45 protein-coding genes and 1 tRNA gene (2 of these 46 only partly in view) are annotated in these 57,431 nt (G+C 70.3%); 20 read left to right on the forward strand and 26 right to left on the reverse strand.

Translation table 11 applies throughout. The annotated features are described in order from the left end of the window. On the reverse strand, positions 1-757 hold the 5' portion of the coding sequence (locus tag EHF32_RS14560) for an aldo/keto reductase (RefSeq protein ID WP_137418859.1). It extends 131 nt beyond the left edge of the window; 757 of the gene's 888 nt are visible here — the first part of the coding sequence; the start codon lies at positions 755-757; its stop codon lies beyond the left edge, outside the window. Positions 758-932: 175 nt separating this feature from the next. Between EHF32_RS14560 and ddaH the strand changes: the two genes are divergently transcribed. From ddaH to EHF32_RS14585, 5 genes are all read left to right on the forward strand, one after another. Next, positions 933-1,787 carry a dimethylargininase gene (ddaH, locus tag EHF32_RS14565; RefSeq protein ID WP_137418860.1) on the forward strand — a complete coding sequence of 285 codons (855 nt, stop codon included), beginning with the start codon at positions 933-935 and terminating at the stop codon, positions 1,785-1,787. 20 nt (positions 1,788-1,807) lie between these two features. Then, complete coding sequence (gene rocD / locus EHF32_RS14570) at positions 1,808-3,022, forward strand: ornithine--oxo-acid transaminase (protein ID WP_137418861.1); 1,215 nt, start codon at positions 1,808-1,810, stop codon at positions 3,020-3,022. 369 nt (positions 3,023-3,391) lie between these two features. After that, a complete protein-coding gene (locus EHF32_RS14575; protein WP_137418862.1) occupies positions 3,392-5,095 on the forward strand; it encodes a circularly permuted type 2 ATP-grasp protein in 1,704 nt (567 codons plus the stop codon). Then, positions 5,089-6,021, forward strand: coding sequence for an alpha-E domain-containing protein (locus tag EHF32_RS14580; protein ID WP_137419271.1), 933 nt, complete (start codon positions 5,089-5,091; stop codon positions 6,019-6,021). Before EHF32_RS14575 ends, EHF32_RS14580 begins: the two co-directional genes overlap by 7 nt. Next, positions 6,018-6,863 carry a transglutaminase family protein gene (locus tag EHF32_RS14585; RefSeq protein ID WP_137418863.1) on the forward strand — a complete coding sequence of 282 codons (846 nt, stop codon included), beginning with the start codon at positions 6,018-6,020 and terminating at the stop codon, positions 6,861-6,863. Before EHF32_RS14580 ends, EHF32_RS14585 begins: the two co-directional genes overlap by 4 nt. Positions 6,864-6,986: 123 nt before the next feature. Here the strand turns inward: EHF32_RS14585 and EHF32_RS14590 are convergent, their stop codons facing one another. The 3 genes from EHF32_RS14590 to EHF32_RS14600 are packed head-to-tail and all read right to left on the reverse strand — an operon-like array spanning position 6,987 to position 10,432. Continuing rightward, complete coding sequence (locus tag EHF32_RS14590) at positions 6,987-8,360, reverse strand: MFS transporter (RefSeq protein ID WP_137419272.1); 1,374 nt, start codon at positions 8,358-8,360, stop codon at positions 6,987-6,989. 5 nt (positions 8,361-8,365) lie between these two features. Further along, positions 8,366-8,797 carry a MarR family winged helix-turn-helix transcriptional regulator gene (locus EHF32_RS14595; protein WP_234073733.1) on the reverse strand — a complete coding sequence of 144 codons (432 nt, stop codon included), beginning with the start codon at positions 8,795-8,797 and terminating at the stop codon, positions 8,366-8,368. Positions 8,798-8,842: 45 nt separating this feature from the next. Next, a complete protein-coding gene (locus EHF32_RS14600; RefSeq protein ID WP_137418865.1) occupies positions 8,843-10,432 on the reverse strand; it encodes a DHA2 family efflux MFS transporter permease subunit in 1,590 nt (529 codons plus the stop codon). Between the two features lie 79 nt (positions 10,433-10,511). On the opposite strand from EHF32_RS14600, the gene EHF32_RS14605 reads away from it, so the two are divergent. From EHF32_RS14605 to EHF32_RS14615, 3 genes are all read left to right on the forward strand, one after another. Beyond that, positions 10,512-11,360 carry an alpha/beta fold hydrolase gene (locus EHF32_RS14605; protein ID WP_137418866.1) on the forward strand — a complete coding sequence of 283 codons (849 nt, stop codon included), beginning with the start codon at positions 10,512-10,514 and terminating at the stop codon, positions 11,358-11,360. A gap of 116 nt (positions 11,361-11,476) precedes the next feature. Beyond that, positions 11,477-12,526 carry a lipoate--protein ligase family protein gene (locus EHF32_RS14610; protein WP_137418867.1) on the forward strand — a complete coding sequence of 350 codons (1,050 nt, stop codon included), beginning with the start codon at positions 11,477-11,479 and terminating at the stop codon, positions 12,524-12,526. Then, entirely contained in the window at positions 12,523-13,389 is an 867-nt protein-coding gene (locus tag EHF32_RS14615; protein WP_238343728.1) for a DNA-methyltransferase, read from the forward strand. Before EHF32_RS14610 ends, EHF32_RS14615 begins: the two co-directional genes overlap by 4 nt. A 27-nt stretch (positions 13,390-13,416) precedes the next feature. Here the strand turns inward: EHF32_RS14615 and EHF32_RS14620 are convergent, their stop codons facing one another. Both EHF32_RS14620 and EHF32_RS14625 read right to left on the reverse strand, forming a co-directional pair. Then, positions 13,417-14,868: a carboxylesterase/lipase family protein gene (locus tag EHF32_RS14620; RefSeq protein ID WP_137418869.1), complete on the reverse strand. Its 1,452-nt coding sequence runs from the start codon at positions 14,866-14,868 to the stop codon at positions 13,417-13,419. Beyond that, positions 14,865-15,461, reverse strand: coding sequence for a TetR/AcrR family transcriptional regulator (locus EHF32_RS14625; RefSeq protein ID WP_137418870.1), 597 nt, complete (start codon positions 15,459-15,461; stop codon positions 14,865-14,867). The genes EHF32_RS14620 and EHF32_RS14625 overlap by 4 nt, the downstream gene beginning before the upstream one ends. Before the next feature lie 100 nt (positions 15,462-15,561). On the opposite strand from EHF32_RS14625, the gene EHF32_RS14630 reads away from it, so the two are divergent. Further along, the gene (locus tag EHF32_RS14630) at positions 15,562-17,772 is read left to right on the forward strand and encodes a glycoside hydrolase family 3 C-terminal domain-containing protein (RefSeq protein ID WP_137418871.1); all 2,211 of its coding nucleotides are present in this window, start codon (positions 15,562-15,564) and stop codon (positions 17,770-17,772) included. Between the two features lie 95 nt (positions 17,773-17,867). On the opposite strand, the gene EHF32_RS14635 is transcribed toward EHF32_RS14630, so the two are convergent. Genes EHF32_RS14635 through galT form a run of 3 tightly spaced genes read right to left on the reverse strand, consistent with a single transcriptional unit; the run spans position 17,868 to position 22,447 of the window. Next, positions 17,868-20,057: an alpha-galactosidase gene (locus EHF32_RS14635; RefSeq protein ID WP_137418872.1), complete on the reverse strand. Its 2,190-nt coding sequence runs from the start codon at positions 20,055-20,057 to the stop codon at positions 17,868-17,870. Between the two features lie 39 nt (positions 20,058-20,096). Beyond that, positions 20,097-21,275 carry a galactokinase gene (gene galK, locus EHF32_RS14640; protein WP_137419273.1) on the reverse strand — a complete coding sequence of 393 codons (1,179 nt, stop codon included), beginning with the start codon at positions 21,273-21,275 and terminating at the stop codon, positions 20,097-20,099. Between the two features lie 5 nt (positions 21,276-21,280). Further along, complete coding sequence (galT, locus tag EHF32_RS14645) at positions 21,281-22,447, reverse strand: galactose-1-phosphate uridylyltransferase (protein WP_137418873.1); 1,167 nt, start codon at positions 22,445-22,447, stop codon at positions 21,281-21,283. A gap of 53 nt (positions 22,448-22,500) precedes the next feature. Between galT and EHF32_RS14650 the strand changes: the two genes are divergently transcribed. Continuing rightward, positions 22,501-23,466: a LacI family DNA-binding transcriptional regulator gene (locus EHF32_RS14650; protein ID WP_238343729.1), complete on the forward strand. Its 966-nt coding sequence runs from the start codon at positions 22,501-22,503 to the stop codon at positions 23,464-23,466. Between the two features lie 62 nt (positions 23,467-23,528). Here EHF32_RS14650 and EHF32_RS14655 read toward each other — a convergent pair whose 3' ends face one another. The 4 genes from EHF32_RS14655 to EHF32_RS14670 all read right to left on the reverse strand — a co-directional run bounded on the left by EHF32_RS14655 (position 23,529) and on the right by EHF32_RS14670 (position 28,721). Next, complete coding sequence (locus EHF32_RS14655; RefSeq protein ID WP_137418874.1) at positions 23,529-24,851, reverse strand: ABC transporter substrate-binding protein; 1,323 nt, start codon at positions 24,849-24,851, stop codon at positions 23,529-23,531. Positions 24,852-24,934: 83 nt separating this feature from the next. Next, positions 24,935-25,822: a carbohydrate ABC transporter permease gene (locus tag EHF32_RS14660; protein WP_238343730.1), complete on the reverse strand. Its 888-nt coding sequence runs from the start codon at positions 25,820-25,822 to the stop codon at positions 24,935-24,937. After that, positions 25,819-26,718, reverse strand: coding sequence for a carbohydrate ABC transporter permease (locus EHF32_RS14665; RefSeq protein ID WP_137418875.1), 900 nt, complete (start codon positions 26,716-26,718; stop codon positions 25,819-25,821). The genes EHF32_RS14660 and EHF32_RS14665 overlap by 4 nt, the downstream gene beginning before the upstream one ends. Next, positions 26,715-28,721 carry a beta-galactosidase gene (locus EHF32_RS14670; RefSeq protein ID WP_137418876.1) on the reverse strand — a complete coding sequence of 669 codons (2,007 nt, stop codon included), beginning with the start codon at positions 28,719-28,721 and terminating at the stop codon, positions 26,715-26,717. The genes EHF32_RS14665 and EHF32_RS14670 overlap by 4 nt, the downstream gene beginning before the upstream one ends. 139 nt (positions 28,722-28,860) lie before the next feature. Between EHF32_RS14670 and EHF32_RS14675 the strand changes: the two genes are divergently transcribed. Beyond that, on the forward strand, positions 28,861-29,877 hold the full coding sequence (locus EHF32_RS14675) for a LacI family DNA-binding transcriptional regulator (RefSeq protein ID WP_137419276.1): 1,017 nt from the start codon (positions 28,861-28,863) through the stop codon (positions 29,875-29,877). A gap of 671 nt (positions 29,878-30,548) precedes the next feature. On the opposite strand, the gene galE is transcribed toward EHF32_RS14675, so the two are convergent. From galE to EHF32_RS14705, 6 genes are all read right to left on the reverse strand, one after another. Next, positions 30,549-31,523 (reverse strand): UDP-glucose 4-epimerase GalE, encoded by a 975-nt coding sequence (galE, locus tag EHF32_RS14680; RefSeq protein WP_137418877.1) that lies wholly within the window; start codon positions 31,521-31,523, stop codon positions 30,549-30,551. A gap of 27 nt (positions 31,524-31,550) precedes the next feature. Further along, a complete protein-coding gene (locus tag EHF32_RS14685) occupies positions 31,551-33,296 on the reverse strand; it encodes a glycoside hydrolase family 35 protein (protein ID WP_137418878.1) in 1,746 nt (581 codons plus the stop codon). 17 nt (positions 33,297-33,313) lie between these two features. After that, positions 33,314-34,831 carry an arabinosylfuranosidase ArfA gene (gene arfA, locus EHF32_RS14690; RefSeq protein WP_137418879.1) on the reverse strand — a complete coding sequence of 506 codons (1,518 nt, stop codon included), beginning with the start codon at positions 34,829-34,831 and terminating at the stop codon, positions 33,314-33,316. Positions 34,832-34,906: 75 nt separating this feature from the next. Beyond that, complete coding sequence (locus tag EHF32_RS14695) at positions 34,907-36,256, reverse strand: ABC transporter substrate-binding protein (protein ID WP_137418880.1); 1,350 nt, start codon at positions 36,254-36,256, stop codon at positions 34,907-34,909. 87 nt (positions 36,257-36,343) lie between these two features. Further along, a complete protein-coding gene (locus tag EHF32_RS14700; protein ID WP_192900654.1) occupies positions 36,344-37,222 on the reverse strand; it encodes a carbohydrate ABC transporter permease in 879 nt (292 codons plus the stop codon). Then, the gene (locus tag EHF32_RS14705) at positions 37,219-38,139 is read right to left on the reverse strand and encodes a carbohydrate ABC transporter permease (RefSeq protein WP_137418881.1); all 921 of its coding nucleotides are present in this window, start codon (positions 38,137-38,139) and stop codon (positions 37,219-37,221) included. Before EHF32_RS14705 ends, EHF32_RS14700 begins: the two co-directional genes overlap by 4 nt. A gap of 120 nt (positions 38,140-38,259) precedes the next feature. On the opposite strand from EHF32_RS14705, the gene EHF32_RS14710 reads away from it, so the two are divergent. Beyond that, positions 38,260-39,303 (forward strand): LacI family DNA-binding transcriptional regulator, encoded by a 1,044-nt coding sequence (locus EHF32_RS14710; RefSeq protein WP_238343731.1) that lies wholly within the window; start codon positions 38,260-38,262, stop codon positions 39,301-39,303. A 284-nt stretch (positions 39,304-39,587) separates the two neighbouring features. Continuing rightward, a complete protein-coding gene (locus tag EHF32_RS14715) occupies positions 39,588-43,664 on the forward strand; it encodes a glycoside hydrolase (protein WP_137418882.1) in 4,077 nt (1,358 codons plus the stop codon). A gap of 165 nt (positions 43,665-43,829) precedes the next feature. Here the strand turns inward: EHF32_RS14715 and pgm are convergent, their stop codons facing one another. Next, positions 43,830-45,473 (reverse strand): phosphoglucomutase (alpha-D-glucose-1,6-bisphosphate-dependent), encoded by a 1,644-nt coding sequence (gene pgm / locus EHF32_RS14720; protein WP_137418883.1) that lies wholly within the window; start codon positions 45,471-45,473, stop codon positions 43,830-43,832. Between the two features lie 106 nt (positions 45,474-45,579). Between pgm and pheA the strand changes: the two genes are divergently transcribed. Then, complete coding sequence (gene pheA / locus EHF32_RS14725; RefSeq protein ID WP_202876825.1) at positions 45,580-46,533, forward strand: prephenate dehydratase; 954 nt, start codon at positions 45,580-45,582, stop codon at positions 46,531-46,533. A 238-nt stretch (positions 46,534-46,771) separates the two neighbouring features. Here the strand turns inward: pheA and EHF32_RS14730 are convergent, their stop codons facing one another. Genes EHF32_RS14730 through EHF32_RS14745 form a run of 4 tightly spaced genes read right to left on the reverse strand, consistent with a single transcriptional unit; the run spans position 46,772 to position 50,912 of the window. Beyond that, positions 46,772-47,851: an LLM class flavin-dependent oxidoreductase gene (locus tag EHF32_RS14730; RefSeq protein ID WP_137418885.1), complete on the reverse strand. Its 1,080-nt coding sequence runs from the start codon at positions 47,849-47,851 to the stop codon at positions 46,772-46,774. A gap of 28 nt (positions 47,852-47,879) precedes the next feature. Beyond that, positions 47,880-48,497 carry a hypothetical protein gene (locus tag EHF32_RS14735; RefSeq protein WP_137418886.1) on the reverse strand — a complete coding sequence of 206 codons (618 nt, stop codon included), beginning with the start codon at positions 48,495-48,497 and terminating at the stop codon, positions 47,880-47,882. Between the two features lie 21 nt (positions 48,498-48,518). Beyond that, positions 48,519-49,865 (reverse strand): cryptochrome/photolyase family protein, encoded by a 1,347-nt coding sequence (locus EHF32_RS14740; RefSeq protein WP_137418887.1) that lies wholly within the window; start codon positions 49,863-49,865, stop codon positions 48,519-48,521. A gap of 48 nt (positions 49,866-49,913) precedes the next feature. Next, positions 49,914-50,912: a diacylglycerol/lipid kinase family protein gene (locus EHF32_RS14745; protein ID WP_137418888.1), complete on the reverse strand. Its 999-nt coding sequence runs from the start codon at positions 50,910-50,912 to the stop codon at positions 49,914-49,916. Positions 50,913-51,010: 98 nt separating this feature from the next. On the opposite strand from EHF32_RS14745, the gene serS reads away from it, so the two are divergent. From serS to EHF32_RS14765, 4 genes are all read left to right on the forward strand, one after another. Continuing rightward, positions 51,011-52,276: a serine--tRNA ligase gene (gene serS, locus EHF32_RS14750; RefSeq protein WP_137418889.1), complete on the forward strand. Its 1,266-nt coding sequence runs from the start codon at positions 51,011-51,013 to the stop codon at positions 52,274-52,276. Next, positions 52,273-53,172 carry an HAD-IIB family hydrolase gene (locus EHF32_RS14755; protein ID WP_238343733.1) on the forward strand — a complete coding sequence of 300 codons (900 nt, stop codon included), beginning with the start codon at positions 52,273-52,275 and terminating at the stop codon, positions 53,170-53,172. The genes serS and EHF32_RS14755 overlap by 4 nt, the downstream gene beginning before the upstream one ends. 55 nt (positions 53,173-53,227) lie before the next feature. Further along, positions 53,228-53,312 (forward strand) — tRNA-Ser (locus tag EHF32_RS14760). A gap of 191 nt (positions 53,313-53,503) precedes the next feature. Continuing rightward, on the forward strand, positions 53,504-53,839 hold the full coding sequence (locus EHF32_RS14765) for a histone-like nucleoid-structuring protein Lsr2 (RefSeq protein WP_137418890.1): 336 nt from the start codon (positions 53,504-53,506) through the stop codon (positions 53,837-53,839). A 240-nt stretch (positions 53,840-54,079) separates the two neighbouring features. On the opposite strand, the gene EHF32_RS14770 is transcribed toward EHF32_RS14765, so the two are convergent. Together EHF32_RS14770 and EHF32_RS14775 are read right to left on the reverse strand one after the other, a co-directional pair. Further along, positions 54,080-55,447 (reverse strand): FtsX-like permease family protein, encoded by a 1,368-nt coding sequence (locus EHF32_RS14770; RefSeq protein ID WP_137418891.1) that lies wholly within the window; start codon positions 55,445-55,447, stop codon positions 54,080-54,082. Continuing rightward, positions 55,444-56,160 carry an ABC transporter ATP-binding protein gene (locus EHF32_RS14775; protein WP_137418892.1) on the reverse strand — a complete coding sequence of 239 codons (717 nt, stop codon included), beginning with the start codon at positions 56,158-56,160 and terminating at the stop codon, positions 55,444-55,446. The genes EHF32_RS14770 and EHF32_RS14775 overlap by 4 nt, the downstream gene beginning before the upstream one ends. A gap of 153 nt (positions 56,161-56,313) precedes the next feature. Here EHF32_RS14775 and EHF32_RS16120 point away from each other — a divergent pair, with 153 nt between their 5' ends. Both EHF32_RS16120 and EHF32_RS16125 read left to right on the forward strand, forming a co-directional pair. Continuing rightward, complete coding sequence (locus EHF32_RS16120) at positions 56,314-57,228, forward strand: hypothetical protein (protein WP_238343734.1); 915 nt, start codon at positions 56,314-56,316, stop codon at positions 57,226-57,228. Then, positions 57,201-57,431, forward strand: partial view of an OmpA family protein gene (locus EHF32_RS16125; RefSeq protein WP_238343735.1) — the 5' portion only. 54 nt of this gene lie beyond the right edge of the window; only the first 231 of its 285 coding nucleotides appear in the window; its start codon is at positions 57,201-57,203; its stop codon lies beyond the right edge, outside the window. Before EHF32_RS16120 ends, EHF32_RS16125 begins: the two co-directional genes overlap by 28 nt.

Consider the following 57,431-nt stretch of genomic DNA (forward strand, 5'->3'; position numbering starts at 1 on the left):
CGAGGGCGAGCTCCCAGGCGAGCACCACCTGCTGCGGGCTGACGCCGTGCGCCTCGCCGACCTCGGAGAACACGCGGAAGCGCTCGCCGACCGAGCGTCCGCCGCCGCCGGTGCCGCCGAGCGGGCTCCAGGGGAGGAACGCGAGTCCCGCATCCGCGCAGTAGGTCAGCTCCTTGTAGCTGCCGGGATGGCGCGGCGAGAACTCGTTCTGCACGCTCACGAGCGCATCGCCGAGGACCTCCTGGGCGATCTGGATCTCCTCGATGCTCGCGTTCGAGATGCCGAGCGCGCGCACCTTGCCCTCGTCGTGCAGGGTCTTGAGGTTCTGCATGATCTCGCCGTAGACGATCCAGCGGTCGGGGCGGTGGTACTGATACAGGTCGATGACGTCGGTGCCCAGGCGCCGCAGCGACGACTCGACGGCGCCGCGCAGGTACTGCAGCGAGCCGTCGCGGCCGAAGTCCTTCTCCTCGGTGCGCGTGATGCCGCCCTTCGTCGTCACCACGATCGACGAGCGGTCGCCGCCCCACGAGGCGAGGGCTTCGGCGACGAGCTGCTCGTTGTGCCCCATCGAATCCCAGCTCGGGGCGTAGATGTCGGCCGTGTCGATGAACGTCACGCCCGCATCCAGCGCGGCGTGCACGGTCGCGATCGCGCTCTGCCGGTCGGGGAGCTCGTTGTCGTTGTTCATCGAGAGGGGCATGGCTCCGAGGCCGATGGCCGAGACGGAGAACGGTCCGAGTGTGCGCTGCTTCATAGGTCTCCTTCGACAGGGGTGTGCGCTCCAGCCTGGCACGGCCGCATCGGGTGCGGGCTTCCGGTCGTGATCGGCCTCATCGTGCGAGAATGTCATCCGGCGTGCCCGTGTCGCCGGCTCTCTGACAGCTCCGCCGGGCCCCAGGACAGCGTCCGCCGTATGTCGAAGGAGCTGAATGTCCACCGCATCCGTGCCCTCATCCCGTATCGCCCAGCGCCGCAGCTACCTGATGTGCCGTCCCGAGCACTTCACGGTCAGCTACTCCATCAATCCGTGGATGCGGCCCGCCGACCCGACCGACACGGCCAAGGCCGTCGCGCAGTGGCAGACGCTGTACGACGCCTACGTCGCGCTCGGCCACGAGGTGCGCCTCATCGACGGCGTGCCCGGGCTGCCCGACATGGTCTACACGGCCAACGGCGGCTTCGTCATCGACGGTGTCGCCTACGGCCCGAAGTTCCGCTTCGCCGAGCGCGCGGAGGAGGCGGAGCCGTTCATGGACTGGTTCGCCGCGAACGGGTTCCGCGTCGCCCGACCCGAGGAGGTCAACGAGGGCGAGGGCGACTTCCTTCTCGTGGGGAACACGATCCTCGCCGGCACCGGGTTCCGCTCGACCGGTGACAGCCACCGCGAGGTCGGAGAGGTGTTCGGCCGTGAGGTCGTCTCGCTCACGCTCGTGGATCCGCGGTTCTACCACCTCGACACCGCGATCGCCGTGCTGGACCCGGTCGAGGGCCCCGGCGGCGTCGAGAAGGCGAACATCGCGTATCTTCCGGGCGCGTTCGACGAGGCGAGCCAGAAGATCCTCGCCGAGCGTTACCCCGACGCCATCCGCGTCTCGGATGCGGACGGCGACGTCTTCGGGCTGAACTCCGCCAGCGACGGCTACAACGTGTTCATCTCGCCCCGCGCGAAGGGGTTCGAGGCGCAGCTGCGCGAGCGCGGGTACAACCCCGTGCTGATCGATCTGTCCGAGCTGCTGCTCGGCGGCGGCGGCATCAAGTGCTGCACGCTGGAGCTGCGTCGATGACGTCGATGAAGGAGACCGACATGTCTGTGCTCGACACCACCACGAGCGACATCATCACGGCCGAGGACGCGCACCTCGCCCACAACTACCACCCGCTGCCGGTCGTCATCTCCCGCGGTGAGGGATCGTGGGTCACCGACGTCGAGGGCAAGCGCTACCTCGACCTGCTGTCGGCGTACTCCGCCCTCAACTTCGGGCACCTGCATCCGGCGATCGTGGCGGTCGCGCAGGAGCAGCTCACGCGCCTCACCCTGACGAGCCGGGCGTACCACAACGACCAGCTCGGGGTCTTCGCGGCAGCGCTCGCCGAGCTGTGCGGCAAGGACCTCGTCCTGCCGATGAACACGGGCGCCGAGGCGGTCGAGACCGCGATCAAGGTCGCCCGCGCGTGGGCGTACCGGGTGAAGGGGGTTCCTGCCGGTGCGGCCGAGATCGTCGTCGCGGGCGGTAACTTCCACGGCCGGACAACGACCATCGTCGGCTTCAGCGACGACCCTGAGGCGCGCGGCGACTTCGGCCCGTTCACACCCGGGTTCGTCGCGGCACCGTTCGGTGACGCGGACGCCCTCGAAGCGGCCATCACCGACAGCACCGCGGCCGTGCTGATCGAGCCGATCCAGGGCGAGGCAGGCGTCATCGTGCCTCCCGCGGGATACCTCGCCGCGGTGCGTGAGACCTGCACCCGCCACGAGGTGCTGTTCATCGCCGATGAGATCCAATCGGGTCTCGGCCGCACCGGCTACACGTTCGCGTGCGAGCGCGAGGGCGTCGTGCCCGACATGTACGTGCTGGGCAAGGCGCTGGGCGGCGGCATCCTCCCCGTCTCCGCCGTCGCGGCCGACGCGGCGGTGCTGGGCGTCATCCGTCCCGGCGAGCACGGCTCGACGTTCGGCGGAAACCCGCTGGCCGCCGCCGTGGCCCATCGCGTGGTCGAGATGCTTGCCACGGGTGAGTTCCAGCAGCGTGCGAAGGCGCTCGGTGAGCACCTCGAGGCGCGGCTGAACGACCTCGTCGGCCACGGCGTCAGCGCGGTGCGCGTAGCGGGACTCTGGGCCGGCGTCGACATCGACCCCGCGCAGGGGACCGCGCGCGAGGTCGCCGAGCGACTGCTCGGGCGCGGGGTGCTCGTGAAGGACACCCACGGCCAGACCATCCGCATCGCGCCGCCGCTCGTCGTGCGCGCGACGGAGCTGGACTGGGCGATCGAGCAGCTGAAGCTCGTCCTCACCGCCTGACGTGGGTCGCCGGACCGCCGGCACGGGCACGGGGCCCGCGTTCGGGTGCGCCCCGGCATCCCCTGCGTGTCTCGGTTGTTCACGTTCCGGTTGCGGTGCGCGCCCATAAGTGAGACACGGATGCTGCGGGGCGTCCATAAGTGAGACGCGTGCGTGGTGGGCTCATGCGTGGTGTGCGTGTCTCGGTTGTGCAGGTTTTCGAAGCGTCGCGCGTGCCTAGGTGAGACGCGGATGCGGTGGTGCGTGAAGCGGTGCGGGGCGGCGCGCCTCGCCGCGCGCGGCGTGTACTCACGCCGAGTGGTTGCCCGAATCCACCGCGCGAACGGCGGAGAAACATCCTGGCAATACGCGCGCGATTAGGCTCATCGCATGGGCGACTTGTTCGACGGCTACGGCTCCACTCTCGCGCCGCGCAAGACCCCGCAGGGGCTGCCCGCGTTCGACGAGATGTTCGGTCATCCCGCGCATCCCGGCGCAGCGGCGGAGTCGCGCAGCGCCTACCGCGAGCTCTACCAGGCGCTGGCGCGCATGACGCAGGAGGAACTGCGCGGGCGCACGGAGTCGCTCGCCTCCAGCTACCTCGCCCAGGGCGTCACCTTCGACTTCGCGGGTGAGGAGCGGCCGTTCCCGCTGGATGCGGTGCCCCGCATCATCGACTACGCGGAATGGAGCGAGATCGAGGCCGGCGTCAAGCAGCGCGTCCGGGCCCTCGAAGCGTTCCTCGACGACGCCTACGGCCGCCAGAACTGCGTGCGCGACGGGGTGATCCCGGCGCGCCTGATCGCGTCGAGCCAGTACTTCTACCGCCAGGCCGCCGGCATCCACTCGGCGAACGGCGTCCGCATCCAGGTGTCCGGCATCGACCTCATCCGCGACGAGCACGGCAAGATGCGCGTGCTCGAGGACAACGTGCGCGTGCCGTCGGGCGTCAGCTACGTCATCTCCAACCGACGGGTCATGGCGCAGACTCTGCCGGAGCTGTTCCTCTCGATGCGCGTGCGTCCGGTGGGCGACTACCCCAACAAGCTGCTCGCGGCCCTGCGCGCCTCGGCCCCGCCCGGGATCGACGACCCCAATGTCGTCGTGCTCACGCCGGGCGTCTACAACTCGGCGTACTTCGAGCACACGCTGCTCGCGCGACTCATGGGTGTGGAGCTCGTCGAGGGGCGCGACCTGCTCTGCATGGGCGGGCGCGTCTTCATGCGCACCACCCGCGGCCCCAAGCGCGTCGACGTCATCTACCGCCGCGTCGACGACGACTTCCTCGACCCGCTGCAGTTCCGCGCCGACTCGATGCTGGGTGCGCCGGGGCTCATGCTCGCCGCGCGCATGGGCAACGTCACGATCGCCAACGCGGTGGGCAACGGCGTCGCCGACGACAAGCTGCTCTACACCTACACGCCCGACCTCATCCGCTACTACCTGTCGGAGGAGCCCATCCTGCCGATCGTGGACACGTGGCGGCTCGAGGACCCGGCGGCGCTGGAAGAGGTGCTCGACCGGCTCGACGAGCTCGTCGTGAAGCCCGTCGACGGCTCCGGCGGCAAGGGGCTCGTGGTCGGTCCCGACGCCTCGCGCGCCGAGCTCGACACGCTGCGCAAGACCCTGCTGGCCGATCCTCGCGGGTGGATCGCGCAGCCGGTCGTCATGCTCTCCACCATCCCGACGCTCGTCGAGGACGGGATGCGGCCCCGTCACGCCGACCTGCGACCGTTCGCCGTGAACGACGGCGACGACATCTGGGTGCTGCCCGGCGGTCTCACGCGTGTGGCGCTCCCGGAGGGGCAGCTCGTCGTCAACTCCAGCCAGGGCGGCGGGTCGAAGGATACGTGGGTCGTCGGCGGCGCGGCCCCGGGCCACGTCGAGTACGGGCAGGGGCAAGGGCTGGCGGGGCTCGTGGCCGACCAGGCCTCGACCATCACGCAGGCCATCCCGATCATCACGGATGCGGCACTCGAGGTCACTCCCGACGAGGTCGACCACTCGCCGCAGGACCGCCCCCGCTCGAACGTCGAGCAGCAGGAGCAGCAGCAACAGCTGCACCAGGAAGAGGGGGGTGCGCAATGCTGCTGAGCCGGATCGCCGAAAGCCTGTTCTGGATCGGGCGCTACATCGAGCGCAGTGACGGCACCGCCCGCATCCTCGACGTGCACCTGCAGCTGCTGCTCGAGGACCCCTGGATCGACGAGGACACCGCCTGCCGCTCGCTGCTCGCGGTCATGGGATCCTCGCCGCCCGACGGTGTCGAGACGGTCACCCGCGAGCACGTGCTCGCGCGCCTCGCCGTCGACCGCATGAACCCCTCCAGCATCCTCTACTCGCTGACCTCGGCGCGCGAGAACGCCCGCCGCGCGCGGGAGATCGTCTCGACCGAGCTGTGGGAGTGCCTCAACACGACCAACGCGCGGATGCCGCGGCGACTGCAGACCGACAAGGTGCACGAGTTCTTCCAGTGGGTGCGCGAGCGCGCCGCGCTCGCGGTCGGCGTCGTCGACTCGTCGACGAGCCGGGACGAGGCCTGGCAGTTCTTCACGCTCGGTCGGTCGATCGAACGCGCCGACATGACGGCGCGGCTGCTCGCGACCCGGTCGCTGACCGAGGCATCGGGTCCGTCGTGGACGACCATCCTGCGCTCCTGCGGTGCGTACGAGGCGTACCTGCGCACCTATCGCGGGATGCCGAGCGCGCGCAACGCGGCAGAGTTCCTGCTGCTCGACCGCCTCTTCCCTCGCTCGATCATCTACTCGATCTCGCGCGCCGAGGAGTGCATCTCGGCGATCGACCCGCGCGAGGACCGCGTGGGGCAGTCCAATCAGGTCCTGCGGGCGCTCGGCCGCATCCGCAACGACCTCGAGTACCTGCCGATCGGTGACATCCTGAGCGAGCTTCCCGCTCATATGCTCCGGGTGCAGACCGTGACGCGCGAAGCGTCCGATGCCATCCGCCAGCGCTTCTTCCCGACGCAGGCCGAGCCCAGCTGGATCGGAGAGACCTCATGAAGCGGCTGCGGATCGAGCACGAGACGGGCTTCCGGTACGGCGGCGACGTCTCCGCTTCCTACAACGAGGCGCGGATGCTTCCCGGCACCACCGAGAGCCAGTTCGTGCTCAGCGCGGCGCTCGAGATCGAGCCGTCGACGGCCGTCAACACCTACGTCGACTACTTCGGCACACGGGTGAGCGCGTTCGACGTGCTCTCGCCCCATCAGGCACTGACGATCACCGCGCGCTCGCTCGTCGAGGTGCGTCCGCGGCCGATCGAGCACACCGGCATCACCTGGGACCGCCTCGCGGTCGAGGCCGCGCGCTCGCTCGAGACCGTCGAGCAGCTGACGCAGACGCATCGTACGCGTCCGCATCCCGAGGTCGCCGAGCTCGCCGCATCCTACGCATCGCGGCACGACGACCCGGGCCGCGCGGCGCACGAGATCTGCGTCGCGATCGGGGATGCGGTCGAGTACATGCACGGTGTGACCGGGGTGCACTCCACGGCGATCGACGCGTGGGAGGCGCGCAAGGGCGTGTGCCAGGACATGGCGCACATCGCCATCGGTGCGCTGCGCTCCGTGGGCATCCCGGCGCGCTACGTGTCGGGCTACCTGCATCCGCGTCCGCAGGCCGAGGTCGGCGTCGCCGTGACGGGGGAGTCGCACGCGTGGGTCGAGTGGTTCGCCGGAGAGTGGACCGGCTTCGACCCGACGAACAACATCGAGATCGGCGACCGTCACGTGCTCGTGGGGCGCGGACGCGACTACAACGACGTGCCGCCGCTGCGCGGCGTGTACGCGGGCCCGTTCAAGAGCAACCTGCACGTGAAGGTCACGATCACCCGCGAGGCCTGACCCGCGCGCTTGCCGTCGCCCCGGTCGGAGAATCGGCCGAATGTCGGAGGATCGGGCCCGAAACCTCCGACATCGGGCCGAATCTCCGACGTTCGAGCGCGGCGGCGGGCCGGGGCCGGCGGGTCAGGGACGCGGGGCGCGGGCGGTGCGGGGTAAGCGGCGGCGGATGCGGCGGCGCGCTGCCGCATCCGGGAGGGTGACCGGCGCGGTGGCCGCGGCGACCTCGTCACTGAACTCCTCCGGAGCGACGACGCGGACGGGCCGGGTCTCGTCGATCTCGAAGCGCAGGCGCGCCTCGGGGTCGCGGCGCACCCGGCCGGATGCGAGGAGCCAGGTGACGCCGATCGCGCAGCCGATGAGGCCCGCGACGGCGCCGACGTCGATCGCGGCGCGTGGTCCCCACGTGTCGGCGACCCAGCCGGCGATCGGGGCGCCGATGGGGGTGGCGCCCATGATGACCGCCATGTACAGCGCGAGAACACGGCCGCGCAGGGCCGGATCCGTCGTGGTCTGCACGTAGCCGTTCGCGGTCGTGAGGATCGTGACGGTGCTGAAGCCGACGAACACGAGGCTCACGGCGTAGAGCGGGTAGGTCGGCATCGCGGCGGAGACGAGGGAGAAGACGCCGAAGGCTCCCAGCGCCGCGATCACGACCCGCATCCGGGCGCGATCGCGCCGTGCGGCCAGCAGCGCGCCTGCGAGAGAGCCGATGGCGAGCACGGAGCTCAGCAGACCGTACCCGTCGGCCTGCTGCCCGAACTGCACGGCCATGGTGGAGGCGAAGATCGGGAAGTTCATGCCGAAGGCCGCGATCAGGAACACCATCGCGAAGATCACCTTCAGATCCGGCCGGCCCGCGACGTAGCGGAAGCCGTCTGCCAGTCGCGCGCCGCCCGGCGCACGGGTGCGCGGCACGAGCTCACGTACCCGCACGAGCATGAGCGCGACGAGCATCGCGAGGAAGGTACCCGCGTTGACCATGAAGACCCACCCGGTGCCCACCAGCACGATCAGCACGCCGCCGATCGCCGGACCGAGCAGACGTGCGGCGTTGAAGGATGCGGAGTTGAGCGCGACGGCGTTGGAGGCGTCGTCGCGCGACACGATGTCGGTCACGAACGCCTGACGTGCCGGTGCGTCGAACGCGTTGGCGACACCGAACGCCGCCGCGAAGCACCACATGAGCGGCAGCGTCATGACGTTCGTCAGCAGCAGGACGCCGACGGCGACCGCCAGCAGCATCAGCGTCGACTGGGTGAGCAGCAGCATCCGTCGTCGATCGAAGCGGTCGGCCGCCCAGCCGGTGATGCTCACGAGGACGAGGGGTGGTCCGAACTGCAGCGCCATCGTGATGCCCATGGCGGTGGCGTCGTTGTCGGTGAGCTGCGTCAGCACCACCCAGTCCTGGGCGGTCGCCTGCATCCAGCCGCCGATGTTGGAGACGAGCGCGCCCAGGAACCAGACGCGGTAGTTGAACAGCCGCATCGAGCGGAACATCGCGCTCATCGCTCCGCCACCCGGCGCAGGATCTCGGATGCGGCGTGCAGCGTCGCGCGCTCATCGGCGTCCAGTTCGTCGAGCGCCTCCTCGAGCCACGCGTTGCGACGGCGCACGGTCTCTTCGACGACGGCGCGGCCCGCATCCGTGAGCACGATGTTGACCTTGCGGCGGTCGGTGTCGTCGCTCCGGCGCTCGAGGTAGCCCGACTCTTCGAGGCAGTTGACCGTCCGGTTCATCGACGGCGCGGTCACCCGCTCGCGCGCGGCGAGCTCGCCGAGCGTGCGCGTGCCGTTGACCTTCAGTGCCATGAGCACCGAGAACTGTCCGTCGCTCATCGAGTCGACCGCGCGCTGGGCGCGCAGGCGCCGGGCGAGACGGAAGACCGACATGCGCAGCTCAGCCGCTTCGGCGGCGCGGGGGGATTCGTCGATCATCTCGATCCTTAGCATAGCTCATTAGTCTTGCTAAGGATCCGTGCGCTACCCGGTCTCGACCTCCTCGCGGCGGCGGCCGCCGAGGGTGAGCGTCGCCACCAGACCCACGGCGATGAACCCCGCCGCGGTGAACGCGGCGTAGCGGGTGCCGTCGGAGAACGCGGTCTCCGCCGCGGTCGCGATCTCGGCGGTCTGCGGGTTCGCGGCGAGGCCCGCGATGGCGCCGCCTGCGGAGTCGACGACACTCGAGACGATCTCATCGCGCTGGGATGCGGGCACGCCGGCATCGTCGAGCGAGCTCGCCAGCAGGCCGCCGGTCGAGGTGAACAGCACCGTTCCGAGGATCGCGACGCCGAGCGCCGCGCCGACCTGTCGGGAGGTGGACTGCGTGCCAGAGCCCTGCCCGGAGAGCTCGACCGGGACGTCCTGGAGGATGACGCCCGTGAGCTGCGCGGTCGCGAGCCCCACGCCGAACCCGTAGACGAACAGCGCCGGGAGCAGCCAGCCCCACGCCGCATCCGGGGCGACGACGAGGCCGACCCAGACGATGCCGACGATCTCGGCGAGGAGCCCGACCCGCACGATCGCGACCGGAGTCACGCGGCCGGATGCGGCGCCGGCGAAGCCGCTCGCCACGAAGGAGCCGATCGCGAGGGCCAGGAGAACGAGACCCGTCTGCAGCGCGTCGAAGCCGAGGACGAACTGCAGCCACAGGGGCAGCGACAGGATGATGCCGAACTCGCCGAGGGCGACCGTGAGCGCGACGAGGTTGCCGTCGCGGAAGGTGCCGATCCGGAACAGCGAGAGATCGAGGAGGGCCGCGCGACCGCGGTGGACCCGGTGTGCGCTCCACGCGATGAAGGCGATGAGCGCGACCACGGCGATCGCGAAGGCGACGGGTACGGGCGAGATCGAGAACGGCCAGGTGAACGAGCCGAGCGAGAAGGTGGTGTCGGTGTTCTGCCACCAGCCGTACGTGCGCCCCTCGATGAGTCCGAACACGAGGGAGCCGAAGAGGACGACCGACAGGAATGCGCCCACTCCGTCGATGCCGCGTCGGGCCGACTCGCGGGACTCCGGGACGGTCATCAGGACGCCGATCACGATGATGACGGCGAGGGGCAGGTTGATGCCGAACGCCCAGCGCCACGAGAACGCCGTGGTGAGCCATCCGCCCAGCAGGGGCCCCACGGCCGCCATGCCGCCGATCGTCGAGCCCCACACAGCGAACGCGATGCCGCGCTCCTTGCCGCGGAAGGTCGCATTGATGAGGGAGAGGGTGGTCGGCAGGATCATCGCACCGCCCACACCCTGCACGAGGCGGGCGAGGATCAGCAGGCGTCCGTCCGGGGCGAGCGCCGCGCCGATGGAGGCGAGGGCGAAGATGACGACGCCGATGAGCATGAGCCGTCGCCGCCCGATCCGGTCGGCGATCGACCCGAACAGCAGGAGAAACGCGGCGAAGACGAGGGTGTACGCCTCCTGGATCCACTGCACCTCGGTCGAGGAGACGCCGAGCTCGTCGACGATCGAGGGCACGGCGACGTTCACGATCGTCGAGTCGACGATGATCAGCGACACCGCGACGCTGATGAAGACCAGGCCCGCCCAGCGGCGGGATGACGGAGCATTCATGAATTTGTCTCGCTTTTCTAGCTTTATCGACCAGAGGCTACACCCGTCAGCGCTGCGCGGAACCCATAAAATCGAGACCATGCCGGAGTTCACCGACGCGCACGGCGTCGAGATCGTCTACGACGTCCATCCCGCCCAGGGTGCTGTGCGCGGTGTCGTGCAGCTCCTGCACGGCGTGGGTGAGCACGCCCGCCGCTATCCCGTGCTGATCTCCGCCCTCACGGAAGCCGGCTTCACGGTCTACGCGGACGACCACCGCGGGCACGGGCGCACCGGCATGAAGCAGTGGGGCGATCCCGCGCGGCTCGGCCGGCTCGGCCGCGGCGGGCACCGGGCGGCGGTGGATGCCGTCTGGCAGTTGACCCGCCGCATCCGCGACGAGAACCCCGACCTGCCGCTCGTGCTGCTGGGTCACTCCTGGGGATCGTTCCTCGCACAGATCCTGGTGAACCGGCATCCGGAGGCCTACGACGCGGTCGTGCTGTCGGGTTCGGCGCTGCGGCTGCCGGGCACCCTCAACGCCGGCAACTTGAACGCGCCGTGGCGGCGAGAGGACACCACGGGAACCGCGTGGCTGTCGAGCGACCTCTCCGTCGGCCGCGCCTTCGCCGACGACCCGCTCACCACGGGCACGCCCCTGCTGAAGCTCTTCGGACCCGTCGACGCCGCGCGACTGTTCGGGCGTCCGCGCCGGAATCTGGGCCGCGACATCCCGATCCTGCTCATGGTCGGGCGCGACGACACCGTCGGCGGTCCCCGCAGCGTTCACAAGCTCGCCGCCGAGTACCGCGAGCGCTCCGGGCTCACCGACGTCACGACCCTCGTCTACCCCGGCGCGCGCCACGAGATCTTCAACGAGGTCATGCAGGCCGACGTGCGCGCCGACCTGCTCGCCTGGCTCGACGCCCGCATCCCTTCCCGCGTCTGAGGCGTCCCGCCCCGCCGCTTTTCCCTTCCACCTTCCGCGAGACTGCGGGCGGGAACGGGAACGGGAGCGAGAGCGGATGCGGGGCCGCGGGTGAGCGGGCGACCTAGGCTGAGATCATGCACGGTGAGTACAAGGTCCCCGGGGGCAAGCTCGTTGTCGTCGATCTCGAGGTGCGGGAGGGGCGCATCGCCGACGTGCACCTCGCGGGCGACTTCTTCCTCGAGCCGGACGAGGCGCTGAGCGACATCAACCGGGCGATCGAGGGACTCTCGGTCGAGACGGATGCGGCCGCGATCGCCGCCGCCGTGCGCGCGGCGCTTCCGGACGGCGCGCAGCTGCTCGGCTTCTCGCCCGAGGCGGTCGGCACCGTCGTGCGACGGGCGCTGGTCACCGCTCCCGGCTGGAAGGACTTCTCCTGGGAGGTCGTGCACGACGCGCCCGTCTCGCCGCGGATGAACCTCGCGCTCGACGAGGTGCTCACCGCACGCGTGGGGGACGGCCGCCGCAACCCCACCCTTCGGCTCTGGGAGTGGAACGAGTCCGCCGTGGTCATCGGCTCCTTCCAATCCCTGCGCAACGAGGTCGATCCGGAGGGAGCGGCCCGCCACGGCTACGACGTCGTGCGGCGAATCTCGGGGGGCGGCGCGATGATGATGGGCGCCAACGCGATCATCACCTACTCGCTGTACGTTCCGGCGTCCCTCGTGGCCGGCATGACCTTCGCCGATTCGTACGCGTTCCTCGACGATTGGGCGCTGCAGGCGCTGCGTTCGCTCGGGGTGGAGGCGACGTACCAGCCGCTCAACGACATCTCCTCGCCGCAGGGCAAGATCGGGGGTGCCGCGCAGAAGCGCCTCGCCAACGGCGGCGTCCTGCACCACGCGACCCTGAGCTACGACCTCGACGGCGAGGTCATGACCGAGGTGCTGCGCATCGGGCGCGAGAAGCTGAGCGACAAGGGCACGGTCTCGGCGGCCAAGCGCGTCGACCCGCTGCGGCGCCAGACGGGACTGCCGCGCGAGCAGATCATCGAGCGCTTCATCAGTACGTTCTCCACGATGTACGGCGCGACGACCGGGCATATCACCGAAGAGGAATACGCCGAGGCGGAGGCGCTCGTTGCGAGCAAGTTCGCCACGGATGCGTGGCTGCAGCGCGTGCCGTGAGCGGGTCCACCCCCGGAACCGTCGCCATCCACCACGGCGACAATCTGGCCGTTGCCAAGGAGCTCCCCTCCGGAGCGTTCACGCTCGTGTACCTCGATCCGCCCTTCAACACCGGGCGCTCCCGCATCCGTGCGATCGAGACGGCGACCGCGCCCGCGCCGGATGCGGCCTCCCAGCCCGGCTTCCGCGGGCAGGAGTACGCACGACTGCGGGGCGATCTGCGCGCGTACGACGACCGCTTCGACGACTACTGGGGCTTTCTCGAGCCGCGGCTGCTCGAGGCCTGGCGCCTGCTGGCCGACGACGGCACGCTGTACCTGCACCTCGACTACCGCGAGGTGCACTACGCGAAGGTCATGCTCGACGCCCTGTTCGGTCGCGACCGGTTCCTGAACGAGATCGTGTGGGCCTACGACTACGGCGCGAAGAGCCGGCGCCGATGGCCGACGAAGCACGAGACGATCCTCGTGTACGTGAAGGATCCGGCGCGGTACTTCTTCGACGCGGATGCGGTGGACCGCGAGCCGTACATGGCGCCGGGACTCGTCACCGCCGAGAAGGCCGCGCGCGGCAAGCTGCCGACGGATGTGTGGTGGCACACGATCGTGCCGACCTCCGGCGGTGAGAAGACCGGGTATCCGACGCAGAAGCCCGAGGGGGTGCTGCGCCGGATCGTGCAGGCATCCAGTCGTCCCGGCGACGCGGTGCTGGACCTCTTCGCGGGAAGCGGTACCACCGGCGCGGTCGCCGCTCCGCTCGGTCGGCACGCCGTGCTCGTCGACGACAACGCGGATGCGGTCGCCGTCATGCGTCAGCGGATGCCGCGCGCCGTCCTCATCCCGCCGCTGCCCCGCGAGGCCTGACTCCAGCTCGCGGAAAGAAACGCGACCTCAGAGGAGGGCGGCCGTGCCGGCGTAGCCGTCGTCGACAACGGGGGAGTCGAGGTCGAAGACCTGGGTGGTGCCGGGCGCCTCGCCCCACGGCGTCCACGCCGCGCTGTGGTCGCGGATGAAGGCCACCGCCGTCGCGTGCATCCGTTCAGCGAGGGATGCGGGCGGATGCGGGCCGGCGATCCTCGCGACGCCGTCGGCCTCCAGCCGTCCGAACCAGAAGGGCACGTCGAGGCAGTGGCAGGCCCAACCGATCGTGGGCGAGGGCCAGGTGAAGCGGTACGCCCACGTGCGGGCGGCCGACCGCCGGGCGTCTGCCACCCGCGGCACGAGCGCGCCGAACACGCGGTCGGTCACGTAGCGCCCGAGCAGGGCGGCCGTCCCTTTCGCGCGAGGAGCCGGGTTGTCGCGCAGGTAGGCGCGCCGCCGCCGGCGGTCGAGTCCCAGAGCGGCCAACGCCAGCGAGGCGGGGACGAGGCGCAGCTTGTGGGCGAAGGAGTCGGTCACCATCGTGAACTCGTCGGCCGTGGAGCCGAGCAGCAGCGGCTTGTCGGCGCCGACTCCGCCGGTGATCGAGGTCGGGGTGTCGGTGCGGAGCAGGTCGCCGTCGACGGCGGGACCCCACGCGCGCTCGGCGATCATCTCCCGCAGCGGCGCGAGCCGTCCGCGGTGCGGGGCGAGCTCGATCGTGCTCTGCAGGGCGTGCAGCCTCTCCTCGGGCACCGAGGCGAAGCCGTCGCGGTCCGCGCTCACTCCGGCGGCGACGGCCAGACGGGTGGCGCGGGCACGCGCCTCGTCGAGCGGGACGTCCCCGAGCGCACCGGAGATCGACCACGCTGCCGAGAAGAGGTGCTGCGCCGCAGGCATCCCCAGTAGCGTGAGCACCGCCCCGCCGCCGGCCGACTGCCCACCGATCGTCACGCGCGCGGGGTCGCCGCCGAACGCGGCGATGTTCTGCTGCACCCACTCGAGAGCCGCGATCCAGTCCCGCACGCCGCGATTGCTCACGGCGCCGTCGATGGCCCCGAACCCGTCGAAACCGAGCCGGTACGAGAGGGTCACGACCACGATCCCCGCACGGGCGAACGTGTCGCCGTCGTACCAGGGGCTCGCGGGAGAGCCGGAGATGTAGCCGCCGCCGTGGATCCACACGAGCACGGGGGAGGGGGCCGCCGCATCCGTGTCCGGTGTGAAGACGTTCACGTTGAGCGTCGCGTCGCCCGGCACCGACGGCTCGGGGATGAGGGTGATCCCGGTATCTCCGCGCTGCGGGGTCGGGCCGTAGGCGGTCGCATCGCGCACGCCGTCCCAGGGTGCCTCGGGCTGCGGTGCGGCGAAGCGGTGCTCGCCGATGGGAGCGGCGGCGAAGGGGATGCCGAGGAACGCGAGGGAGCCCGGGCGGCGGAGGCCGCGGAGGGTGCCGGTCGAGATGGTGACGAGCGGATCGGTCATCGCAGCTGCGCCTCGCGTCCGGTCAGCGCGCTCTGGAACGCGGCGCGGACGATCGCGGCCATGTCGACCGAGGGGTCCAGCAGCCACTGGAGCTGCGCGCCGTCCCATGCCGCCTGCACGAGCCTGCTGGCGGTCGCGGGTGACACCTCGGGCGCCATCCGCCCGGCATCGGCCGCCTCTTGGAACCAGTCGCGGAGGCCGTCCAGGAATCCGGAGGTGCGGTCGGCGAAGTACGCGTGCGCCGGATGCGCGGGATCGCTCGCCTCGACCGACATCCGCGCGAAGAGGTGCACGAGCCCGGGCACCTGTGCGTTGTGCGCGATCATCCGCTCGTACGCCTCGGGCAGTTCCTCGCCGCCCTCGGGGTGGTAGGCGCGCAGGTCGAGCTCGTCGCGCTTGCGGAGGATCTCGACGAACAGGTGCTCCTTGCTGTCGAAGTAGTGCAGCAGGCCGGCCTGACTGAGTCCGACGGCGTCCGCGATCTCACGGACGGATGCGGCGCGGTAGCCCTCGCGGGCGATCACGGCCAGCGCTGCCTCGAGGATCTGTTCGCGCCGGGCGACGCCCTTCGCATAGGACCCCCGTCGCGTCATGTTCCCGAGGATATGCCCGAAACAGCTTGTGCGACGAAAACCGAGCGACATAAGCTTTTCGCGTCGGCGCGGAGCAGCGCCGTGATCACGAAGGAGCACCATGACGGACGTGTCCCCTGCCGAGCTGACGCTCGAGGAGAAGGCTTCGCTCACCAGCGGCCGCGATTTCTGGACCACCAAGCCGATCGACCGGGTCGGGGTGCCCTCGATCATGATGACCGACGGCCCTCACGGACTGCGCAAGCAGTCGGCGGCGAGCGATCACCTCGGCCTCGCACAGAGCGTCCCCGCCACGTGCTTCCCGCCCGCTGTGGGCCTGGGCTCGTCGTTCGACCCCGAGCTCGCGGAGCGGGTGGGGGTAGCTCTGGGTACGGAGTCCGCGCTCGAGGACGTCGCCGTGATCCTCGGCCCCGGTGTCAACATCAAGCGTTCCCCGCTGTGCGGCCGCAACTTCGAGTACTTCTCCGAGGATCCGATCGTTTCGGGCGTCATGGGAGCCGGCCTCGTCCGCGGCATCCAGTCGCGGGGCGTCGGAGCCTCGCTCAAGCACTTCGCCGCGAACAACCAGGAGACCGACCGGCTCCGCGTCTCCAGCGACGTCGATCCCCGGCCCTTGCGCGAGATCTACCTGCGAGGCTTCCAGCGCGTCGTGGAGGATGCGAAGCCGTGGACCGTCATGTGCTCGTACAACCGCATCAACGGCGTCTACGCCTCCGAGGATCCCTGGCTGCTCACGTCGGTGCTCCGCGGCGAGTGGGGCTTCGAGGGGCTCGTCGTGTCCGACTGGGGCGCAGTCAACGACCGGGTCGCCGGCGTCGTGGCGGGGCTCGATCTCGAGATGCCCTCGAGTGGCGGTCGCACCGACGCGCAGCTCGTCGCCGCCGTGAGGGACGGGTCGCTGGACGAGGCCGCCGTGGATCTCGCTGCGGGCCGCGTGCTCGATCTCGTGCGCAAGGCCGGAGCGCGGCCCGCCGCATCCGGAACGCTGGACGTCGATGCCCACCACGCGCTCGCCCGCGAGGCCGCGGGTCGCTCGATCGTGCTGCTGAAGAACGACGGCGGCATCCTGCCCCTCGGCCGCTCGCAGCGCATCGCCGTCCTCGGCGCGTTCGCCGCCGAGCCGCGCTTCCAGGGCGCGGGATCCTCCCTCATCAACCCGACGCGGGTGGACGCGGCCCTCGACGCGATCCGCGAGGCGGCTGACGGCGACGTCGCGTACGCAGCGGGCTTCACCTTCGACGGCAGCGGGGATGCGGACGCGCTGCGTGCCGAAGCGGTCGCCGCCGCCGCATCCGCCGAACGCGTCGTGCTGTTCCTCGGCCTCCCCGCCGCGGAGGAGTCCGAGGGCTTCGACCGGACGCACATCGATCTGCCTGCCGTGCAGCTCGCGCTCGTCGACGAGGTCGTCAAGGCCAACCCCCACGTGGTCGTCGTGCTCTCCAACGGCGGCGTGGTCGCGCTGCCTTTCGCCGAGCGCGTGCCGGCGATTCTCGAGGGCTGGCTGCTCGGCCAGGCCGGCGGCTCGGCCACGGCCGACGTGCTCTTCGGCGACGTCAACCCGTCGGCCAAGCTCACCGAGACGATCCCGCTGCGGTTGGAGGACACCCCCTCGCACGGCAGCTTCCCGGGCGAGTTCGGCCACGTCCGCTACGGCGAGGGTCTCCTCGTCGGCTATCGCGGGTTCGACGCGGCCGCGAAGGACGTCGCCTTCCCGTTCGGACACGGCCTCTCGTACACGAGCTTCGCCTACGGGGATGCGACGGCCGAGGTCACCGAGACGGGTGACGTGCGCGTGCGGGTCGATGTCACGAACACGGGCGACGTCGCCGGGCGCGAGGTCGTGCAGGTCTACTCCTCCCTGCCAGCCTCCGCCGTGCAGCGGGCGCCGCGGGAGCTGAAGTCGTTCCTGTCGGTTGCGCTGGATGCGGGCGAGACCCGCACGGCCGAGCTCATCATCCGCCGGAGCGACCTCGCCTACTGGGACATCCGCGTCGACGGCTGGGTCGTGGAGCCGGGTGAGTACGTCTTCGATGTGGCGGCGTCGAGCCGTGACATCCGCTCCTCCGTCGCGCTGCAGCTGACCGGTGACGAGGTGCGTCCGCCGCTGTCGCGCGAATCGTCGATCGGCGAGCTGCTGGACAACCCCGCGACCGCGCCGGTCATCGGCCCGGCGATCACCGCGATGTTCGGTGACGACGCGGGGATGATCAAGATGATGGCGTCGTTCCCGATCGGACGCCTCGCCGCCTTCCCGAACGCGCCCGTGAGCGAGCAGCAGGTCGACGAGCTGATCGCGACCGGCAACGCATGACGCGCAGGATGCGGTGAGCGGAGGGGATCCGGTGAGCGGAGCGCGTGCATCCCTCGAGGCGCGCTCCGCTCACCGCATCCCCGCCGTGGCCTCGGTCAGCCCAGGAGTCTCACGTCGAAGAGCATCGCCTGCTGCGGATCGAGCGTCGGAAGCGGAACCCCTGCTGTCGCCAGGACGGCCCCGGGCAGCACGACCTCTTCCTCCAGGGCACGGCTGATCCACTCCGGGGGAGCGACGTCGCGCCGCTTCGCACGGCCCACCTCGGAGCGGATGCGGACGCCGTAACTCGCCCCCGCATCGAGTCCCGGGAACGGGATGCGGCCGACCTGGCCGTCGGCGGAGCTCGCCAGCCGTGCCCAGGTGAACAGCGCACGAGATCCGTCCTGCGCGACGATGCCGGTGAGTTGCGTCGTGTCGTCGGCGAGGTCCGCGTTGACGACGCGACCGGTGTGCACCAGAGGGCGGAGCTCACGGTAGAGGTCGGCCCAGGCGCGGGTCGCGGCCCGTTGCTCGTCGTCCTGGCGCGTCAGGTCCGCCTCGATCCCGGCGTGCGCGGTGAGCGCCGTGAGGAAGCGGAACGACAGGTCGGTGACGCGGGAGGTCGTGTGCGCCTCGGCATCGCCCAGATGGGAGCCGATCAGCTCGGGCGGCACGATCAGACGAGTCCAGCGTTCGATCTGGGAGCGCTCGACGGGGTCGTTGCAGTCGGAGGCCCACACGCGGTCGGTGCGCTCCAGGATGCCGAGATCCACGCGCCCGCCGCCCGCGGAACACGTCTCGATCTCGAGACCGGGATGCCGGCGCCGCAGCTCGTCGAGCAGTCGGTACAGCGCGAGGGTCTGCCTGTGGACCGCGGGACGGTCGCCGTCGCCGCGGTGTGCGACGGCCTCGAGCAGGTCGCGATTGTGATCCCACTTCAGGTAGTCGATGTCGTACGTCGCGACGAGCGAGCTGATGCGCTCCAGCAGGTGGTTCCACGCCTCGGGGCGGGCGATGTCGAGCACCTGCTGGTGCCGGGACGTGCCGCCGAGACCCTCGGCAGGGGCGAGGATCCACTCCGGATGCTCGCGCGCGAGGTCCGAGTCCGGACTGATCATCTCCGGTTCGAACCAGAGGCCGAACTGCATGCCCGCCGCGCGCACCTGCCTCACGAGGGGCCCGAGTCCCTCGGGCCAGACGCTCTCGTCGACGTACCAGTCGCCGAGACCGGCACGGTCGGATCGGCGGTGGCGGAACCAGCCGTCGTCGAGCACGAGGCGTTCGACCCCGACCTCCGCGGCGCGCTCGACGAGCGCCGACAGACGCGACAGGTCATGGTCGAAGTAGACCGCCTCCCAGGTGTTGAGCGTCAGCGGGCGCGGCGAGGAGGGGTGCGCCCTGCGTGCGCGCAGGCGCCGGTGCAGACGGTCCGAGAGGCCGTCGAGGCCCGCATCCGACCAGGTGAAGATCGCGAGCGGAGCGTCGTAGCGCTCGCCGGGCGCGAGACGGATCTCGCCGGCACGGAGCAGTTCGCCGACGCCGATGACCGAGCGCAGCGCCCCCGCGCTCTCCGGCAGCCTCTCCGCGAGGTACTCGGCGTCGCCCGAGAAGGCGAGGTGCGCGCTGAAGACTTCTCCATGCCCGAAGCCGAAGCCCGGCGTTCCCAACGCGAGCAGGAACGGTGAATCGTGCCCCGGCTTGCCCCGCCGCGCGCGCCGTACGTGGCTGCCGTCGCGCAGCGCGCCACGCTGCGGCGAGCGTTCGCGCACCCACTTGCCGGAGAAGTCGAGCACCTCGCTCGCGCGGGCGGGTACCGGCATGAGGGCGCGCAGCGCCTCCACGTCGTAGGGTGCGTCGGCGCCGCCCTCCGCCGGACGCGTGAGGGAGAGCGCGACGCTCAGCACGCCGAAACGGTCGAGGACGTATGTCGCCTCGCCGTCCAGGCCGGTCACCTCATCGCGCATCAGGATGCGGACCCGGCCGCCCCCCGCCTCGTCGTGCGACACCCGGGCATCGACGAGGCGCGGGCGCGGCGTCGTGGCCGCACCGGCTGCGTGGCCCGCCTGTGCGGGGGTCCCCGACCAGCCGTCGCGCTCGGTCGGCCAGATCGTGAACGTGCGGGCCGCATCCGGCGCGTTGTTCAGCACGGCGGGAGCACCCGTCAGGCGCATGCCCGCGCCGAGATCGGCGGCATCGCCGAGGTCCGCTCCCCAGTGCAGGATGCGGGGAACCGGGTCGGTGAGCTCGATCAGCAGGCTCACACCCGCGGCGCGCAGGTGTGCCGTGGTGTCGTCGTCGCGGTGCATCGATGCTCCTTCGCGCGGGTGGTGGGTCGTCGCGCCCGGTCAGGCGTCGCGGTGCGCGCCGGCCGACGGGGTCACGGTGAAGATCGTCGGCGCGGTGAACCCGGCGTCGGCGAAGGCGCGGCGCACCGCATCCGACACCGCATCGACCCGGTCCGCGTCGATGAGTGCGATGGCCGCGCCGCCGAAGCCGCCGCCGGTCATGCGAGCGCCGATCGCGCCGGCCGCCATGGCCGCCTCGACCGCGGTGTCGAGCTCGGGCACCGAGATCTCGAAGTCGTCGCGCATGGAGGCGTGAGAGGCGAGGAGCAGCTCGCCGATGGCGCGCGGACCCTGCTCGCGAAGCGTCCGGACGGTGTCGAGCACGCGCTGATCCTCGGTCACGACGTGGCGCATCCGGCGGAACGTCACGTCGTCGGTCTTCGTCCGGGCTTCGGCGAGGTCCTCGACGCGCACGTCGCGGAGCGCCGGAACCCCCATGATCGATGCACCCAGCTCGCACGACGCACGGCGCTCGCCGTAGCCGCCGGTCGAGTGCGAGTGCTTCACGTTCGTGTCCATGACCAGCAGCGCAAGACCCGCGGCCGCGAAACCGAGGTCGACGACCGTGGTGTCGAGGGTGCGGCAGTCGAGGAAGATCGCCGCATCCTGCTCGCCGAGCATCGACGCCATCTGGTCCATGATCCCGGTGGGGGCGCCGACGGCCTCGTTCTCCGCGACGCGGCCGACCTTGGCGAGGGCGACGCGGTCCAGGCCCAGCTCCCACACGTCGTTGAGAGCGGATGCGGTCGCGCCCTCGATCGCGGCGGAGGACGACAGTCCCGCTCCCACCGGGACGTCGGAGGCGATCGCGATGTCGACACCTGTCACGCTCGCGGCGTCCCGACCCGACGCCGCCAACAGCGCCCACGCGACGCCGAGCGGATACGTGGACCACTCGGGTACGTCGTCGCGCCCCTCGGGGAAGAGCGCGTCGAGCTGGTCGAGCGCGACCTCCACGGGCACCGGGTCGAACGTCGACACCACGCGCACGCGGCCGTCCTGGCGAAGGCCCAGCTGGACGTGCGTGCGGTGCTCGATCGCGAATGGCAGCACGAAGCCGTCGTTGTAGTCGGTGTGCTCGCCGATCAGGTTCACCCGTCCCGGCGCCGACCAGTGGCCGACGGGCTCGTGGCCGGTCAGCTCGACGAACAGGTCGCGGGCGGCGGCGGCCGCATCCATCCGGGTCACAGCGATACTCCTTCTACGGCCTCGCGCAGGCGGGCGGCGGCGGTCTCGGGCGGAACGTCGCCGATCCAGGCGCCCATGGCCGCCTCGCTCCCGGCGAGGTACTTCAGCTTGTCGGCCGCACGGCGCGGCGAGGTCAGTTCGAGATGCAGGCGAGCGCCGCCGCGACCGGTGTGCACGGGTGCCTGGTGCCAGGCGGCGATGTAGGGCGTCGGCGTGTCGTAGAGCGCGTCGACGCCGCGGAGCAGTCGCAGGTACAGCGGTGCCAGCTCGTCGCGCTCGGCATCGTTCGTCTCGGCGAAGTCGGCGACATGGCGGTGGGGGACGAGGTGCACTTCCAGCGGCCACCGCGCGGCGAACGGCACGAACGCGCTCCAGTGTTCGCCGCGCAGGATCATGCGTTCGCTCTTCGACTCCATCTCGAGGATGCGGTCGAACAGGTCGTCGCCGGTGCGCTCGAGCGCGGTCAGCAGGCGCTGCGTGCGCGGGGTGACGTACGGGTAGGCGTAGATCTGCCCGTGCGGATGCGGGAGGGTCACGCCGATCTCCTGCCCGCGGTTCTCGAACGGGAAGACCTGCTGGATACCGGGCAGCGCGGACAGTGCTGCCGTGCGATCGGCCCAGGCCTCGATCACGGTGCGGGCACGGGTGACGCTCTGGGTGCCGAACGAGCCGGCGTGCTCGGGGCTGAAGCACACGACCTCGGTGCGCCCGACGGAGGTGCGGGTGCGGCCGAGACCGTACTCGGCCAGGTCGGCGAGGCCTTGCGGCGGGTCGACGGCCGCCGGGACGTCGTCGGTCGCCACGGCGAGGGCGGGGCCGAACGACGGGGACTTGTTCTCGAAGACCGCCACGTCGTAGCGCGACGGGATCTCCGAGGGGTTCGTGGGCGTCTGCGGGGCCAGCGGATCGAGCTCGGCCGGGGGCAGGAACGCACGGTTCTGACGGTTGGCGGCGATGGAGATCCAGTCGCCGGTCAGCACATCGAGGCGCATCGTCGCGGTCTCCGGACGCGGTGCCAGCTCGCGCGCGTCGATGCTGCGCTCGGGCGGGAGGGTCGTGTCGGGGTCGTCGTAGTAGATGAGTTCGCGGCCGTCGGCGAGACGTGTGGGGCGCTTCACGACGCCCGCACCGAGGAGTGCGACATCCTGCTGAGGTGTGTTCACGATAACACGCTACATTTCAGGCGTGATATCGTCAACATGACGACGGGGGCGCGATGGTTCGGGTATCGATGGCGGATGTCGCCGCGCACGCGGGCGTGTCCGCTCAGACCGTGTCCCGCGTGGTGAATCAGAGCCCGCGCGTCGATCCGGCCACCCGTGCCAGGGTCGAGGCGGCCATGAGCGCTCTGGGCTATCGGATGCATCGCGCGGCACGCGCACTCCGCACGGGGCAGACCCGCACGATCGGTCTCGTCGTCTCCACCCTCGCCTCCGTCGGCAACTCGAGGATGCTGCAGGCGATCGCGGAGGCCGCCGCCGAGCGCGACTACGCGCTCGCGATCGTCACGGTCGCCGGCACCCGCGACATCGCCGAGGCCTTCTCGCAGCTGCGCGACCAGGGTGTCGACGGGGCCGTCGTCCTGAATGAGGCGACGCGGCTCGCCCGCGGTGCGGAGCCGCCCGCGGGACTCCGTCTCGTCGTGGTCGACTCGCCGCCGGACGACCGCTTCACCATCGTCCAGACCGACCACGCGGGCGGTGCCCGGCTCGCGACCAGACACCTGCTGGATGCCGGTCACCGCACGGTGCATCACCTCGCCGGCCCGGTGACCTCCTTCGCGGCGGCCGAGCGCGAGCGCGGCTGGCGCGAGGAGCTCGCTGCGGCCGGCCTTTCCGTGCCCGAGCCGGAGCGCGGCGACTGGACCTCTCGATCGGGGTACGAGCGCGGGTCCGCCTTCGCGACCGCATCCGCCGTCTTCGTCGCGAACGACCAGATGGCTCTCGGCCTGCTGCGTGCCCTGGCAGACCTCGGCCGGCGCGTGCCGGAGGACGTCGCGGTCGTGGGCTTCGACGACATCGTGGACGCCGCCGAGTACCGCCCGCCGTTGACGACCGTGCGGCAGGACTTCGACGCGCTGGGCTCTCGCGCCGTCGAGGTGCTCGTCCGCATGATCGAGACGGATGAGGCCGCGTCCGCGCAGGAGATCGGTGCGACGCTGGTCGTGCGCGACAGCGCCTGAGGCGTGCCGGGAATGCGTGATGCCCCGGGACGCGCTGGCATCCCGGGGCATCACGGTCGGTGTTACTTCTGGACCGGGATCGACTGCGACTCGAGCGTCTTGATGGTCGCGTCCTGACCCTTCTGCAGAGCGTCGGCGAGCGTCCCCGACCCCGAGACGGCGGCCTTGAAGCCGTCGGAGACGTCGGCATAGGTCTGCGTCATCGTCGGACCCCACACGAAGTCGGGGGTGACCTCGGTGGCCGCCTGCGCGAACACGTCGTAGATCTTCTGTCCGCCGTAGAAGTCGACGCCCTCGGCCAGCGATGGGAGCTTCAGGCCCTCGGTGGTCGCGGGGTAGATGTTGGCGGCCTTGTTCAGCGCGGTCAGCGCCTCATCCGAGGTGTTCAGCCACAGCGCGAACTTCGACGCCTCGTAGGGGTGCTTGCTCCCCTTCAGCACGGCGATCGAGGATCCGCCCCAGTTGCCCGAGACCGCGTCGCCCGACTTCCACTGCGGCATCTGTGCGACGGACCACTTGCCGGACGTGTCCGGTGCGCCGCTGGAGATCGAGTTGGCGCCCCAGACCGCAGAGTTCCAGGTCCAGACCTGGCTCGAGTTGTAGGCGTTGTTCCACTCGTCGGTCCACGCGGGGTAGGTGCTGACGAGGTCCTCCTTGATGAGGTCCTGCCAGTAGTCGGCGACCTTGGTCGAGGCGTCGTCCGTCAGCGAGACCTTCCAGCCGTCGGATCCGTTGTCGAACCACTGCCCGCCGGCCTGCCAGACGAAGCCCGCGAACTGGTTGATGTCCGACTGCGAGAAGTTCGTGATGTAGCCGCCGAGAGCGCGGATCTTCTTCGCGGCATCCTTGTACTCGTCCCAGGTCGTCGGCACGGGGATGTTGTTGGCCTCAAACAGGTCGGAGCGGTAGAACAGGCCCATGGGGCCGATGTCCTGCGGGATGCCGTAGACCCCGCCGTCCAGGGCCACCTGGCTCCAGGCCCAGCCGACGAACTGGTCCTTGGCGGAGCTGACGTCGCCGCAGTTCGCGATGTTCTCGACGCCGTCCTGCACGAGGAAGTTGGGGAGTGCGTCGTACTCGATCTGGCCGAGGTCGGGTGCGTTGCCGGCCGCGATCTGGTTGAAGAAGTTCTGGTAAGTGCCGCTGTTGCCGTTGGGGCCCGTCTGCACCTTGACCTGGATGTCGGGGTTCTCGTCGTTCCAGATCTTCACGACATCCTCGATACCGGGGATCCACGAGGTGAACTCGAGCGTGACCTGACCGTCGGCCGGTGCGCAGTCGCCGGCAGCGGCGTCGCTGCCCTGGTCACCGCCCGCGGCGCAGCCGGCGAGCAGGAATGCCGACAGTGCGAGAGCTGCGACGGCCTTCTTTCTGGGGTGCTGCATTTCCATCCCTTTCTTGGTGGTGCGTCCTTCGGGCCTTTCCGACGGACGAGGGCCGGGCGGTTCCTTCCGCCCGGAGTCTGGGGTCACTTGATGGCGCCCGCGCCGAGCCCGCCGCGCCAGAAGCGCTGCAGCAACAGGAACGTGACGATCAGCGGGATCACCGACAGCAGGGCGCCGATGAGGACGAGTCCCCGCAGCTCGGGCAGCTGGTTCAGCTGGTTGTTCCAGCCGAACAGGCCGTAGACGACCGGGAAGAGCTCCTCGCTTCGCAGCATGATCAGCGGCAGGAAGAAGTTGTTCCAGATGGCCACGAACTGGAAGAGGAACATCGTCACGAGCGCAGGCGTCATCAGCCGCATGCTGACGGTGAAGAAGGTGCGGATCTCGCCCGAGCCATCCAGGCGTGCCGCTTCCAGCAGCTCGTCCGGCACGGAGGATGCGGCGAAGATACGCGCGAGGTAGACGCCGAACGGACTCACGAGCGAGGGCAGGAACACCGCCCAGAACGTGTTCGTCAGCTGCACCTGGCTGAAGATCAGGAACAGCGGCAGAGCGAGCGCCGTCGCCGGCACGAGCACGCCCCCGAGCACGACGTTGAACAGGAACTCGCGCCCCGGGAAGCGGTACTTCGCGAGGGCGTACCCCGCCATCGCCGCCAGCAGTGTCGCGATCGCACCGCCGAGCCCGGCGTACAGCAGCGAATTGCCGAGCCAGCGCAGGTAGATGCCATCGCGGTACGCGAACAGATCGCCGATGTTCGCGAACAGCCGGAAGTCGGCGAACCACAGCGGGTTCGTCGTGAGGATGTCGCCGGTGTCTTTACTGGACGCCACGAGCAGCCACCACAGCGGCAGCAGGAAGTAGACCGTGAACACGGCCATGATGAGCATCGCCGAGCCGCGCGAGACCAGGGGCTCGCGCACACGACGGGTGGCGCCGGAGTTCCGGCGGGTGGCGACGGTGGCGCTCATGCGTTGCCCTTCCGCTGCATGTACTTCATGAATCCGAACGAGAGCACGAAGGTGGTCACGGCCAACACGACCGAGAACGCGGCCGCGAGGTTCGGGTTGGGAATGGATGCGGTCGCGTAGACCGTCATGTTCGGGGTGTACGTGCTGGTGACCGCCGAGCTGAAGGAGCGGAACACCTGCGGCTCCGCCAGCAGCTGCAGCGTGCCGATGATCGAGAAGATCGCGGTCATCACGATCGCCGGCCGCACGAGGGGGATCTTGATCGACCAGGCGATGCGGAACTGCCCGGCCCCGTCCAGGCGCGCCGCCTCGTAGATCTCCGTCGGGATGGACAGCAGCGACGAGTAGATGATGAGCATGTTGTAGCCGACGTAGACCCAGGTCACGACGTTCGCGATCGACCACAGCACGAGATCGGCGCCGAGGAAGTCGACGTTCTTGGTCAGGGCGGTGAAGGGCGACAGGTTCGGCGAGAACAGCGAGCCCCACATGATCGCGGCGATCACGCCGGGCACGGCGTACGGCACGAAGAACGCGAGGCGGAAGAAGCGCTTGCCCTTGACCAGCGGCGAGTCCAACAGCAGTGCGAACAGCAGTGCGAGACCGAGCATGACGGGCACCTGCACGACGCCGAACAGCAGCATCCGCCCCACCGAGCTCCAGAACGCCTCGTTCTGGAAGACGAGCACGTACTGCGCGAATCCGCCGAAGACCTGCTCGGCCTTGCCGAAGGTGCCCTCGCGGCGCACGACGAGTGTCGACTGCACGATCGCGAAGAGGATCGGGGCGACGTAGAACAGGGTGAACAGGATGCCGAACGGCACCAGCAGGAACGCGATCGCCGCTTTGTGCGGCACCCGCGTCCGGCGCCGTACGGGCGCTTCGGTGATGGTCACAGGGACTCCTCGATGATCCGGACGGCACCGGCGGCCACGACCGCGGTGCCGTCGACCGGCTGGTCGGTGAGCAGGTCGCGGCCGCGGACGTCGACGGCGACCTCGTTCTCTGAGTGGTTGATGACGAACAGATACGAGCCCTGCTCGCCCCGCCGGCGCACGACCTCGACGCCGGGGATGCGTGAGGCGTCGGGCTCGAGCCCGGCCTCCGCCGCCATCCGCGAGACGATCCCGGCGTAGGAGGACGCGTCCGGCTGGGTGGCGAGGTACCACGCGGAGCCCGTGCCGACGGTGCGACGGGTGAGGGCGGGCATGCCGCCCGCAGGGCCGTCGACGAACGTGTCGAGGACCTCGGCGTCGAACGCCCGCATCCGTTCGGTCCAGACGTGGCCGACGGCACCGGATCCGAGGCGCACCGTGTGTCCGGGCTCGAGCGGGGCGAACTCCTCCGCGCCGATCCCGAGCAGGTCGCGGAACGCGCCGGGGTAGCCGCCCAGACGCACGGCGTCTCGCTCGTCGACGGTGCCGCTGAAGAAGGTGACGAGCACCGCGGCCCCGGATGCGGCCCGGTCGGCGATGACGGCCGCATCCGCATCCCGCACGAGGTGCAGGGCCGGGACGACGACGAGCGCGTGGTCATCGAGAGATGCTCCGGGGCGGACGATGTCGACGGTGAGGCCCGCCGCGGTGAGCGCAGCGTGTGCCGCGTGGACCTGCTCGAGGTAGGCGAGCGCCTCGCTCGGGCGCCCCTCTCCTTCCGCGGCCCACCAGCTCTCCCAGCTCAAGAGGAGGGCGGCCTGCGCGTGCACCCGCGTACCCGCGACCGGGGCGAGCGCGCGCAGCGTGCGGCCGAGCTCGAGCACGCGCTGCCAGGCCGCGGTGTCGGTGCCGGCGTGCGGGACGAGCGCGGAGTGGTACTTCTCCGCCCCCTGAGCCGAGGCGCGCCACTGGAAGAAGCAGATGCCGTCGGCGCCGCGCGCGACGTGAGTGACCACGTTGCGCAGGAGTTCGCCGTCGCTCTTCGCGAGGTTGTACGGCTGCCAGTTGACCGCGCCGGTCGAGGTCTCCATGAGCAGCCATGGGGCACCCTGGGCGAGTCCGCGGGTCAGATCCGCCGCGAAAGACAGCTCGGCGCGGGGGAGCGGGAGGCGGTTGTCGAGGTAGTGATCGTTGGCGATGACATCCATCTCTCCTGCCCACGACCAATAGTCGAGGTTGCGGATGTGGGCCGTCACCATAAAGTTCGTCGTCACGGGGACGGCGCTCGCCGCGCGGATGATCGCCGCCTCGGCGCGATACAGGCCGAGCTGCTCGTCGGAGCTGAAGCGGTGGAAGTCGAGCATCTGGCCGGGGTTGCGCAGCGACAGGGCGCGGCGCGGGGGCAACACGTCGTCCAAGGTGCCGTAGCGCTGGCTCCAGAACGCGGTGCCCCAGGCGTCGTTGAGCGCCTCGATCGTTTCGTAGCGGCGCTGAAGCCAGCCGCGGAAGGCCTCGGCGCTCGCATCGCAGTAGCACAGCGCGTTGTGGCAGCCGAGCTCGTTCGACACGTGCCACAGGGCGACGGCCGGGTGGCTCCCGTAGCGCTCGGCGACCCGGGTGACGACCTCGGCGGCGTAGGAACGGAAGACGGGGGAGCTGGGACAGTAGGCCTGACGCCCGCCCGGCCAGGCGCGCACGCCGTCCTCGGAGACCGGCAGGATCTCGGGATGGATGCGGCTCAGCCACGGCGGCGGCGACGCGGTGCCGGTGCCGAGGTTCACGCGGATGCCGTGGGAGTGCAGCAGCTCGATGATGTCGTCGAGGGCGGTGAAGTCCCACTCGCCCGGAGCGGGGTTGATGTCCGACCAGCCGAAGACGTTGATGGCCACGAGGCTGACGCCGGCCTCGTTCATCAGGCGGACGTCCTCTTCCCACACCGACCGGTCCCACTGTTCGGGGTTGTAGTCGCTGCCGAAGACGATGCCGTCTGCGGCGAGGGTGGCGAGATGGGCGGCGTCGGGCATCCCGTGGCGCTCCTTTGCGTAGCTGTGAACGTGCACACAATTGCGTGCGAAGAATCTCCGAAGAGAATCTGTGAACGTGCACAGATTGTCACGGTTCGCCGCATCCGTCAAGCGCGGCAGCGCCGATAGGCTGGCGCCCATGGCCGCATCCCCATCCGGACCCCGCCGCTCCACGGTGCACGACGTGGCGCGCGCCGCCGGGGTGTCGCGGGGAACGGTCAGCCGCGTGCTCAACGGCGGGTACGTGTCGGAACAGGCGCGCGAGGCGATCCACCGCGCCATCAGCGAGGTCGGCTACGTGCCCAACACCGCGGCGCGCAACCTCGTGCGCCAGCGCACGCAGGCGGTCGGGTTCATCGTGCACGAGCCGCATTCGCTGTTCCTCGAGGACCCCAACATCGGCGGAATCATGCTGGGGGCGAACACGACGCTGTCGCAGGCGGACTATCAGATGGTGTGCGTCGTCGTGGACACCGCGCGCGACACCGACCGGGTCGCGCGGTACCTCTCGGGCGGTTTCGTCGACGGCGCCGTCATCGTCTCCGCGCGGCATCAGGACCCCATCTCCGATGTGGTGGAGCGCCTTCGGCTACCCGTCGCCTTCGTCGGCCACCCGCCCGGGATCAGCGGCGCCTGGGTGGGCATCGACAACCGCGGCGCGGCCGAGGCCGTCGTCACCAGACTCCGTGAGACGGGTCGCCGCCGGATCGGCATGATCGCAGCCGCCCTCGACCGCGACTCGGGCAGTGACCGCCTCGCCGGATTCCGCGCGGCGCTGGGCGACGCGTTCGACCCCGCGCTGGTGGAACCCGTCGACCTGTACGCCTTCGCCGACGGTGCCGCCGGCATGACGCGGCTGCTCGAACGCGCCCCCGACCTCGACGGCGTGTTCGCCGCATCCGACGCCGTCGCGGCCGGCGCCATGCAGGCCCTGCGCGCGGCGGGGCGGAGAGTCCCCGAGGACGTCGGGGTGGTGGGCTTCGACGACAGCGCGTGGGCGACCCGCACCTCGCCGCAGCTGTCCACGGTGCACCAGCCCGCCGAGGGGCTGGGCGCTGCGGCGGCCGCAGCAGTCCTCGCACAGCTCGATGGCGATCAGAGTGTGCGCACCGGCATCCTCCTCGACGCCCCCGTCGTCTGGCGCGACTCCGCCTGACGCGCGGGTCTCGCGGTGCCCGAACTCCTGCAGAACCCTCGGTTGGGGCCGGATGCGGGGGCCGCACGCCGGTTGTGCAGGAGTTGGGGCGCACAACTCAGCCGGAACCGGCCGGTGTCGGGGCGCCAGGTGCCGGCCGTGTGGGCGCTGGCTGAGTTGGGGCTGGCCGCGGTCGGTGTCGGCCGCGTCCGTGCCCGAACTCCTGCAGAATCGTCCGTCGGGGGCGGATGCGGGGTCCGCACGCCGGTTGTGCAGGAGTTGGGGCGCACAACTCAGCCGGAAGCGGTCGGTGCCGGGACCGCACAGCCCCGGCCGACCGGGGCTGTGCTGAGTAGTGCCGGCAGGGGCGCCGGGTCGGATACCGGGTCGAGGCACCGGGGGTGGTCGCCGGGGGTGCTGGCCGCGTCCGTGCCCGAACTCCTGCAGAACCCTCGGTCGGGGCCGGATGCGGGGGCCGCACGCCGGTTGTGCAGGAGTTCGGGCGCACAACTCAGCCGGGATGTGCCGATCACCCGTCCGCGGACACCGAATGAGCCGCGATCGACTGAGCTGTGTTGCCGACGCCCACGAACGGTGAACCGCACACCCGCCGCGCCCCGAAACCCGAAGCGGGCGCCCGCGGCCGCGATCCGGAGGGATGCGGCGGCGAACGCCCGCTTCAGATGCGCAGGTCAGGCCCGGCGGCGGGCCTCCCAGCCCGAACGCACCATCTCGTCGACCGAGTAGCGATTGGCCCAGTCGAGGTCGCGTGCGGCGAGCTCGCCCGTGGCGACGATGCGGTCGGGATCGCCCGCGCGGCGCGGGCCGACGACGGGCGTGAAGTCGATGCCGGTGACCCGTGCCATCGCGTCCATGATCTGGCGCACCGACAGGCCGTTCTGCGACCCCAGGTTGTACGCGGCCTCGAGCGGCTCACCCGCGGCGAGGCGGCGGGCGGCGACGGCGTGAGCGGCGGCGATGTCGGCGACGTGCACGTAGTCGCGTACGTTCGTGCCGTCTTCCGTGTCGTAGTCGTCGCCGTTGATCTGCGGGGTCTCGCCCGCGATCAGCTTCTCGAACACGATCGGGAAGAGGTTGTGCGGGCTGGTGTCGTAGACCTCGGGGTCGCCCGAGCCGACGACGTTGAAGTACCGCAGCGAGGTGTGTCGCAGCGGTGCATCCTCGTCGGCCGTCGCGACGGCCTGGTCGCGGATGAGCCACTCGCCGATCAGCTTCGACTCGCCGTACGGGGAGGCCGGGCGCTTCGGCAGGTCCTCGACGACCAGCGGGACGTCGGGGGTGCCGTAGACGGCGGCGCTGGAGGAGAACACGAGCTTGTCGACGCCGGCCGCCGCCATCGCGGCGAGCACGACGCGCGTGCCCTCGACGTTCTGCTCGTACGTGTGCAGCGGACGCTTCACCGAGACGCCGGCGTACTTGTACCCGGCGACGTGGATGACGCCGGTCACCTCGTACTGGCGCAGGGTCTGCTCCACGAGATCGCGCTGCAGGATGGAGCCGCGGACGAACGGGACGCCCTCGGGCACGAACGCGGCGTGACCGCTGGAGAGGTCGTCGAGCACGACGGGGGTCAAGCCCGCCGCGGTGAGCGCGCGCACCACGTGCGCTCCGATGTATCCGGCGCCGCCGGTCACAAGCCAGGTCATGTCATCCATCCTGCCCGAGTCGGGCGCTCACTCTTCACGGTGACCGAGATCGGGTTCGGCCACGAATGCCGCCACGGCCTTCGCCACCTGCTCGAGCTCGAGCACCACGATCTCGTTCTCGCCCGCGCGGGTCGCCGGCGCCGGCACGTAGAGCGTGCGCTGCGGGCCGTTGGCCCAATAGCGACCGAGGAAGAAGCCGTTCACGAACGCGAAGCCCTTGCCCCAGGATGCGGTGTCCAGGTAGAGGTCGGCGGGGGCCTCGAGAGTGAACGCACCGCGCAGCGCCGTGCGCCCGGCGATGGATCCGGATGCGGCGGCGCTGATCCCCGCGGCGATGCGCTCCACGTCGACGAGTGTTCCGGTCCACCCGGTCAGCGCGCTGCCACCGAGGGTCGCCGGAGCGATGAGTCCCTTGGTCTCGCCGAGGCGGTGGTCGTAGTTGACGCGGCCCTGGTCTTCCACGAGCACCGTGAGGTGCGCGCCGCGGGGGATCGTCAGGGTGCGCTCGTGCAGTGCCCGCGAGAGCCGTCCGACGGCGACGCCGTCCACGGACACCCAGGCGAGGTCGCGCACCTCGGCGAACGCGAGCACGGCCGCGTCGTCGTCGCCGAAGGCCGCTGCGGGAAGCTCGACGTCGTAGCGCACGAGCGGCCCGAGCTGACCGAGGTCCTCGAAGGTGCAGGGCTCGGCGCTGGTGGGCCCTGCGGATGCGGGGAGCCAGTCGCCCGCCGCGGTGAGCGCGACGGACAGCTCGGGCGCCATAGGGCGCGAGGGCACCGTCTCGGCCGGGACGTCGGTGTACTTGGCGAGCACCTCGCGGAACGCGTGGAACTTCTCGGTCGCGTAGCCGGACTCGTCCAGTGGCGCGTCGTAGTCGTACGAGGTGACGATCGGCGCGTAGCGGCCCTTGTCGTTGGCCCCGTTCGTCGTGCCGAAGTTGGTGCCGCCGTGCAGCATGTAGATGTTCACTGATGCGCCCGCTGCCAGCAGCGCGTCGAGTTCGGCGGCGGATGCGGCGGCGCTGGTGGTGTGGTGCACCCCGCCCCACCAGTCGAACCAGCCGTCCCAGAACTCGGAGCACATGAGCGGGCCCGTCGTCTGGTGTTCGCGCAGGGTCGCCAGGCGCTCGGTTGCGCGCGAGCCGAACGAGCCGGTGAGGTGCAGCTCCGGGAGACTGCCGTTGGTGAGCATCCACGGCTCGGGCTGGTCTACGGTGGTCAGCGGCACCGTGATGCCCGCCTCGCGGGTCAGGTCGGTGAGGATGCGCAGGTACTCCTTGTCGGAGCCGTACGCGCCGTACTCGTTCTCGATCTGCACGAGCACGACGTTGCCGCCGCGGTCGATCTGGCGCGGCACGACGATCTCGTACACCCGCCGCAGGTACTCGCTGACGGCCTCGATGTACTGCGGCTCCGAGCGGCGCAGACCGATGCCCGGCGTCCGGGTGAGCCAGACGGGCAGTCCGCCGTTGTGCCACTCGGCGCAGATGTACGGGCCCGGGCGCACGATCGCGTGCATGCCCTCGGCGGCGACGAGGTCGAGGAAGCGTCCGAGGTCGTTCCATCCGGTCGCGTCCCACTGCCCGCGCACCGGCTCGTGGGCGTTCCACGCGACGTAGGTCTCGATCGTGTTCAGGCCCATCAGACGCGCCTTGCGGATGCGGTCGGCCCAGTGGTCGGGGTGGATGCGGAAGTAGTGGAGCGCGCCGGAGAGGATGCGGTGCGGCTCGCCGTCCAGCAGGAAGTCGGACTCGCCGACGGTGAAGGTGCTCACGGTGTCTTTCGTTTCGGTCAGCGGGCCGCGCGCAGCGTGATGCGCGCCCAGGAAAGCGGGGGGAGGGTGAGGCGCACGCGGGTGCCGTCGACGACCGCGGTGAGGGATGCGGGTGCGACGGGCTGCGCCTCGGCGGAGTTGACGGTGTGGCGGTCGCCGTCTTCGGGCACGGTGACCACGAGCGCGTCGGCCGCGGCGATCTCGCGATCGAGGTCGATCACGACCTCGGTGGCCTCGTCCAGCTCACGGTGGGCGGCGAAGACGACGATCTCGTCGCCGTTCACGGTGGCCACCGCATCCACGGCCGCGACGGCGCCGTGCTTGGCCGTGTCGATCGACGCGCTCTCGACGGTCGGGACGATCACGGTGCCGTGTGCCGCGGCCGCCGTCAGCTGGAACGGGAAGAAGGTCGTCTGCCGCCAGGCGGGGCCGCCGGGCTCGGTGCGGATGGGAGCGATGACGTTCACGAGCTGGGCGAGGTTGGCCATCGAGACCCGATCCGCGTGGCGCAGCAGGGTGATGAGGAGGGATCCCACGACGACCGCGTCCGTGACGGTGTAGTCGTCCTCGATGAGGCGCGGGGCGATCGGCCAGTCGCCGGTGAAGACGCGCGGCTTGTCGACCTCGTTCCAGCGCGTCTGGTTCCAGACGTTCCATTCGTCGACGCTGATGCCGATCTCGCGGGACGAGCCGGTCTCGGCGCGCACCTCGTCGATGATGGTCGCGACGTCGTCGAGATAGCGGCTCAGGGCGGCGCCCGAGGCGAGGAAGCTGGCCGGGTCGCCCGGTGTCTCCTCGTAGTAGGCGTGCACGGAGATGTGGTCGATGAGTTCCGCGGTGTGGCGCAGCACGGTGCGCTCCCACTCGCCGAAGGTGGGCATCTCGTGGTTGGAGCTGCCGGCGGCGACCAGCTCGATGTCGGGGTCGATGAAGCGCATGAGGCGCGCGCTCTCGGCGGCGAGGCGGCCGTACTCGTCGGCCGTCTTGTGGCCGATCTGCCACGGCCCGTCCATCTCGTTGCCGAGGCACCACAGGCGGATGTCGAAGGGCTCGTCGCGGCCGTTCTGGCGGCGGCGCTCGCTGAGAGCGGTGCCGCCGGGGTGGTTCGTGTACTCGAGCAGGTCGGCGGCCTCAGCGACGCCGCGCGTGCCGAGGTTCACCGCCTCCATGAGCTCGAGGCCGGCGGACTCGGCCCAGTCGGCGAACTCGTGCAGGCCGACCTGATTGGTCTCGGTGGAGTGCCATGCCGCATCCAGGCGCACGGGACGCTCCTCCCGGGGGCCGACGCCGTCTTCCCAGCGGTAGCCCGACACGAAGTTGCCGCCCGGATAGCGCACGACGGTCGCACCGAGCTCGCGCACGAGCTCGAGCACGTCGGCGCGGAAGCCGTTCGCGTCGGCAGTGGGATGCGCGCTCTCGTGGATGCCGTCGTACACGCAGCGGCCCATGTGCTCGACGAAGGTGCCGAAGACGCGGCGGGGGACGGCAGGGCCGTCGGCGTTCGTCGCGACGGCGATGCGGGTGGCGGAGGTCATGATCGCTTTCCGGTCGGGGATGCGGCGAGGGGTGGGTCGGATCGGCAAGCGATGCGACCCACCCCTCGTCGGTGATTACTTGTTGACGCTGAAGCCCTGCTCGTTGCCGTAGCTGACGAGCTGGTCCTGCCAGGTCATGAGGCCCTCGTTGAGGTCGCTCTTGTTGGCGTAGGACTGGCCGACGGTGTCGCTGAAGATGCTGTTCGCGTACACCTGGAAGGGCAGGTACTGCCATCCCTTGCGGACGTCGGATGCGGCCTGCACGAGCACCTGGTTGATCTGCTGTCCGCCGAAGTAGTCGCTCTCGGCGTTCAGGAAGGCGTCCGACTGCAGGTCGGCCGTGGTGGAGGGGAATCCGCCCGACTTCGCGAAGATGTCGATGCTCTCCTGGTCGTTGTTCAGCCACTTGAGGAAGGCCGCGGCCAGCGCCGGGTTCTTGCTCTGCTTGGTGACCGCCTGGCCGCCGCCGCCGTTCTCGGCCGACACCGGGGTGCCGTCGTAGGTGGGCATGGGCGCGACGCGCCAGTTGCCGGCGGCGCTGGGGACCGAGGACTCGAGGTTTCCGGGCATCCAGGCGCCGATGATCAGCGTGGCGATCGAGCCGTCACCGAGGCCCTTGAACCACTCGTCGCTCCAGCTGGAGGCGTCCGAGAGCAGGTTCTGGTCGACGAGCTGGTTCCAGGTGTCGGCCCACAGCTTCGAGCCCTTGTCGGAGAGGTCGATCTTGACGTCGGTGCCGTCGACCTTGAACGGCTGACCGCCGGCCTGCCAGATCATCGAGGTCGCGAAACCGGCGTCGCCGGTGTCGTTCGTGATCTTCTTGGTCGGGTCGGCTGCGGTGAGCTTCTTCGCGGTCTCGATGTACTCGTCCCAGGTGGTGGGAACGGTCAGGCCGTACTGGTCGAAGACCGCCTTGTTGTAGAACATGGCCATGGGGCCGGAGTCCTGCGGCAGACCGTAGATCTTGCCGTCGAAGTCGACCGAGCCCCACGTCGAGGCGGTGTAGTCGTTCTCGAGGTCGCCGAAGCCGTACGACGAGAGGTCGAGCAGGCCGTCGGTGAGGGCGAACTGCGGCATGGCGTAGTACTCGATCTGCACGACGTCGGGGGCGCCGGAGCCGGCCTTGATCGCGTTCTGCAGCTTGGTGTACTCGTCCTTGTTGGTGCCAGCGTTGACGACGTTCACCTTGACGTTCGGGTACTTCTTCATGAACGCGGCCGCCTGGTCCTCGGCGGAGGGCGTCCACGACCAGTACGTGATCTCGCCGCCGGCCTCGAGGGCCTTGTCGAGGTCGTCGGCGCTTCCGCCGCCGGAGGCTGCACCGCCGCCGCCGGCGCAGGCAGCCAGCGCGATGCCCGCGATGGTGGTCATGGCCACGACGGATGCGGCGCGACGCAGCACCGAACCCTTGCGCATGTGTGACATGGGACTTTCCTTCACTTCGTTGTTGTGGATGCCGGAGCAGGACGCGCCGGTGGTGAGGGGGAATCGGGTGTCAGACAGTGCCCCTCGTCACTGCTTGACGCTTCCGGCGCTCAGCCCCGACTGCCAGAACCGCTGCAGCATGAGGAAGGCGACGACGATGGGGATGATCGACAGGAGCGAGCCCGTGATCACCAGGTTGTAGATCGGCTCGGCGGCGGCGCCCGTCGCCTGTGCGTTCCACTGGTTCAGACCGACCGTGAGCGGATACCAGGCGGGATCGCTCAGCATGATCAGGGGCAGGAAGTAGTTGTTCCAGGTGGCGACGACCGTGAAGAGCACGACTGTGACGATGCCGGGGGTGAGCAGCTTCACCGAGATCGTGAAGAAGGTGCGGAACTCGCCCGCGCCGTCCATGCGGGCCGCCTCCAGCAGCTCGGTGGGCACCGCGTCGCTGGCGAACACCCACATGAGGTAGAGGCCGAACGGGCTGATGAGCGAGGGGATGATGATCGACCACGGGGTGTTGGTGAGCCCCATCTGGCTGAACATGAGGAAGGTGGGCACGGCGAGGGCGGTGCCGGGCACGGCGACCGCGCCGATGACGACCGCGAACACCGCCTTGCGACCGCGGAAGTTGTACTTCGCCAGGCCGTATCCGGCGAGGGTCGCGAGCAGCGTCGCGCCGCCGGCGCCGACCACGACGTAGAGCAGGGTGTTGCCCAGCCACCGCAGGAAGATCCCGTCACGGTAGGTGAAGGTCTCCACGATGTTGTCCCACAGGTGGAATCCATTGCCGAACCACAGACCGAAGGTCGTGAACAGGTCGCCCTGCTCCTTCGTGGCGTTGATCAGCAGCCAGAACAGCGGCAGCAACGTGTAGAGGATGAACAGGCTCATCACGATGGTGAGGATGAGCGACTTCCGCCGCATGAACGGCGAGGTACGGGCGAAGGCGGGGGCGGTCATCGCATCTCCTGACGGGATCCGCGCAGCTGCACGACGTAGGCGACGATCGCGGTGATGAGGCCCATGATGATCGCGACGGTGGCGGCGTAGTTGTACTGCTGGCCGGCGAACGACAGGTTGTACGCGTACATGTTGGGCGTGTAGAACGTCGTGATCGTGTTGGGGGCCAGCGGCTTGAGGATGTTCGGCTCGTTGAAGAGCTGGAAGCTGCCGATGATCGAGAAGATCGTGGCGATGACGATCGAGCCGCGCAGCGCCGGCAGCTTGATCGAGAAGATCGTGCGCCAGGTTCCGGCGCCGTCGAGGGATGCGGCCTCGTACAGGTCTCCGGGGATGGTCTTGAGCGACGAGTAGAAGATCAGCATGTTGTACCCGACGAACTGCCAGGTCACGATGTTGCCGATCGAGACCATCATCCATTCGGGCACGAAGGGCGTGATCACCTGGGCGCCGAACAGGTCGTTGATGTTGCCCGCGAGACCGAACTGGTCGCCGTAGATGTAGCCCCACATGAGGACCGCGACGACGGCAGGCACCGCATAGGGCAGGAAGATCACGATCCGGTAGAGGCCGGAGGCGTGCAGTCGGGCGCTGTCGATCGCCAGAGCCGCGGCGAGTGCCAGCACGAGCATGATCGGCACCTGGATGATCAGGAACAGCAGGACGCGCAGGAAGCCGTCCCACAGCTTGGTGTCGGTGAACGCGGTGAAGTAGTTGTCGAGTCCGACGAACGCGTTCCCGCCCACGATCTGCTCGCGGAAGAAGCTGAGGTACAGCGAGTAGACGAGCGGCGCCAGGAACACCAGTGCGAACACGATCGCGAAGGGGGCGACGAACAACCAGCCCTTCTGGTCGACCGCGAAGCGCCGCCGCTTGGGGGTGCGGAGCGCGGGTGGGGGAGCCGCTGTGGTCGTCATCGTCCGATGCCTCTTCTGTGAACGCAATACTCCGCAGAATTCGGGTTCCGCGGTATGTTGACGTAAACATAACTCCGCTCTCGCTAACATGTCAACGTCAACATCGAGGAGGATCCGGGCATGAGCCACGTCACGGCAGCAACACCGGGCGAACCTCGTGCGCGCCGGCGCGAGACCTCGATGGCGGACGTGGCGGCTCTCGCCGGTGTCTCCGGGCAGACCGTGTCACGTGTCGCGAACGGGCGGGCCAATGTCGATCCCGACACCCGCGCCCGCGTCCTGGCCGCCATGGACGAGCTGGGCTATCGGCCCAACAGCGCCGCGCGGGCGCTGCGCTCGGGCAAGTTCCGCTCCATCGGCGTGATCATGTTCTCGCTCTCCAGCTACGGCAACACCCGGACCCTGGATGCGGTCGCCTCCGTCGCCGCATCCGCCGGATACTCCCTGACGCTCATCACGGTCGAGACGGCGTCGCAGTCCGACGTCTCGGGCGCCTTCGTGCGGTTGCGCGAGCATGCCGTGGACGGCGTCATCATCCTCATCGAGTCCCACCGTCTCGACGAGTCGGAGATCGCGCTGCCCACGGGACTGCCCGTCGTGGTCCTCGACTCGCACGCGGCCTACGCCTACCCGGTCGTCGACAACGATCAGGCGCAGGGCGCTCGCCTGGCCACCGAGCACCTGCTGGATCTCGGGCACGAGACCGTGTGGCACGTATCGGGTCCGCTCGAGTCCTACGCGGCCGAGCGCCGGCGTGACGCCTGGCGCGAGACCCTCGAGCGCCGGGGAGCACCCGTGCCCGGAGTCGAGGTCGGTGACTGGACGGCCGATTCGGGGTACGAGATCGGTACGCGGCTCGCGCAGGACGCCTCGGTCACGGCGGTGTTCGTCTCCAACGACCAGATGGCGCTCGGGCTCGTGCGCGCTCTGCACGAGGCCGGTCGTGCGGTCCCCGACGACGTCAGCGTCGTGGGCTTCGACGACATGCCGGACTCGGCCAACTACTGGCCCCCTCTCACGACCGTGCGGCAGCACTTCGACCGCCTCGGCTCCGGTGCCATCCGGGCGCTGCTCGCCGAAATCGAGGGCGAGAGCGTGGACGACCGCACGCTCGTGCCGACCGAGCTCGTGGTGCGCCAGAGCTCCGGCCCCCGCATCCGCTGATCCCGCGCGCCTCGGGCGCCGCCATCTGCGCGGGGCCGGCCGGGACCCCCCATCCCTCCGTCTCGCGGAGCGTGGCGAGCCACCGAGCGGATGCGGCGCCGGGCGAGCCGGGGCGGATGCGGGCGCGCCGGACGGATGCCGGATACGCGCCGATGCGGGGCCGCGATGCAGACGTTGTGCGGGCGACTGGGAATCCGCTATGTTTCGTGTTGACGTCAACATGTTTACGTCAACACGAAACACCATCCCCCAGGGCTGCGAGGACGCGGCCGGAAGGATCGACGATGAAGTCCCTCAGATTCCTGTCGCTGCTGTGCGTCGGAACCCTCAGTGCCGGTGCACTCGTCGCGGGAGCCGCGGTCTCCCCGCCGCAGGCCCAGGCCGCGAGCAATGTGCGCATCACGCCGAATCCGGCGATCGCGTCGGACCCGTTCGAAGGCTGGGGCACGAGCCTCGTCTGGTTCGCCAACGCCACCGGCGGCTACCCCACCGAGGTTCGGCAGAAGCTGTTCGACGCCGTCTTCGGCGAAGACGGCCTGAACCTCAACATCGCGCGCTACAACATCGGCGGTGGCAATGCGACCGACGTCCCGTCGTACCTGCGTCCCGGCGGCGCGGTGCCCGGATGGTGGAACCCGGATCTCGGGGAGAGTGACGACCAGGGAGAGATCACCTCGGACTACGCCGACCGCGACCGCTACGCGGCGGCATGGGACGGCGAGAACCCGGATCACTACAACTGGGATGCGGATCAGGGACAGCGCTGGTGGCTCGACGCGCTGAAGGACAAGATCACCCACTGGGAGGCGTTCAGCAACTCCCCGCCGTACTTCCTCACGCAGAGCGGCTACGTCTCGGGCGGCATCAACAACGCCACGAGCGAGCAGCTCGCCCCCGAGGACATGGCTGCGTTCTCGAGTTATCTCGTGAACGTGGTGGAAGAGCTCGAGAAGACCCACGGGATCACCTTCGACACGCTCGACCCGTTCAACGAGCCCAACACCGACTACTGGCAGACCCGTATCCCCAACGGCGCGACGTGGCCCACAAGTGCCAGCCGTCAGGAGGGTGCCCACATCGGTCCGACGAGGCAGGACCAGATGATCAAGGCGCTCGCCGCGCGCCTGGCCGAGCCCGGCACGACGACCGACGTGAGCATCTCGGCGATGGACGAGACGAACCCGTCGAAGTTCGTGCAGAACTGGAACGGCTGGAGCGCCGAGTCCAAGGGGCTCGTCGATCAGCTCAACGTGCACACCTACGGCACGGGAGACCGGCTGATCGTGCGCGACATCGCCAAGGCCTCCGACAAGCCGCTCTGGATGAGCGAGGTCGAGGGCGACTGGAACGGCGGCAGCGGATTCAACCAGACGAACATCGAGAACGGCATCGGCATGGCGACGCGCATCGTCGACGACCTGCGCGAGCTCGAGCCCACCGCCTGGGTGTTCTGGCAGCCCGTCGAGGACCTCTACAACATGGAGAAGGTCGAGAAGCTCAACTGGGGCAGCGTCTTCATCGACTTCGACTGCAATGCCGACGGGAACTCCGAGCGACGCATCGCCGACGGCGACGCTGACCCGTCGTGCCAGGTGCTGACGAACTCGAAGTTCAACACCGTGCGCAACTTCACGCACTACATCGAGCCTGGCGACCGACTCATCCCGACCGACGACACCCAGACCACCGCGGCCCTCACGGCCGAGGGTGACGGCGTGACCCTCGTGCACATCAACTCCGAGGCGTCCGAGCGAACCGTGCAGGTCGACCTGTCCCGCTTCGCGAACATCGCTCCCGGTGCCACAGTCACCCCCATCGTGACGACCGAGTCGTCGGCCGGCGACGTCACCGACCACGCGCTCGTGACGGGCGCGGCCGTTTCGGTCGACGCAGCGTCGAAGTCGGCGACGGTGACGGTGCCGGCGAAGTCGGTGACCACGCTCGTCGTCTCGGGGGTCTCGGGCGTCGCGGCGGATGCGGCCGTCTTCGAAGACGGCGAGACGTACCAGCTCTTCGGTGTCCAGAGCGGCAAGGCCCTCGCGGCGGACCCGAACGGCCTCGCGATCCGCACCGGTGCGACGACCGCGGATGCGGCACCCGCTCAGGCATGGACCGTGCACTCGATCTCGGGCGAAGGAACGAACCGCCACCGCATCGCCCTCGAGGCGGGTGACGGGCGCTTCCTCGCAGTGAACGGCACGAGCACGACGCTGGTGTCGGCGGATGCGGCGGCCGCCGCATCCGATCCGTCGCTGCAGTGGATCCCGTCCACGACCGACGGGCGTACCTACTCGCTGCTGAGCGCCGCCGCGGAGCGCGTGCTCGATGTGAACGGGCAGGGCACGGCCGACGGTACGACGGTCGGAACGTGGACCTCGAACAACGGGGGCAACCAGCGGTGGACGATCGCGTCCACTCGGGTGACGAGCGTCGCGCCCGTCACGGCGGCGACCGCCGTCGGCGAGGAGCCCGAGCTGCCCGCCACGGTCACGCTGAACTACCGCGGTGGGGTGCAGCGCACGGCCGACGTCGCGTGGAACCTGGCCGGGGCCGACTTCTCGGCCCCCGGAACCGTGCAGGTGCCGGGCTCCGGGAAGGACGTGTTCGGTGCGGGCTTCGAGGTCGAGGCCACCGTTGAGATCGGTGCGTACACCGCGACGCGTCCCGTCTCGATCACGACGTACGCCGGTGCGACGCGGGACCGTGTCGTGGCCGCGGCGCCCACCACGGTGCCCGCCGAGGTGCGCCTGGGCGGAACGGCCTACGAGGCTGCGGTGAGCTGGGACTTCAGCGGCGTCCGCGACGCAGACTTCGCGCAGCCCGGAACCGTTACGGTCCCGGGTGCCGTCACCGTGCCGGGCGGCGCCACGATCGAGGCACGCCTGAGTGTGATCGTGACGGCCCCGGGCACGCGGAACGTCGCCGGCGACAGCAAGGCGTCGGCGACGTTCACCGAGAGTCCGAGCTACAGCGTCGACCGCACGAAGAACGGCATCACGACCGACAAGGGATGGTCGAACTGGCGCTCCGGCACCAAGAACACGCAGGACACCCTGACGTACGTGCTCGGCTCCAGGCAGCAGATCTCCGACGTGAAGGTGTACTTCTACCGCGACGGCACGGCCAGCTGGGCGCAGTCGCTCCGTGTGGAGCACCGCACCGCGGGCGGTGGCTGGATCGCAGGCGAGGACATCCCTGTCCCGGTGCCCGAGTCCGGTGCGCCGACCGTCGAGGTTCCGCTGGGCGGGATCGTCGCCGACGAGGTGCGCGTCGTGATGCAGGCTCGCGAGAACACGCACATGATCGTGTCCGAGGTGGAGATCAACGCGCTCGCGGCTTCCCCGTCGAGCGTGACGGACCTCGCCCGCGTCACGGTCGGCGATGCGCTGCTCGACGGATTCGACCCGGCTCGCGACGCGTACGCGGTCGACACCAACGGCGCGGCCTGGCCGACCATCGGCGCCGTGGCGGTCGATGACGAGGCCGCGGTGGAGATCGTGCAGCCCGCGGATGCGGGTGGCGCAGGATCCATCACGGTCACGGCTGTCGACGGCACCTCCCGCACCGTGACGATCACGGTGACCCGTCACGTCGTCGTCGGTGCCGTGTCGCTCGCGGGTGCCGCGGAGGTGGGTGCGACCCTGACCGCTCGCCTCGAGGACAGCGACCCCGCCGGCGCCGCCCTCGCCTACGCGTGGACACGTGACGGTCAGCCGATCGAGTCCGCGAACGCGGCCGCATACACGGCGACCGAGGCCGACCTCGGCCACGAGCTGCGCGCGGTCGTCACCGCATCCGCCGACGGCTTCGTCTCGGGCACGGCCACATCGGCCGCCGTCGTGGTCGTCGCTGCTCCCGGCAACCCCGGCAACCCCGGCAACCCCGGCAACCCGGGTGGACCCGGTACGCCCGGCGAGCCCGGCAACCCCGGCACCGGTGTTGCGCAGCCGCCCGCGGAGTCGGCTCTGACCGACACGACGCGCGGCGGAATCACGGCTCCGAGCGTGGTGACGGCCGGCTCGTCGATCACGATCGGTGTCGGCGCGTCCCGCGGGGGTTCGTCGGTCGACGCGTGGCTGTTCTCCACGCCGGTCCATCTCGGGACGAAGACCGTCTCCACGGCGGGAGAGATCACGGTCTCGATCCCGGCGGATGCGCCCACGGGTCAGCACCGGTTGGTCGTGACGGATGCGTCCGGCGCCGTCATCGGCTGGGTGCCGCTCGAGGTGCGTGCCGCATCCGGTCCGTTGGCCGTGACGGGTCTCGATCTCGGCCCGACCCTGCCGTTCGCCCTCGGGGCGCTGCTGCTGGGCTCGCTCCTGGTCGGCGTCACCACGCGTCGACGCTCGGCTGCGGAGTAACCACGCCAAGGGGGGCGGAGCCGGTCACCGGCTCCGCCCCCCTTTCGTGCGCCGCTCGTCACCCACCCCAAGCCCGCAGTCTCGCCAAAAAGGGGGGGGCTGAGCCCGCAACGGCGGTCCCGGATGCGGCCGGCCGCGGATGCGGGTCGTCGTCCGCGCCGAGGATCAGGCGCCGGAGAGAGCCTCGGACACGACGGCGCGGGCCTCGTCCTGCACGTCGTGCAGGTGGGCCTCGCCGCGCAGCGACTCCGCGTACAGCTTGTAGACGTCCTCGGTGCCGGACGGACGCGCGGCGAACCAGGCGTCCGCCGTCACGACCTTGAGGCCGCCGATCGCTGCACCGTTGCCGGGTGCGTGCGACAGCTTGGCGGTGATGGGCTCGCCCGCGAGCTCGGTGGCGGTGACCGCATCCGGCGACAGCTTCGCGAGCGCCGCCTTCTGCTCCGGCGTCGCCGGGGCGTCGACGCGCTGGTAGACGGATGCGCCGTAGGTGTCTTCGAGCTCCGCGTAACGCTGCGAGGGGGTCTTGCCGGTCACCGCGAGGATCTCGGCGGCGAGAAGGCAGAGCAGGATGCCGTCCTTGTCCGTCGTCCAGACGGTGCCGTCCTGACGGAGGAAGGATGCGCCGGCGGACTCCTCGCCGCCGAAGGCGACCGATCCGTCCAGGAGGCCGGGCACGAACCACTTGAAGCCGACCGGGACCTCGTAGAGCGTGCGTCCGAGGGCCTCGACCACGCGGTCGATGATCATCGACGACACGAGGGTCTTTCCCACGGCGGCGTCGGCCGGCCATCCGGGCCGGTGCGAGAAGAGGTAGTCGATCGCGACCGCCAGATAGTGGTTCGGGTTCATGAGGCCCGCATCGGGGGTGACGATTCCGTGGCGATCCGCATCCGCGTCGTTTCCGGTGAGGATGTCGTACTCGTCGCGGCGGGCGACGAGCGCTGCCATGGCGTTGGGTGAGGACGGATCCATGCGGATCTTCTCGTCCCAGTCGAGGGTCATGAACTTCCACGTCGGGTCGACGTCGGGGTTCACGACGGTGAGGTCGAGGCCGTAGTGTTCCGCGATCAGCGCCCAGTAGTCCACGGACGCGCCGCCCAGCGGGTCGGCGCCGATGCGGATGCCGGCCCTCTTGATCGCCTCGATGTCGATGATCGCGTCGAGGTCGCGCACGTACGCCTCGCGGAAGTCGTACTGCGCGAGGGTCTCGCCGTCGATGTCGGCGTAGGGGGTGCGCTTCACGCCCGCAAGATCCGTCGAGATGAGCTCGTTGGCGCGGTCGGCGATCCACGAGGTCGCGTCGGTGTCGGCGGGTCCGCCGTGGGGCGGGTTGTACTTGAAGCCGCCGTCGCGCGGCGGGTTGTGCGAGGGGGTCACGACGATGCCGTCCGCACGGCCCGTGTCGTCGGCTGTGCGATCGCGGTTGTAGGTGAGGATCGCGTGGCTGAGAGCGGGAGTGGGAACCCACGAGTCGCGGGCGTCGACGCGCACGTCCACTCCGTTGGCGACGAGCACCTCGATGGCGGTGCGCTCGGCCGGGAGTGACAGGCCGTGGGTGTCACGGCCGAGGAAGAGCGGGCCGGTGATGCCCTGGCCCGCCCGGTAGTCGACGATCGCCTGGGTGGTGGCGAGGATGTGGTTCTCGTTGAAGCTGGTCGACAGGCTCGACCCGCGGTGTCCGCTCGTGCCGAAGACGACCCGCTGTGCGGGCACCGACGCGTCGGGCTTCAGGTCGTAGTAGGCGGCGATCAGCTCGTCGATGTCGATCAGATCGGAAGGCTCAGCAGGCTGTCCGGCACGGCTCATGTCCCTAGTCTGCCGTGCTGAGCGGTTCACCGTCACTCTCCGCGCCAGGCGGCGTCATTTCCGGTGTTCACCGGAGGCCGCCGAGTGCGGTCTAGGCTGAGTGCCCGTGAGCACCGCACCCGTCGCCCGTCGTACCTACAGCTATCTGGGTCCGGCGGGCACCTTTACGGAAGCGGCCCTCGCGCAGGTTCCCGAGGCGCGCGGCCAGATCTGGCGTTCGGTGCGCAATGTGGGCGAGGCGCTCGCGGATGTCGTCGAGGGGCGATCGGATGCGGCGATGATCGCGATCGAGAACTCGGTCGACGGCGGCGTGTCCACGGCGCAGGACGCGCTGGCCACGATGCCGGGGCTGCGCATCATCGGCGAGTACCTCGTACCGGTCAGCTTCGTGCTCGTGGGCCGGCCCGGACAGCGCCTCGAGGATGTCTCGCTCGTCGCCGCTCACCCCGTCGCCTACGCGCAGTGCCTGCAGTGGCTGAGCCGTGAGCTGCCGGCGCACGCGCACCTGCCCGCATCCAGCAACGTCGCCGCGGCCCTCGGCCTGCTCGACGGAACCAGCGACGCGGATGCGGCCATCGCGCCGCCCGGGATCCTCGAGCACCACGAGCTCGATCTGCTCGCCGAAGGCGTCGGCGACAAGAAGGACGCCGTCACCCGCTTCGTGCTCGTGGCGCGCACCGTGGCGCCGCCGGCGCCCACCGGCGCCGACAAGACCTCGCTCATCGTGGAGCTGCCGGAGGAGTACCCCGGCGCGCTCATGGAGATGCTGGAGCAGTTCGCGACCCGCGGGATCAACCTCTCGCTGCTCGCATCCCGTCCGATCGGCGACGCGCTCGGGCGCTACCGCTTCGTGATCGACGCGGACGGGCACGTGCTCGACGAGCGCGTGGCCGATGCCCTCATGGGGCTGCGTCGTTTCAGCCCGAAGGTGATCTTCCTCGGCTCCTACCCGCGCGCCGACCGCGCGATCAACCGCTACCCCGAGCGGTACTCGGACGACGTGTTCGTCGAGGCCCGGGACTGGCTGCGCGCGCTCGTCAGCGGCGAGCCCGAGGCCTGACCCACCCGCATCCGGCACCTCCGCCTCCGGGACGCCCGCCTGTGGCGCGCCCGCGTCCACCCCGCTCGCCTGTCACAGATCGAGCCGCGGGCGTCCGTCTGTGACAGGCGAGCGGGGTGACGGGCTGCTCGCCTGTCCCAATCCGCGCCGAGAGCGGCGATCTGTGACAGGCGAGCGCGGGGGCTGAGCGGTGGCTCGCAAGACGGGAGGGACGAGCCCGAGGGCCGACCCGCCCGCCTCAGGCGGCGAGCAGGGGCGTGAGCAGCTCCAGGGTCTGAACGCGCCCGCCCGCGACGTCCAGGGGCTCCGCGTCGTACGCGCCGGCGACGGGGGAGACCATGATCTCGTCCACGCCGTAGCGCGCCGAGAACGCGCGAAGGGCATCCGCGGCCTGCTCGGGTGCGCCGACGAACCACGTGCGTCGGGCGTTGTCGATGATGTGAGCGGCGAGGTTGTCGCGCGCCTCCGCATCCCGCGCCTGCTCGACGGTCTCCATCGGCACGAGCGGGCGTCCGGAGCGGATGCGGGACATCATGCGCACCTGCGGCAGCGCACGCTCCCATGCCTCGGCCTCCGTCGGCGCCACGACCGCGTTCGCCGTGACGAAGGTGCGCGGGCTCGGGTGGGCCTCGGAAGGCCGGTACTGGTCGCGGTAGAGCGTCAGCGCGCGCTCGAGTCCGTCGCCGGCGAAGTGGTTCGCGAAGACGTAGGGCAGGCCGGATGCGGCGGCCAGCTGCGCGGAGTAGTCGCTCGAGCCGAGCAGCCACACCTCCGGGAGGGTCGTCGCGGCGGGCGTCGCATGCACGCTGTACGTGTCGCCGGAGGTGAAGCGCACCGTGGCGCCCGCGTCGCTCGTGAGCGAGAGGATGTCGGAGATGTGCTGCGGGAACTGCTCCACATCGCTCGTGGTGCCGCTGCGGCGCAGCAGCTGCGTGATGACCGGGTCGCTGCCGGGCGCGCGGCCGATGCCGAGGTCGATGCGACCGGGGGCCAGCGCCTCGAGGGCGGCGAACTGCTCGGCCACGATGAGCGGCGAGTGGTTCGGGAGCATCACGCCGCCCGAGCCCACCCGCATCCGCTTCGTCCGTGCGGCAGCGGCCGCGATCAGCACGGGCGGGCTGGTCGATGCCACCGCGGGCATGTTGTGGTGCTCGGCGAACCAGTAGCGACCGACACCCAGCTCATCGGCGCGCTCGGCGAGATCGAGGGATGCGGCGACCGCCTGGGCGCTGGTCTGGCCGGAGCGCACGGGAACGAGGTCGAGGACGGAAACGGTGATGCTCATCGCAGAGCGCAACCCCGATGGGGGTCCCCGCATTCCGCGGCGCGCCGGGAGCGGACCGGGGTCAGGGCTTCCAGGTGACGGGCTGGCCCGCGTAGGGGTGCTCCTCGTCGGGGAAGGTGTCGTTGCGGCTGGTGCCGTTGAACTCCACTCCGCCCAGGTCGAGCCCCGTCGTCAGAGCGACCCAGCATTCCAGGGCGGTGCCGTCCTTCGGCTCCGGAAGAGACAGGCCGCACGCATCCGCGTCGCCCATCCCGACGTTTCCCATGTCGTTGGCGAGCCAACCCGCGAACGAACCGTCCGCCTCGATCGGGATGAGGGGCACGCTGCGGGTCGTGCTGTCGTACTCGCTCACCGGGGTCCACGTGTACTGCACCACGATCGCGAACGGATGCCGGCTGCTCAGCTCCGCCTTGTCCATGTAGCCGTCGATGCTCTCGGGATCCAGAGGATCCATCGAGAGGACCGTCGCGCCCACGAGCTCCGTGTCGCCGCTGGCGGCGGGAACCTTGACCCAGGCGGTGTCGCCGACCGACAGCGTCGTGCCGGGGGCGGTCGCCTCCGTCGGCGCGTCTCCGACCTCGACGGGGGAGACGTCGGGGCCGGCAGCCGCACACCCGGCGAGCGCGAGTGCGGCGGCGGCCACGAGCGGCAGCAGGAGTCGGCGGGCGGTTCGGGGCATGTCGATGTCCTTTCAGAGCGCTCAGCGCGCGGCAGATTTGACGTTCTCGTACGCGTCCAGCGCGCGCTTGCGCGATGCCCCCAAGTCGACGAGAGGGTCCAGGGATGCGGAATCCGGAGCCCACTGCGAGACGTACAGTCCATCCTTGTCGAACTTCTCGGCTTGTGTCTGGGGGTTGAAAATCCGGAAGTACGGTGCTGCGTCGGCGCCCGAGCCGGCCACCCACTGCCAGTTGAAGGGGTTGGAGGCCGCATCCGCGTCGACGAGGGTGTCCCAGAACCACTGCTCGCCGTGGCGCCAGTCGATCATGAGGTTCTTGATCAGATACGAGGCCGTGACCATCCTCACGCGGTTGTGCATGATGCCGGTGTGCCAGAGCTCCCGCATCCCCGCGTCCACCAGGGGGACGCCGGTGCGTCCCCGTTGCCACGCTTCGAGGTGCGACGGGTGCAGGCGGGGCCACGGGAAGGCGTCGAAGGCCGCACGCAGGTTCTTCCGTGCGAGATCGGGGAAGTGGAACAGGGTGTGCCACGCGAACTCGCGCCAGCCGAGCTCGGAGAGGAAACGTCCCGCATCCGCGCCGGTCGCGAGCGTGTCATGCCAGACGGTGAACGGGCTCAGCTCGCCCCAGCGCAGGCGCGGGGACAGCTGGGAGGTGACGCCTGCGGCGGGCTCGTCGCGCGCGGTGCCGTAGCCCCGAAGGTCGTCCTTCAGGAAGTTCCTGAGGCGTGCCCGGGCGGCGGGCTCGCCGGGCTCCCACGTCTCGCGGAGGCCCCCGGCCCAGTCTGGGCGCGTGGGCAGCAGTTCCCAGTCGTCGAGCGCATCGGATGCGGGTGGCCTGCCCATCGCCGGCAGCTCGCGCGGCTCGGGCAGCGGCGCGCGCGGGGCGGGAAGGTGCAGGCACGCGCGCCAGAACGGTGTGAACACGGAGAAATGGGTGTCGGAGCCGGTGCGCACCGTCCACGGCTCGAACAGGAGCGATGCCTGGAACGAACGCACCTCGAGCCCGCCTTCGCGCAGGCTCCGCTTGAGGCCGGCGTCGATCTCGCGTTCCGGGCCGCCGTAGCGGCGGTTCCAGAAGACGGCGCCGGCGCCCGCATCCGAGGCCAGCTCGGGCAGGACGGATGCGGCGGCGCCCCGGCGCAGCACCAGGGCGCCGCCGCGTTCGCGCAGGCGCTCGCCGAGGGAGGCGAGCGTGTGGTGCAGCCACCAGCGGGTGGCGCCGCCGAGGGCGCGCACGCCCGGCGATTCCTCGTCCAGCAGGTACACGCCCACGACCGGTTCATCGCGGTCGATCGCCGCGCGCAGGGCCGGGTTGTCGGCCAGGCGCAGGTCGTCGCGGAACCAGACGAGGGTGGGGCTGCTCACCCGATCATCCTCGCGAACGCGGGGGAATCGGGGTCGAAGGGTTGACAGTCAGAGTCGGCTGAGGTCGTGCCCCGCCGGAACCGTCACCCGCAGCGCGCCCGCGTCGATCCGGCTCACGATGCGCACCGCCTCGCCGAACTCGTCGCCGTCGAGCTGCACCGGATGCGGCTCCGCCGCGGCGACCTCCATCGTCCGACCGCGCATGTAGCGCACGGCGTTGTCGCGCGTGCGCAGCTGCAGCACGCGACGGCCGGCGCGGAATCGGCGCAGCACGCTGTTGTCCCACGCGACCCGGCGCCAGACGAACAGCCACCCCCACCACGCCTTGGGCTGGAACAGCACGACGTCCATCGTGCCGTCGGTCACCGAGGCCTCCGGGATGAGGGAGAGCCCCGCCGGGAGCGACCCGCAGTTGGCGTACAGCACGCTCTGCACGCGGGCCGAGTGCAGACGCTGGTCGCCCACCTGATAGACGATGCGGAACGGCGCCGCCTTCACGAGCGAACGCGCCGCTCCGTCGACATAGGCGACCCAGCCGACGCTCTTCTTCAGCGACGGGCGGGTGTTGGCGATCATCGCCGCATCCAGTCCGATACCGCCCATCACCACGTAGGCGTGCGTCTTCCTCGTTCCGTCGACGCGGTGCAGCTCGGCGAAGCCGACGTCGATCAGCACCGTGTCACCGGCGAAGGCGGTGGCGATCACACGGTCGGGATCGTCCAGCGGAAGACGCAGGTTGCGGGCGAGGAGGTTCCCGGTGCCGCTGGGCACGATCGTCAGAGGCACGCCGGTGTGCGCGAGGGCCTCGGCGACCGCGCGCACCGTGCCGTCGCCGCCCGCGACCAGCACCGCATCCGCTCCCTGCGTGAGGGCCGTGCGCGTCTGGCCCTGACCGAGGTCGTCGGGGCTCGTCTCGAAGAAGAGGGGCGCGCCCCATCCTGCGACCTCCGCAGCATGTACGACCTGCGCCCGCAGGCGACGGGCGTCGACTTTCACGGGGTTGTAGACCAGAGCCGCGCGCCGAACGGCTGCGCGATCCGAGGTCATGCTCACAGAGTAGGGCCGCGCGCCGGCCGGTGGCTCGTCGCGCCACCCCGCCCAGCGGGCGGAATCCGAGGTGCACCCACCACGTCTAGACTTCACGGGTGATCGATCTGGCCCTCCTTCGCGATAACCCCGAGCTCGTCAAGCGCTCTCAGGAAGCCCGCGGCGAGTCCGCGGAGACGGTGGACGCGGCGCTCGCCGCAGATCGTGACCGACGCTCGGCCATCACGGCGTTCGAAGAGCTGCGCGCCGCGCAGAACGCGCACGGCAAGCGGGTGGCCGCCGCTCCCAAGGAGGAGAAGGCTGCGCTCGTCGCCGAGGCGAAGGAGCTGAGCGCGCAGGTCAAGGCCGCGCAGGCCGCCGTGACCCAGGCGGAAGAGGCAGCCGCCGACGCTCTGGCGAAGATCGAGAACATCGTCATCGAGGGGGTCCCCGTCGGCGGCGAGGACGACTTCGTGACGCTGCGCACGCACGGCGAGATCCCGTCGTTCGATTTCACCCCGCGCGACCACCTCGAGATCGGCGAGATGCTCGGCGCGATCGACATGGAGCGGGGGACCAAGGTCTCCGGCAGCCGCTTCTACTTCCTCACGGGCATCGGGGCGCGCCTCGAGATCGCGCTGATGAACCTCGCGCTCGATCGCGCCCTGCAGGCCGGGTTCACCCCCATCATCCCGCCGACGCTCGTGCGCCCCGAGGTCATGCGCGGCACCGGCTTCCTCGGCAAGCACGCCGCAGAGGTGTACCACCTCGACGACGAGGACCTGTATCTCGTGGGAACGAGCGAGGTTCCGCTGGCCGGTTACCACATGGACGAGATTCTCGACCTCGGACGCGGCCCCAAGCGTTACGCGGGCTGGTCCACCTGCTACCGCAGCGAGGCCGGCTCGTACGGCAAGGACACTCGCGGCATCATCCGGGTGCACCAGTTCAACAAGCTGGAGATGTTCGTCTACGTCGACCCGGCCGAGGCGGAGGCTGAGCACCTGCGGCTCGTGGAGATGCAGGAGCGGATGCTGCAGGATCTCGGCCTGTCCTACCGCGTCATCGATGTCGCCGCGGGCGATCTCGGTTCGTCCGCGGCGCGCAAGTACGACATCGAGGCATGGGTTCCCACTCAGGACGCGTACCGTGAGCTCACCAGCACGAGCAACTGCACGACGTACCAGGCCCGGCGCCTGTCGATCCGGTACCGCCCGGAAGAGGGCAGGACGCAGCCGGTCGCGACGCTGAATGGAACGCTCGCGACCACGCGCTGGATCGTGGCCATCCTCGAAACGCATCAGCGTGCCGACGGGTCGGTCACCGTGCCGGAGGTGCTGCGTCCGTTCCTCGGCGGACTCGAGGTTCTGGAGCCGACCGCGTGAGTGAGGCGCGGCTGCCGGAGACCGGAGAGATCGAGATCGAGACGCCGGCGGAGGCCGCCGCTCTCGTCGAGGAGATCGCGACCGCGCGTGCGGGTGGCATGCTCATCGTGCTCGACATCGACGGCACGGTGCTGCTGGAGGACGAGTCGCCGAGCCCCGGGATCGTCGAGGCCGTCGCGGATGCGCGACGCGCCGGTCACGAGGTGATGCTCGCGACCGGGCGCAGCTGGGAGGCGACGCGGGGCATCCAGGAGCTGCTGCAGATCGCGCCGGACTACGCCGTCTGCTCGAACGGCGCCGTGATCATGGCGCGCGTCGGCGCGGCGGATCCCGCATCCCTCGTCTACGAGCGCAAGCACGTCGAGACGTTCGACGCGGCGGAGGTGCTGACGCTGCTGCGCGAGCACCTGCCCGACGCGCACTACCTCGTCGAGCTGCCCGACGGGCGCCGCGAGTACACCGACTACATGGACGACTGGAACCTCGACCGTGCGTCGAAGGTGGAGTTCGAGGAGCTCGCGCGCCAGCCGGTGACCCGCGTCGTCGTGGTCTCTCCCGAGCACGACGAGAGCGACTTCGTCGAACTGGTCGATCGGGTCGGACTCAATCAGGTCTCCTACGCCGTGGGCTGGACGGCCTGGCTCGACATCGCCCCGAAGGGCGTCGACAAGGGCACGGCGCTCGCGCTCGTGCGCGACTGGCTCGACGTGGCGCCCGAGAACGTGCTCGTCATGGGCGACGGCCGCAACGACGTCGGCATGTTCGCGTGGGCGAAGCAGCACGGCGGACGCGCGGTCGCGATGGGGCAGGGCCCGCAAGAAGTGCAGGATGCGGCGGGCGAGGTCACCGCATCCGTGCTCGACGGCGGCGTCGCCGAGGTGCTGCGCCGCCTCTGAGCCGTCAGTGGGTCGACTAGACTCGGCCCGTTCGGCGCGTGCATTCTGCGCGTCGGGAGGGTTGTCCGAGCGGCCGAAGGACCCGGTCTTGAAAACCGGTGGGCAGCAATGTCCCGTGGGTTCGAATCCCACACCCTCCGCAACGAAGGAGCGCGGGCCCCGTAGGGGTCGGCGCTCCTTCGTTTTGATCGGTTGAGCGGGAGTCGAACGGAGTTGGGCCCACGCCGCCCGAGGCTCCGCAGATGACATCGCCTTTCCTTTTCGCTTCAGTTTTCTTTCCGGCGCGCAAGTCGAGAAATTGCAAAAGGTTGATGTGCCATACTCCCTGGCTATGGCCAAACAGCATTTCACCCGACTCATTGACGACCTCGACGGCGAAGTCCTCGAAGAGGGAAAGACGATTCACTTCTCCCTCGAGGGACGCTCGTACGAAATCGACCTTTCCGAGAAGAACGCCGAAAAGCTCCGCGAGGCGTTCGCGCCGTTCATCAAAGCGGGCCGCTCCATCGGCAGCGCGGCGCGCACGACGCCCCGCGGGCGCAGCGCGAAGAAGGACACGCGCGACCTCGGCGCCGTGCGTGAATGGGCCGCGGCGAACGGCCACGAAGTGAGCGCGCGCGGACGCGTTCCGGCCGCCGTTCTCGAGGCGTACGACGCCGCACACTGATCCGCGCATTCGAAGCAATCCTCGCGCCCGAACTCCTGCAATTCCTGTCCGGAAGGAGCGCGAATGGGTGATCTCCTCGGATCTGCAGGAGTTCGGGCACGTGCACGTGCCGCACGCCGAGCCCGCCCGGCGCAGTAAAAGCAATGACGAAGCCCCGGCGAGAAATGTCCGCCGGGGCTTCGTCATTGCGCTCAGGCCGCGCGGCGTCGCACGTATCGAAGGATCTCGACGCCTGAGCGACTACGCGGCCGCCCGCCGGATCGCCCGCACGAGAGGTTCGGTCGAGGCGAGTGAGCCGAGCACGAGGGCGATGCCGACGGCGAAGGTCCCGCCGATGATCAGCAGCGACGTCGGCGCGAGGACGAGGGTGATGCCGATGACGGGCAGGCTCAGCGCGATGCCCGCGAGCGCGCCGCCGAGCGCGGCCCAGCGCAGGGGGAGCAGCACGGTGATGCGGCGGGCGCGGGCGAGGTCGGTCGCGGGCACGCCGAGGCGGTCGAGACCGACGATCAGCTCGCGGTCCTCGAGCACGGATGCGGCCTGCGTCACCCCGACGGAGCACGCCAGGAGCAAGAAGGCCGAGATGAGCGTCACGAGCACGCCCGTGCGGATGTCGGCGAACACCGTCCCGCTGTCGGCCGAGTCGTCACCGGCGAGCGCGACCAGGCTCATCCCGGCTCCCCCGACCACCGCGATGAACGAGACCATCGCGATCGCGGAGACGCGTCTCCAGGCGACGGAGGCGTGGGCGGCGAGCTCTCGTCCGGCGATGAGGTGCGCCGCATCCGCGGCGCGGCGAGCCATCGCGCGGCCGCGCGCGGCGACGATCGGGGTGCCGATGAGGTTCAGCAGGCCGAGGGATCCGGCGAACAGTGCGAGCAGCAGGGCGAGCGACACGGCGGGTCCGACCAGCTGACCGATGCTCGAGAGATTCAGGACGATGACGGCGACGGCGGCGACGCCGATCACACCGACGATCACGGCGACGCGACGACGAGGTGCAGGATCCGAACGCCGACGCACGCCGAGTGGCGTGAGCGCGACGCGGCGCAGCCCGAGGGTGGCGCTGACGGTCGCGAGCGCCACGACCCCCACGAGCACGAGGGCGAGCACGTCGAATCCGGCCCACGCCGCGGCAGCTCCGATCTGGCCGCCGAAGAACGGCAGCAGTCCCACGAGCGGCAGGACGGCGGCGTAGCCGATCGCGCCCGCGACGGCGCCGACGGCCGCCGTCGCGGCGGCCTCGATCACCGTCATGGCCGCGACCTCACCGGAGGTGGCACCCAACAGCCGCAGCGTCGCCAGGCGGTCGTCGCGCCTCCGGCTCGACAGACGCGCGGCGGCGGCGCCGAGCGTGGCCAGCGGAACGGCGAGCAGGACGAGGGCGAGCACCGCGAGGATGCCGTACATCCCGGTGAACGCCCCGCCGCGGTCGTCGGTGAGGAACATGCGCGTGCCGCCGGCGACGATCAGCAGCAGCGTCGTCGTGGTCGCGAAGGCGACGATCGGGAGCACGAGGGCTGCGCGGGACTGCCGCGACGGGCGGGCGAGCAGGCGCGACAGGGTGAGCGTGCGCCGTACCGCTCCCTGCGTGGCGACCGCGCTCATCGCTGCGCCTCGCTCATCGGCGCGGCGTCGAGGATGCGGCCGTCCCGCATCCGGACGATGCGGTGGCAGCGGGCCGCGACGTCGGCGTCGTGGGTGACGACGACGAGGCTGCGCCCCTGTCCGACCGTGGCGTGCAGGAGCGCGGACATCACCTCGGCGGACGTGGCGGAATCGAGAGCGCCGGTGGGCTCGTCGGCGAAGACGAGCGGTGCACCCGTCACCTGCGCGCGGGCGATCGCCACCCGCTGGGCCTGGCCGCCGGAGAGCTGGCCGATGCGGCGGTCCTCCATGCCGGCCAGCCCCAGAGCATGCAGCCACCCGGCGGCGTGCTGTTCTGCGTCTCGCCGCGGCACGCCCTGCACCAGCAGGGGAAGGGCAGCGTTCTCCAGGGCGGTGAGCTCGGGCAGCAGCAGGTGCTCCTGGAACACGAACCCGAGCTGGCTGCGACGAATCGCGGAGCGCCCCGTCTCATCCATGCCGACGAGCTCGACCGGATCCTCCTGGCCGAGGCGGACGGAGCCGCCGTCGGGGGCGATGACCGCGGCGAGGCAGTGGAGCAGGGTCGTCTTCCCCGACCCCGACGCGCCCATGATGGCCACCGCCTCGCCCGGGGCGATCGTCACATCGACGCCCGCGAGGGCGGTGAGCGGGCCGTAGCGCTTGACGAGACCGCGCGCGACGAGAACAGGGTGAGAATCTGAGGGAGCGTGCATGTTTCCCAGCCTCGTGGGCGGAGGCGGCGAGGTCGTCGGCCGCGAGCAGCATCTGCGTCATCCTCGGGGATGATCGGGCCGTGTCGCGGGATTGATACACAGGTGCGACGACCCTGCCACCGGGCGACGGGGCCCGCTCGGTACGGTCGTTGCATGAGCAGCACCGTCCCCCGCATCCTGGCCCTCGTCGCGACCGTGGGCGTCCTGGTCGCCGGCTGCGCCGCCGATCCGCGTCCGGTCGTCCCCGTCGCGACGACGACGCCGGGCTCGCCGTCAGCGCCGGCCGTCCCCGCCGTCGCGGGCTTCGCGCCCGGCGAGGTTCCGCCTGTTCCGCTGTTCACGATGCCCGACCTGTCGTTGCTCGACGCCTCGCTCGGCGGTTTCGCGATCCAGGTGGACCGCGAGATCGGGCCGCGGCCCGGCATCGAGGTGCGCCCCGCCGCATGCGGCGACGTGACCGAGCGGGCGACCGGCCGGGGGTCCGTGCTCCTGTACGGCGACGGCTCGGGAACCTTCACCGGACCCGACGGCGCGGTGCACAACTACGGCGACGGCTCCGGCAGCTTCACCGTCAACGGCGTGACGGCGAACGTCTACGGCGACGGCTCGGGCTCCTACATCGCCGACGGCATCGAGATCCACAACTACGGCGACGGCTCCGGATCGGTGACGACGGCCGAGGGCGCCACATGGGTCTACGGCGACGGCTCCGCCTCGCGCACCGGCAACGGCGTCGAGCACTGGAACTACGGCGACGGATCGGCGATGTACCGCGATGCCGACGTCGAGATCCACAACTACGGAGACGGGTCCGGTTCCTATATCGCGGCGGGCCTGGACATCCGCAACTACGCGACGGCACGGGCGCCGTCAACGGAAAGCCCGTCGAGGTCGACGCCCTGCCCGCCGTCAAGCCGGTCGGCGTCTTCCCGCCCCTCGGCACGCTCGCGCCCCTCACATCCTGCGGCACGACCATCACGCTCAGCGACGGCGTGCTCTTCGACTTCGACCGCTCCGAGATCCGGACGGATGCGGCGGGTGTGCTCGATGAGCTGGCTGCTGCGATGACGGAGCTCGACGTGCCGACGGCCGAGATCGGCGGCCACACCGACGCGATCGGCTCCGATGGGTACAACCAGGAGCTGTCCGAGCGCCGCGCCGCCGCCGTGGTCGCGGCTCTCAAGGACCGCGGTGTCACCGCGTCGCTCAGCGCGGTCGGATACGGCGAGAGCGCACCCGTCGCCGCGAATGAGATCGACGGCGCCGACAAC

Source organism: Microbacterium sp. RG1, from assembly GCF_005347485.1.
Lineage (GTDB): Bacteria > Actinomycetota > Actinomycetes > Actinomycetales > Microbacteriaceae > Microbacterium > Microbacterium binotii_A.

Coding starts and splice junctions, on each gene's coding strand:
- EHF32_RS14650 (WP_238343729.1), top strand. CDS start 22,501: ATGGTTCGGGTATCGATGGCGGATGTCGCCGCGCACGCGGGCGTGTCC.
- EHF32_RS14670 (WP_137418876.1), bottom strand. CDS start 28,721: ATGCCCGACGCCGCCCATCTCGCCACCCTCGCCGCAGACGGCATCGTC.
- pgm (WP_137418883.1), bottom strand. CDS start 45,473: ATGAGCCGTGCCGGACAGCCTGCTGAGCCTTCCGATCTGATCGACATC.
- EHF32_RS14765 (WP_137418890.1), top strand. CDS start 53,504: ATGGCCAAACAGCATTTCACCCGACTCATTGACGACCTCGACGGCGAA.
- ddaH (WP_137418860.1), top strand. CDS start 933: ATGTCCACCGCATCCGTGCCCTCATCCCGTATCGCCCAGCGCCGCAGC.
- EHF32_RS14700 (WP_192900654.1), bottom strand. CDS start 37,222: ATGACCGCCCCCGCCTTCGCCCGTACCTCGCCGTTCATGCGGCGGAAG.
- EHF32_RS14605 (WP_137418866.1), top strand. CDS start 10,512: ATGCCGGAGTTCACCGACGCGCACGGCGTCGAGATCGTCTACGACGTC.
- EHF32_RS14660 (WP_238343730.1), bottom strand. CDS start 25,822: ATGAGCGCCACCGTCGCCACCCGCCGGAACTCCGGCGCCACCCGTCGT.
- galE (WP_137418877.1), bottom strand. CDS start 31,523: ATGACCTGGCTTGTGACCGGCGGCGCCGGATACATCGGAGCGCACGTG.
- EHF32_RS14625 (WP_137418870.1), bottom strand. CDS start 15,461: ATGACGCGACGGGGGTCCTATGCGAAGGGCGTCGCCCGGCGCGAACAG.
- EHF32_RS14620 (WP_137418869.1), bottom strand. CDS start 14,868: ATGACCGATCCGCTCGTCACCATCTCGACCGGCACCCTCCGCGGCCTC.
- EHF32_RS14675 (WP_137419276.1), top strand. CDS start 28,861: ATGGCCGCATCCCCATCCGGACCCCGCCGCTCCACGGTGCACGACGTG.
- EHF32_RS16120 (WP_238343734.1), top strand. CDS start 56,314: ATGAGCAGCACCGTCCCCCGCATCCTGGCCCTCGTCGCGACCGTGGGC.
- EHF32_RS14655 (WP_137418874.1), bottom strand. CDS start 24,851: ATGCAGCACCCCAGAAAGAAGGCCGTCGCAGCTCTCGCACTGTCGGCA.
- EHF32_RS14695 (WP_137418880.1), bottom strand. CDS start 36,256: ATGTCACACATGCGCAAGGGTTCGGTGCTGCGTCGCGCCGCATCCGTC.
- EHF32_RS14770 (WP_137418891.1), bottom strand. CDS start 55,447: ATGAGCGCGGTCGCCACGCAGGGAGCGGTACGGCGCACGCTCACCCTG.
- rocD (WP_137418861.1), top strand. CDS start 1,808: ATGTCTGTGCTCGACACCACCACGAGCGACATCATCACGGCCGAGGAC.
- EHF32_RS14595 (WP_234073733.1), bottom strand. CDS start 8,797: ATGATCGACGAATCCCCCCGCGCCGCCGAAGCGGCTGAGCTGCGCATG.
- EHF32_RS14775 (WP_137418892.1), bottom strand. CDS start 56,160: ATGCACGCTCCCTCAGATTCTCACCCTGTTCTCGTCGCGCGCGGTCTC.
- EHF32_RS14575 (WP_137418862.1), top strand. CDS start 3,392: ATGGGCGACTTGTTCGACGGCTACGGCTCCACTCTCGCGCCGCGCAAG.
- EHF32_RS14635 (WP_137418872.1), bottom strand. CDS start 20,057: ATGCACCGCGACGACGACACCACGGCACACCTGCGCGCCGCGGGTGTG.
- galK (WP_137419273.1), bottom strand. CDS start 21,275: ATGGATGCGGCCGCCGCCGCCCGCGACCTGTTCGTCGAGCTGACCGGC.
- EHF32_RS14590 (WP_137419272.1), bottom strand. CDS start 8,360: ATGTTCCGCTCGATGCGGCTGTTCAACTACCGCGTCTGGTTCCTGGGC.
- EHF32_RS14715 (WP_137418882.1), top strand. CDS start 39,588: ATGAAGTCCCTCAGATTCCTGTCGCTGCTGTGCGTCGGAACCCTCAGT.
- EHF32_RS14710 (WP_238343731.1), top strand. CDS start 38,260: ATGAGCCACGTCACGGCAGCAACACCGGGCGAACCTCGTGCGCGCCGG.
- EHF32_RS14600 (WP_137418865.1), bottom strand. CDS start 10,432: ATGAATGCTCCGTCATCCCGCCGCTGGGCGGGCCTGGTCTTCATCAGC.
- EHF32_RS14630 (WP_137418871.1), top strand. CDS start 15,562: ATGACGGACGTGTCCCCTGCCGAGCTGACGCTCGAGGAGAAGGCTTCG.
- EHF32_RS14730 (WP_137418885.1), bottom strand. CDS start 47,851: ATGCGGGGACCCCCATCGGGGTTGCGCTCTGCGATGAGCATCACCGTT.
- EHF32_RS14745 (WP_137418888.1), bottom strand. CDS start 50,912: ATGACCTCGGATCGCGCAGCCGTTCGGCGCGCGGCTCTGGTCTACAAC.
- EHF32_RS14610 (WP_137418867.1), top strand. CDS start 11,477: ATGCACGGTGAGTACAAGGTCCCCGGGGGCAAGCTCGTTGTCGTCGAT.
- EHF32_RS14705 (WP_137418881.1), bottom strand. CDS start 38,139: ATGACGACCACAGCGGCTCCCCCACCCGCGCTCCGCACCCCCAAGCGG.
- EHF32_RS14585 (WP_137418863.1), top strand. CDS start 6,018: ATGAAGCGGCTGCGGATCGAGCACGAGACGGGCTTCCGGTACGGCGGC.
- EHF32_RS14735 (WP_137418886.1), bottom strand. CDS start 48,497: ATGCCCCGAACCGCCCGCCGACTCCTGCTGCCGCTCGTGGCCGCCGCC.
- arfA (WP_137418879.1), bottom strand. CDS start 34,831: ATGACCTCCGCCACCCGCATCGCCGTCGCGACGAACGCCGACGGCCCT.